Below are 56108 nucleotides of genomic sequence, written 5' to 3'. Positions count from 1 at the left end.
AAAAGTTGCACGCCTGCACCTCGCGCGCATCGGCGCGAACCTGACCGTGCTGTCCGACGACCAGGCTTCGTACATCGGCGTCGACAAGAACGGACCGTTCAAGCCGAACCACTATCGCTATTAAGCCGATACAACGCGATACAAAACGGGCTGCGGTTTTAAGCCCGTTTTAAGCGGTCAAGCGGATGCTGACCCCAACCCCGCGCGCAACGTGTGGGGACTGCGGGCGGCATCCGCTGCCGGCACCTGGCGATACAAAAGCAACGACGCAAAAGGAGTCCTTATGACCGTGCTGCTGACCTGGCTGATCAACGCGCTCGCGCTCCTGATCATCACCTGGCTCGTTCCGTCGATCCATATTCGCAGTTTCGGCACCGCGCTCATCGTCGCGATCGTGCTCGGCCTCATCAACGCCGTGCTGCGCCCGCTGCTGATCGTGCTCACGCTACCCGTGACCATCCTCACGCTCGGCCTCTTCATCCTCGTGGTGAACGCGCTGTGCTTCTGGCTGGCGGCGTCGCTCCTCAAGGGCTTCGAGGTGTCGGGCTTCTGGTCGGCATTTTTCGGCTCGATCCTGTACAGCATCGTGTCGTGGCTGCTCTCGGCGCTGATTTTCGGCAACCGCAGCCTCGGCTGACGCGGGCCCGGACCGCCCACGTTTGCGGCCCGGCCTCACTGGCCTCATCAACATGAAACCGATCGAACTCTCATTCGAATTCTTCCCGCCGAAGACGCCGGAGGGCGTGGAAAAGCTGCGCGCCACGCGCGCCCAGCTCGTCACGCTCAAGCCGAAGTTTGTCTCGGTGACGTTCGGCGCGGGCGGCTCGACGCAACAGGGCACGCTCGACACCGTCGTCGATATCGCGAAGGAAGGCGTCGAGGCGGCGCCGCACCTCTCGTGCATCGGCTCCTCGAAAGAGGACCTGCGCGCGATTCTCGGCGAGTACCGCTCGCACGGCATCCGTCATATCGTGGCGCTGCGCGGCGACCTGCCCTCGGGCATGGGCGCGGTGGGCGAACTGCGCTACGCGTCGGAACTCGTCGCCTTCATCCGCGAGGAAACCGGCGACGCGTTCCACATCGAAGTGGCCGCGTATCCCGAGTACCACCCGCAGGCGCGTTCGCCGCGCCACGACCTCGAAGCGTTCGCGCAAAAGGTGAAAGCGGGCGCCAATTCGGCGATCACGCAGTACTTCTTCAACGCGGATGCGTATTTCCGCTTCGTCGACGACGCGAAGAAGCTGGGCGTGGATATTCCCATCGTGCCGGGCATCATGCCGATCACGAACTACTCGCAGCTCATGCGCTTTTCGGAGATGTGCGGCGCCGAAGTGCCGCGCTGGGTCGCGAAGCGCCTGGAAAGCTTCGGCGACGATCGCGAGTCGATCCGTGCGTTCGGGCTCGACGTGGTGACCGACCTGTGCCGCCGTCTCGTCGAGGCGGGCGTGCCGGGCATCCACTTCTACACGCTCAACGCGGCGCCGGCCACCAAGGCCATTTGCGAGCGGCTCGGGTTCTAGGGCGCTCGCTCTAGACCCGGCCGGCGGCGACAAACCGCGCGGTTCCCGGACTCCCGGGCCGCGCGGTTTTTTATTGAGACGCGATTGCGCGATTGGCATCAGCAAGGCCGCGCGGCCCGGCTGCGCGCGGCATTTCTGCGCGCTATGTTCCTGATCCAGCAGGAGAAAAAAAGGGGACGAAGCTACGCTGCACCGCAGCACTGCAACGACGACGCCTGTCAACCCGGCGTTTTCCACAGGCGACGGGACTTTTGGCTTGCTTGTGACTGCGGCACGTGCTCAAGTAAGATCGCGCTACGCTGGCGCAAGCCGGCATTGAACTGGAGGAAACATGAAAGAAAACAAACTGTTGCGGGCTGCCCGAATGACGTCTCTCGTGGCGCTCGCAGCGGCATCGATTGCTGGAGCCCCGCTCGCGCACGCCGCGCAAAGCATTCCGAACAAGACGCTCGTCTACTGCTCGGAAGGCAGCCCCGCTGGCTTCGACCCGGCCCAATACACGACCGGCACCGACTTCACCGCGAACACGTTCACCGTCTACAACCGCCTCGTCGAGTTCGAGCGCGGCGGCACCAAGGTCGAACCGGGTCTCGCAGAATCGTGGGACGTGTCCCAGGACGGCAAGACCTACACGTTCCATCTGCGTCATGGCGTGAAGTTCCAGACCACCTCGTTCTTCAAGCCCACGCGCGAATTCAATGCGGACGACGTCGTGTTCTCGTTCGACCGCATGCTCGACCCGAACAATGCGTTCCGCAAGGCGTACCCGGTGTCGTTCCCGTACTTCACGGACATGGGCCTCGACAAGCTGATCGCGAAGGTCGAAAAGGTCGATCCGTACACGGTCAAGTTCACGCTGAACGAGCCGAACGCGCCGTTCATCCAGAACATGGCGATGGAGTTCGCCTCGATCCTCTCGGCTGAATACGCGGATCAGCTGATGAAGGCCGGCAAGGCCGCCGACATCAACCAGTTCCCGGTCGGCACGGGGCCGTTCATCTTCAAGAGCTACACGAAGGACGCGACCATCCGCTACGACGGCAATCCCGACTACTGGAAGCCGGGCGCCGTGAAGCTCTCGAAGCTGATCTTCTCGATCACGCCGGACGCCAGCGTGCGCGTGCAGAAGATCAAGCGCGACGAATGCCAGGTGATGAGCTATCCGCGTCCCGCCGACATCGCGCCGCTGAAAGCCGAGCCGAACATCGCGATGCCGTCGCAGCCGGGCTTCAACCTGGGCTACCTGTCGTACAACGTCACGCACAAGCCGCTCGACAACGCGGACGTGCGTCACGCGCTCGACATGGCGATCAACAAGAAGGCGATCATCGAGTCGGTGTACCAGGGTGCGGGCCAGCTGGCGACCAATCCGATGCCGCCGACGCAGTGGTCCTACTACAAGAACCTGCCGGCCAATGCGTACGATCCGGAAAAGGCCAAGGCGCTGCTCGCCAAGGCTGGCGTGTCGAACGGCTTCGAGATCACGCTGTGGGCCATGCCCGTGCAGCGCGCCTACAACCCGAACGCACGCTTGATGGCCGAAATGATCCAGGCCGACTGGGCCAAGATCGGCGTGAAGGCGAAGATCGTCACGTATGAGTGGGGCGAGTACATCAAGCGCGCCCACGCAGGCGAGGACGATTCGATGCTGATCGGCTGGACGGGCGACAACGGCGACCCCGACAACTGGCTCGGCACGCTGCTCGGTTGCGAAGCCGTGAACGGCAACAACTTCGGCAAGTGGTGCTACAAGCCGTTCGACGACCTGATCCAGAAGGGCCGTCAGACCTCGGACGTGGCGCAGCGCACGAAGTTCTACCAGCAGGCGCAGCAGATCTTCGCGCAGCAACTGCCGTTCTCGCCGATCGCTCACTCGACCGTCTATCAGCCGGTCAGCAAGAAGGTCACCGACATGCGCATCGAACCGCTCGGCTACGCGCGCTTCGACGGCGTGGGCATGCAGTAAGGATAATCGGGTAAGACTTTCCGCTCGGTCCGCACATCAGCCAGGACCGGCGGAAAATGGTCCGGCGACCGGGGTCACGAGCCCCTGTCGCCGGTTGCGTTTCATTTCAAGCTTTTGGGGGAACACCACATGTTCCGCTTCGTACTGCGCCGCATCGGCATGGTCATACCCACGTTCATCGGTATTACCATCCTTGCGTTCGCACTCATCCACCTGATTCCGGGCGACCCCATCGAAGTGATGATGGGCGAGCGCGGCGTCGATCCGCAAATGCACGCCGAGGCGATGCACCGCCTGGGGCTCGACGAGCCCCTGCCGATGCAGTATGTGCACTACGTCTGGCACGCCGTGCACGGCAATCTCGGCACCTCGATCATCACCAACACGAGCGTGATGGGCGAGTTTCTCGCGCGCTTTCCCGCCACCGTCGAGCTGTCGATCTGCGCGCTCATTTTCGCGCTCGTGATCGGCTTGCCCGCCGGCGTGTTCGCGGCACTGCGGCGCGGCACCGTCGTCGATCACGGCGTCATGGGCACCGCGCTCACCGGCTACTCCATGCCGATCTTCTGGTGGGGGCTCATCCTCATCATGGTGTTCTCGTCGAAGCTCGGCTGGACGCCGGTGTCGGGCCGCATCGCGGTGGAATTCGACATTCCGCACGTGACCGGCTTCATGCTGATCGACTCGCTCCTGCCCGGCACCGACGAAGGCGCGTTCAGGTCGGTGCTGAGCCACCTGATCCTGCCGGCCATCGTGCTCGGCACGATTCCGCTCGCCGTGATCGCGCGCATGACGCGCTCGTCCATGCTCGAAGTGCTGCGCGAGGACTACATCCGCACCGCACGCGCCAAGGGGCTTTCGCCCGTGCGCGTGATCGTCGTGCACGCGCTGCGCAACGCGCTCATTCCCGTGGTGACCGTGATCGGCCTGCAGGTCGGCACGCTGCTCGCGGGCGCGGTGCTCACCGAAACGCTGTTCTCCTGGCCCGGCATCGGCAAATGGCTGATCGACGCGATCAGCCGGCGCGACTATCCGGTGGTGCAAGGCGGGATTCTCATGATCGCGACGCTCGTGATCGTCGTGAACCTGTTCGTCGATCTGCTGTACGGCGTGCTCAACCCGCGCATTCGACATACGAGGTAAGCGAGCCATGACAATGCGAACCCCACAACACCACATTCAACACCAGGAGGCATGATGGCTGACATTCAGAACACCGTGCCTCGCGCCGTCACGCCGCCTTCGGGCCGCGCGCTCGTGCTGCGCGAATTCTGGGCGAACTTCTCGCGCAACAGGGGCGCCGTGGGCGCCGGCTTGATCGTGCTCGCGCTGATCGTCATCGCGATCTTCGCGCCGCTGATCGCGCCGCACAGCCCCATCGAGCAATACCGCGACTACGTGAAGATTCCGCCCGCCTGGCTCGACGGCGGCAACTGGAAGTTCATTCTCGGCACCGACGAAGCAGGCCGCGACATCCTCTCGCGTCTCATGTACGGCGCGCGGCTTTCGCTGTGGATCGGCTGCGTCTCGGTCGTGCTCGCGCTGATTCCGGGCATCGTGCTCGGCCTCGTGGCTGCGTTCTTCGAGAAGTGGGCCGATACGCCGATCATGCGTCTCATGGACGTGCTGCTCGCGCTGCCTTCGCTGCTCCTCGCGGTGGCCGTGGTCGCGATCATCGGTCCGGGTCTCACGAACACCATGCTCGCGATCGCGATCGTGGCGCTGCCCGGCTACGTGCGTCTCACGCGCGGTTCGGCCCTGGGCGAACTGCACAAGGAGTATGTGACTGCTTCGCGCGTGGCCGGTGCCGGCACGCTGCGCCTGATGTTCTCGCAGGTGCTGCCCAACTGTACGGCTCCGCTCATCGTGCAGGCCACGCTCGGCTTTTCCTCGGCGATCCTCGACGCCGCCGCGCTCGGCTTCCTCGGCCTCGGCGTGCAGCCGCCGCGTGCGGAGTGGGGCGCGATGCTCGCCTCGGCGCGCGATTACATCGACAGCGCATGGTGGATCGTCACGATGCCGGGTCTGTCCATCCTCATTTCGGTGCTCGCGATCAACCTGCTCGGCGACGGGCTGCGCGACGCGCTCGATCCCAAGCTCAAGCGGATGGCCTGACATGAACAAAGAACTTTTGACCATCCGTAATCTGGCGGTGAACTTCAACGGCCTGCCCGCCGTTGACCGCGTGAATCTGTCGGTCGCGCCTGGCGAAGTGCTCGGCATCGTCGGCGAATCGGGCTCGGGCAAGAGCGTGACGATGATGGCGCTGATGGGCCTCATCGACGCCCCCGGCAAGGTAAGCGCGGATTCGATCACCTTCGACGGCCGCGATCTGCTGGGCGCCACGGGCAAGGAGCGCCGCCGCATCGTGGGCAAGGACATCGCCATGGTGTTCCAGGACGCGCTCACGAGCCTGAACCCGAGCTACACCGTCGGATATCAGATCAAGGAAGTGCTCAAGCTGCACGAGGGCCTGCGCGGCTCCGCGCTGCATGCGCGCGCAATCGAACTGCTCGACCAGGTCGGCATTCCCGACGCGAAGAACCGCATCGACAACTTCCCGCACCAGATGTCGGGCGGCATGAACCAGCGCGTGATGATCGCGATGGCCGTGGCCTGCAACCCGAAGCTGCTGATCGCCGACGAGCCCACCACGGCGCTCGACGTGACGATCCAGGCGCAGATCATGGAGCTGCTCGTGCGTCTGCAGAAGGACCGCGGCATGGCGCTCGTGCTGATCTCGCACGATCTGGCCGTGGTGTCCGAAGTCGCGCAACGCGTGGCCGTGATGTACGCGGGCGAGATCATCGAAACGAACCGCGTGCCGGACATCTTTTCGCGTCCGCATCATCCATATACGGAAGCGCTGCTCGCCGCGATTCCCGAGCACAACAAGGGGGCGATGCGTCTTGCCGCGCTGCCCGGCATGGTGCCCGGCCGCGACGACCGGCCGAGCGGCTGTCTCTTCGCGCCGCGCTGCAAGTATGTGGTGGATGACTGCATGAAGGCGCGGCCCGCGCTCGACGCGGTGACCGATGAGAGCGGCTATGCGCAAGTGCGCTGCATCAAGCCGCTGAACGCGGCGGTGACTCAATCCAGTGGAGGCGCGCGATGAACGCAGTCCAGCAACACGCGGCTCATCAGGACCATCAGGACGACAAGGTTCTCATCGCCGACGATCTCAAGAAGCATTACTCCGTCAAGCGCGGCATGTTCGGCACGGGCACCGTGAAGGCGCTCAATGGCGTGTCGTTCTCGCTCACGCGCGGGCGCACGCTCGCCGTGGTGGGCGAGTCCGGCTGCGGCAAATCGACGCTCGCGCGCCAGCTCACGATGATCGAGCCGCCCACGGCGGGCAAGCTGACCATCGACGGCGAGGACGTTGCGCACGCAAGCGCCGCGAAGATCGCTGCGCTGCGCCGCCGCGTGCAGATGGTGTTCCAGAACCCGTTCGCCTCGCTCAATCCGCGCAAGACCGTGGAGCAGACGCTCGGCGAGCCGCTCGCCATCAACACGCGGCTCACGGCGAGCGAGCGCGCGGACCGCATCGCGCACATGATGCGCATCGTCGGCTTGCGGCCCGAGCACGCCAAGCGCTATCCGCATATGTTTTCGGGCGGCCAGCGCCAGCGCGTGGCGATCGCGCGGGCCATGATTCTCGACCCGCAGATCGTCGTGGCCGACGAGCCGGTTTCCGCGCTCGACGTCTCGATCCAGGCGCAGATTCTCAATCTGTTCATGGACTTGCAGGAGCAGTTCCGCACGAGCTACGTGTTCATCTCGCACAACCTGGCCGTGGTCGAGCACATTGCCGACGACGTGATGGTGATGTACCTGGGCGGCGTGGCGGAACTGGGCGACAAGGACACGGTGATCTCACGGCCGCGCCATCCGTACACGCGCTCGCTGCTCTCGGCCACGCCCGCGATTTTCGAAGCGGACCGCCGCGTGAAGATCAAGCTCGAGGGCGAATTGCCTTCGCCGCTCAACCCGCCGTCTGGTTGCACGTTCCATCAACGTTGTCCATACGCGGTCGATCGGTGTCGTAAGGAAGTGCCTGTTCTTCGCGAAGTGGACGGCCGTCAGGTATCCTGCCATCGTGCAGAGGAGGTGGGGGAAGAGGATGGGCGGCCCATGCCGGCCTGAAGCGACGGCGGCGCGTCGTTTTATTGCTACGCGCCGCCAGTTGATGGGCGGCCGTCGTGCCGCCTTTTTCACTGTTTTTTCCACCGTTTTCTCCGCCGCTCTTTCAATCGTTCCGACTGCCGCGTTTGCCGTGGCGGCCGGGCTGAGTACGGCTGTTCGTGTGACATTCGGTGTGGCTTTTGGTGTGGCATTCGCGGTGGCGTTGCGTGCGGCGTTGAAGAAAGCGTCGAGCGCTGCGGCGCTCACGCTGGCGCTCGCGGTCGGCGTTCTCGCAGGCGCCTCGGGCCCGGCGTTCGCTGGCGGCGCCGTCGCCAACACGCCCGGGGTGCACCCGGCCGTGCCCATGCCGCCGGGCACGGCGCGCGGCGCGAACGGCGGCATTCCCGGCTTTCACGCCGCGCCCGCCGTGCCGAGCTACGCATCGGGCACGACGGCTGGCGGCCCGGTGCGCACCCAGCCTGCGCGCATGCCGTTCTACGTCGCCACGCGCGGCAATCTCACGATCTATCTGCTCGGCACGCTCCATGTGGGCGACCCCGCCGACTACCCGCCCGGCCAGCCGTTTCGCCCGCCGATTCTCGCGGCGCTCGCCGCGTCGCCCATTCTCGCGCTCGAGCTTTCCCCCGACGATCTGCTCGTTTCCCAGGACGACGTCTCGAAATACGGGGTGTGCAAGCGGCCCTGCCTGCCGGGCCTGTTACCCGATCCGCTCTGGCAGAAACTCGAGGCGCGCATGCGCGGCAATCCGGAGGCGCTCGCCGAGATCCGCAAGATGCGGCCGTGGCTCGCCTCGCTGCTTGTGGAAACCTACGACTCGCTGAGCGCCGGCCTGCAGACCGAGTTCGGCACCGAGGCGCAGTTGCAGAACGTGTTCCTGCGCTGGAAGGGCCGCCGCATCGTCGGGCTGGAGACGCTCGGCGAGCAGATGCGCGCCTTCACGAACCTGAGCCTCGCGCAGCAGCGCGAGATGCTCGCCCAGGATCTGGCGCAGACGCCGGCGCAAAACGTGTCCGACGTGCAGACGCTCCTGCACCTGTGGCGCGTGGGCGACGCCGACGCGATCGCCGCATGGGAATCGGCGCGCACCGAAAAGCTTTCGCACGACGCGCGGGTGGCGGCGTCGGTCGACAACCGCATCGTCTACGAGCGCAACCGGCGCTTCGTTTCGCGCATGCAGCAGTACGTGGCGCCGAACAAGCCCCTCTTCGTAGCCGTCGGCGCGCTGCACCTGGGCGGCCCGAAAGGCGTGCTCCAGCTGCTGCGCCAGCGCGGCTTCAATGTCGACCCGGGTTGAGCTGGCTTGGGCCATTGCGCCCGAATCTCGCGGCCGCGCGCGGCCTGAATGCAAAAAAACCGGCTTTCGCCGGCTTTTTTTGCAACCGCATGCGTACGCGGGTCAAAAGCCGAACACATTCAGCAGCACGATATTCGCCGCGAGGATGCCCAGCGCCGTGGGAACCTGCACGCGTATCACCGCGTTCTTGTCGGGCAGCTCCAGCAGCGCCGCGGGCACCATGTTGAAGTTCGCGGCCATCGGCGTCATCAGCGTGCCGCAGTAGCCCGAGAACATGCCGATGGCGGCCATCATCGCCGGATTGACGTGGAACACGCCCACCAGCACCGGCACGCCCACGCCGCCCGTCATCACCGGAAACGCGGCGAAGCCGTTGCCCATGATGATCGTGAAGAGCGCCATGCCCACGCAATAGACCACTACGGCGACGAAGCGCACGTCCATGTTGATGTACGACGTCGTCACGTGCGCCACGGCCTTGCCCACGCCCGCGTCCGAGAACACGAGGCCGAGCATGCCGAGCATCTGCGGCAGGACGGCGGCCCACGAGAGCGCATCGACGAGGCGGCGCGTTTCCTTCATCGACTGGCCGACGCTATCGCGCGTGATGATGCAGGCAATGACGAGCGCGATCACGCAGCCAATGCCGAAGCCGATCAGCGTGACATTCTTCGGGTCGATGAGCGCCTTGCCGCCGAATACGAGATGGCTGGCCGCGAGCGTGAGCACGACGGTAATGACGGGAATGGTGAGCGCGGGCACGAAAAGCTTGTTGCCGAGCCGCTTGGCGCTGGCAATACGCGTCTCGAGCGCAAGCACCTTGGGCTTGGCGGCCGTCACGCCGCCGAGACCCGCGATGAGCGCCATGGCGAGCACCAGCACGCCCACGACTTCGGCGGGCAGCAGGTCGCCGACGAGAAAGATGAGCGCGTAGAGCAGCCAGAAGCCGCCCGCCGTGAAGCGGCGCGGATGCTCGCGGTCCATCACGATCATGCCGCCGACGATCAGCAGCACGATGCCGAGCAGCCAGAAGAGCCAGTTGAGGGTGAGTGTCATGCTTCGTCTCCCTGTGCACGGTCTGCACCCTTGGTGTCGATCGCGCCGCGCGTGCCGCCCAGTTCGCGTTCGAGCTTGCGGTCGAGCAGCCAGAGCCGCGCGCCGTGAATCAGAAACGCGCAGATCGCCGTGGGAATGCCCCAGAACGCCACATGGATCGGCTCGACCGAAACGCCCGCTTCCTTGAGCAGCGTGACCATCAGCACGATCGCGCCGAACGCGACGAAGATGTCCTCGCCGAAGAAGAGGCCCACGTTGTCGGTCGCGGCCGAGTAGGCGCGCAGCTTGTAGCGCACGGCGTCGGAGAGCTTGCCGAAGCGGTTTTCGGTGGCGCCTTCGGCCATCGGCGCGATGAGCGGGCGCACCATCTGCGGATGGCCGCCGAGGCCCGTCAAGCCGACGGCGGCGGTCAGTTCGCGCACGAGCAGATAGACGATGAGCAGACGCCCGGCGGTGGCCGCCTTGATGCTGCCGATCCAGATCTGCGCTCGCTCACGCAGGCCGTGGCGCTCCAGCAGCCCGATCACGGCGAGCGGCAACAGGATGATGAGCGGAATGTTGCGGGTCTTGATGAAGCCGGTGCCGATGGCGGCGAGAATCTTCGCAACCGGAAAGCCCGCGGCGAAACCGGTGACGACGGCCGCCGCGGCGACGATCAGCATCGGATTGAAGCGTAACAGGAAGCCGGCGATGATGACGGCCACGCCGATCAGCGGCCATAAGTTGACGGTGCTCTGCATGTGGATCTCCAAACGTATTGGCTTGTCGTTGATTGCCGCGGATAGCGGCGTTGACTTCGCGGCTCTGATGGCCATTCGTACAACTACGAACCTGCTGGGTATAACTACGCTTGGCAAGCTTGCGCTGCCGAGAGACTGCCTTGTGAAAACCTTCGGTGATACGGCTCGAGCGGCGCGCGGCGCATGCCGCGCGCTTTGCTGCATTCAAACGCGTGGGTCAGGCTTCGCCGGCCCCCGCCGCGCGCACGCCGATGCCTGCGTCGTCGAGCGCCGTGCGGATGCGCCGCGCGAACGCGAGCGCGTGCGGGCCGTCGCCGTGCAGGCAAATGGTCTGCGCGTTGAGCGGCACCCAGGCGCCGTTCACGGCCTGCACGCGCTGCTCGCGGATCATCGCGAGCGTGCGCGCGAGCACGATGTCTTCGTCGTCGAGCAATGCGCCCGGCTCGCTGCGCGGCACGAGCGAGCCGTCCGCGCGATAGCCGCGGTCGGCGAACACTTCCTCGATCGCCACGAGCCCCGCTTCGCGCGCCGCCGTCACAAGGCCGCTGCCCGCGAGCGCGAACACCGTCACGGACGGATCGAAGTCGTGCACGGCGCAGACGATGGCCTCGGCGATCTGCGGGTCACGCGCGGCCTGGTTGTAGAGCGCGCCGTGCGGCTTCACGTGGGCGATGCGTCCGCCTTCGGCCTGGGCGATCGCGGAGAGCGCGCCGAGTTGATACAGCACGCCCGCGTAGATTTCCTCGGGCGGCAGGTTCATTTCCTTGCGGCCGAAGTTCTCGGGGTCGTTGAAGCTCGGATGCGCGCCGATCGACACGCCTTTTTCCACGGCCCAGCGCACGCATTCGCGCATGGCGTTGGCGCCGCCCGCGTGCCAGCCGCACGCGATGTTGGCGGAGCTCACGAGGTCGAGCAGCGCCTCGTCGGAGCCGCAGCCTTCGCCGAGATCGGCGTTCAGATCGATGGTGGTCATGATGTGTTCCTCTTGCTGCTCGTCTTACCGATGGTGCTTGAAAATCACGCACTCGCGGCCGCGTTCGCGCGGCGGCTCGCAAGGCGTTCGTCGTGCATGGCGATTGCGGTGTCGATCTGCCGCAAATACGCCCGTTCCTCTTCCAGCGCCGCGCGCGCGGCGGCCGCCGTCGCTTCCACGAAACGCACGCCACCGGTGAGCCGCACCTGGGCGAGCTTCCACCAGTCGGCGCGAATCACGGAGCCGATCTTCGGGTAGCCGCCCGTGGTCTGCGCGTCGGCCATCAGCACGATGGGCTGGCCGCTCGGCGGCACCTGGATCGTGCCCGGCAGCACCGCGTGCGAGAGCAGATCCGCGCCGTTCTCGCGCGCGAGCGGCGTGCCCGTGAGCCGAAAGCCCATGCGGTTGCTGTTGGGCGTGATCTGCCATTCATCGGACCACAGCGCGCGCTGCGCCTCGGGTGTAAAGCTGTCGTACTCGGGGCCGCGCAGCACGCGCACGGGCACGGCCCACGCCATGCCGTCCGGATGGCGTCCGCGCCGCTGATGCGGCTCGTCCGCCAGCGCGAAGTTGCACCACACGGGCGCCTTCACGCCGAAGGCCGGCGCGCCCGGGTCGAGCGCGGCGCGCTCGCGGCCCGGCGCGAACGAGGCGCCCGTGGCGAGACGGTCGCCGTCTTTGAGCGCGCGGCCCGCGAGGCCGCCGAAGCCCGCCGCGAGGTCGGTGCTGCGCGAGCCGAGCATGGGCAGGACGTCAATGCCGCCGGCCACGCACACATAGGCGCGCATGCCGCGCTTCGCGCCGTTCAGCACGAGTTCCTCGCCGGCGGCCACGGGCAGGCTCCACCACGACCAGACCGGGCGGCCGCCGAGCGTCGCGCCGAAGTCCGTGCCGGTAATGGCGACGCGCGTGGCGCGCGCAAAGCGCAGCGCGACGGGGCCGAAGGTGATTTCCACGCCGGCGGCGTCGGGGCGGTTGCCGACGAGGCGGTTGCCCACTTCGAGCGCGAGCGCATCGAGCGCGCCGCCGGTGGCGACGCCCAGATGCCGGTAGCCGGGGCGGCCGAGATCCTGGACCGTGGTGAGCAGGCCCGCGCGTAATACTTCGATCATGCGTGGAGCTCCGCGATGGTGAAACGCACGCGGTCGCCTGGCATGAGCAGCGAAGGCGGATTGCGCGAAGCGTCGAAGAGCTTCGCAGCGGTGCGGCCGATCAGTTGCCAGCCGCCTGGCGAGGCGGCCGGATAAATGCCCGTCTGCTCCCCGCCGATGCCCACCGATCCGGCCGGGACGGCAATGCGCGGCTCGCGGCGGCGCGGCGTGTGCAGCGCGGGTTCGAGACCGCCGAGATAGGCGAAGCCGGGTTGAAAGCCGAGAAAGAACACCGTGTAGACGCCCGCGGCATGGCGCGCGGCGACGTCGGCGGCGGCGAGCGCGCAGTGCTGCGCGACGGCTTCGAGATCGGGGCCGTCTGCGCCGCCATAGACCACCGGTATCTCGACTTCGCGGCCTGGCGCGCTCGCGTCTTCGGCGTCGCGCCAGGCGTTGCGCAGCGCGCCGGCGAGCGCCGCGGCGTCGGCTGCGAGCGGATCAAAGGTGATCGTCAGGTTGTTCATGCCGGGCACCACCTCGCGCACCGGCGCCCAGCCGCGCGCGAGCGCAGCGACGGCCCAGACGCGGCGCTGGACCTCGAGCGTGGCGGGCGGCGGCGCTTCACAGACGAGCGCTTCGTCACCGAGAGGAAAAATGCGAGGGTCAGAATTCGGCATGCTGGATCGATGAGGGGACGGGTTCGACCGATCGAAAATGGGCGCACCGGACGGCCGGTGCCTTCCTTCCTAGCGTACATTGTCGATAAATTATCTACAATTTATCAATAAGCGTTTTCGCCAGGCGCACCGAAAGTACACTGCAATTACACTCACGCCACGCCGCTTTGCCTTTTCGAACACCGACTACCGGGTTATCTGCCATGTCGCGCCAGCCGACCAAGATCGTTTCGTCCGAACATCTCGTTTCCGAGTCGAGCGCCGAGCTTTCCGAGTTCGAGTACGCGCTCATCATGGCGAGCAACGCGTTCAACCGCTGGATGGTGCGCTGCATGTCGGCGGCGGGCGTGAAGGACATGACGCCGATCGAGGTGTCGCTGCTCCATCACGTCGGCCATCGCGAGCGGCGCAAAAAGCTCGCGGATATCTGCTTCGTGCTCAACATCGAGGACACGCACGTGGCCACGTATGCGTTGAAGAAGCTCGTCTCCAGAGGGTATGTAAAAAGCGAAAAGACCGGCAAGGAAGTCTTCTTTTCGGTCACGCCGGAAGGCCAGGCGCTGTGCCTGCGCTACCGCGACGTGCGCGAGAGCTGCCTCATTGCGACGCTCAAGGAAAGTGGCCTCACGAATCAGCAGATCGGCGACGCCGCGCAACTCATGCGCAATGCGTCGGGGCTCTATGACACGGCCGCGCGCGCGGCGGCTTCGCTTTGAGCGGCTAAGGCGCTTTCAGCGCTCGCGTGAACGTTGGCAAAGATGCGTGGCGGCTTCGGTCACCACGGCGTCGAGCGGCAGGTCGTGCGCCTCGCGCGCGAGCACGCCGTCGTCGATGCGGCACGCTTCATACGCAATGCCAACCGTGATGGGCAACGCCTCGCCTGGCCAGGCGGCCAGCGTGCGGTCGTAGTAGCCGCCGCCGTAGCCGAGGCGATAGCCGTCGCGATCGAAACCCACGCAGGGCACGAAGAGAAGATCGGGCACGATCCGTTCCTGCGCTTGCGGCTCGAGGATTCCGTGATGGCCTTCGCGCATTGGTGCCTCGGGCGTCCAGGCGTGAAAGACGAGCGGCGTGTGGCGTTCGGGAATGGCGGGCAGGGCGGCGCGGCGTGACGCATCGGCGGCGAGCCAGGCGGTGATCCAGGCGCGCGCATCGAACTCGCCGCGCAAGGGCCAATAGAACCCGATCGAACGCGGCAAAAATTGCGCGACGAGCGCATCGAGACGAGCCGCGAGTGACGCACCGATTGCCACGTCGGAAGCCGCCTCAATGCGCCGAGGAAGCAGCCTTGCACGCCAGTCCTTTTTGGATTCCGTGTGAGGGTTGCGTGCTATGCTTGGGTTCACCTCGCGCTCCAGAAATAACGATGTCCAAACGCCTTGTCCGAGTATATCGCGCGGTCGGTCTCGCACTGACTGCAGCGGCACTCGTAGCATGCAGCACGGCGGACGCCGTGCGCCCCGTCGCACTGCCCGTAGGCGCAGTCCTTTCCAGCGACGATCAGACTTTCATCCAGCTTCGCGAAGCCGCGCGCAACAACGATCCCGCGCGCGCCGCGCAACTCGCGGCGATGATTCCCGATTACCCGGCGCCGTCGTATCTCGAATACTTCCAGCTCAAGCCGCAGCTGTTCGATTCGCAGGGCCACGCGCGCATCGACGCGCCTGACGCGCCGGTGCTGTCGTTCCTGCAGCGCTACGACGGCCAGGCAATCGCCGACCGCATGCGCAACGACTTTCTGACCGTGCTCGGCGCGCGCCACGACTGGGCGAACTTCGACCAGCAATATGCGCGCTTCGTGCTCAACGACGACACGCAGGTGAAGTGCTACGCGCTGGAGTCGCGCGCGGCGCGCGGCGAGAACGTCGCGAATGACGCGCGTGCGCTGCTCACCGAGCCGCGCTATTACGGCGACGGCTGCGTCGATCTCATCACCGCGCTTGCCATCAAAGGTCAGTTCTCGAGCGACGACGTCTGGCAGCAGATTCGCCTTTCCTACGAGCAGAACCAGACCTCGACCGGCGCCAAGCTGCTCGACGGCCTTTCGCAGCGTCCCGATCCGACCGCGTTCAGCCAGGCCGTGAGCACGCCGCCGCTCACGCTCGCGCAAGGCGTTTCCGGCGATCCGCAGTCGCATCAGCTCGCGCTGCTGGCCATCACCGCGATGGCGCGCAACGACCCGGCCATGGCCGCGGCCACCTTCGCCACCGTCGCACCGCAGCTCGCGTCGCCGGAGCGGGCGATCGGCTGGGGCACGATCGGCTATCAGGGCGCGCTGAAGCGTCTGCCCGCCGCACTCGACTGGTATCGCCTCTCGGCCAACGCGCCGCTGTCGAGCCCGGCTTACGAATGGCGGACGCGCGCCGCGCTGCTGGGCGGCGACTGGACCATGGTGCGCTGGTCGATCGAACAGATGCCGGCCGCGCTGCGCGCGCAGCCGTCGTGGGTCTACTGGCACGCACGCGCGCTCAAGCAGGCCGGCGAAACGGGGCAGGCGAACCAGGAATTCGCGTCGATCTCGCAGGGCTATAACTTCTACGGCCAGCTCGCCACCGAAGAACTCGGCCAGAAGATCACCATCCCGCCGAAGACCACGGTGAGCGACGCCGAAATCGCCCAGGCTGCGCAAACACCGGGCTTCGCGCTCGCGCAGCGGTTTTACGCGCTGAACCTGCGAATCGAAGGCAATCGCGAATGGAACTGGCCGCTGCGTGGAATGAGCGATCGGCAGTTGCTCGCCGTCGCCGAGTACGCGAAGCGCATCCAGCTGCTCGACCGCACCGTCAACACGGCCGACCGCACGCAAACGGAGCACGACTTCTCGCTGCGCTATCTCGCGCCGTTCCGCGACGTCGTGGAGCGCGACGCGCAAACCAACGGCCTCGATGTCGAATGGGCCTACGGCCTGATTCGCCAGGAATCGCGTTTCATTCTCAACGCGAAATCGGGCGTGGGCGCGAGCGGTCTCATGCAGATCATGCCGGCCACGGCGCAGATGGTGGCGAAGAAGATCGGCCTCGGGCCCCTGTCGCGCGACCAGCTCAACGATCTCGACACCAATATCCTGCTCGGAACGAACTATTTGTCGATGATCTACAATCAGTTCGACGGCTCCGCTGTGCTCGCCACCGCGGGCTACAACGCCGGGCCGGGCCGCCCGCGCGCATGGCGCCAGACTTTGCAGGGCGGCGTCGAGGGCGCCATCTTCGCGGAAACCATTCCGTTCCAGGAAACCCGCGATTACGTGAAAAACGTGTTGTCGAACACGGTCTACTATGCGGCGCTGTTCGAGGGCCGTCCGCAATCGCTGAAGGCGCGTCTCGGCTATATCTCGCCGTAAGCGCCGGGCCGTTACGCCGCGCCGCTTCCCTTCATACGGAAACGCGCGCGGCATGACGGCACGCTGCGTGCTCCGTCTTCGGGCTGGCGCGCTGCGGGACGAACCGGACCTCGTACGCGGCGGCGCCGTCTGCCCGAGGAGGTCGAAGATGAGACATCAAGCCATTGCGGTCATCGGCGGTTCGGGATTCATCGGCAGCCATCTCGTCAACGCGCTCGTCGAGGCGGGCAAGGACGTGCGCGTCGCCACCCGCCGCCGCTACAACGCCCGCCATCTCACCCTGCTGCCCGTCGACGTGATCGAGGCCGATGTGTCCGATCCGGTCGCGCTCGCGGCCTTCGTCGAAAATGCGGACGCGGTCATCAATCTCGTCGGCACGCTCAACGGCGGGCGCGGCGATCCCTACGGCCCGGGCTTCGCGAAGCTGCACGTCGACTTGCCCACGAAGATCGTCGCCGCCTGCGAGGGCAAGGGCGTGCATCGCCTTATCCACATCAGCGCCATCGGCGCCGACCCGCGCGGGCCGAGCATGTACCTGCGCTCGAAGGGCGACGGCGAGAAAGCCGTGCACGCGGCCACGGCGCTCGCCACGACCATCTTCCGGCCTTCCGTCGTGTTCGGTCCCGAGGACACCTTCCTGAACCGTTTCGCGCTCCTGCAGCGGCTCTTTCCGATGATTCCGCTCGCCATGCCCGACGCGAAGTTCCAGCCGGTGTTCGTGGGCGATGTGTCGAAGGCGATCGTCAACGTGCTCGATCTCGACGCCGCGAGCGGGCACACTTACGAACTCGGCGGCCCGACGGTCTACACGCTCGAACAGTTGCTGCAGTATTGCGGCGACGTGGTGGGCCGCCACGCACGCATCATGCGGCTGCCCGACGCGTTTGGGCGCCTGCAGGCGCTGTCGTTCGAGATGGCGCCGGGCGTGCCGGTGCTCACGCGCGATAATCTCGATTCGATGAAGGTGGACAGCGTGCTGACCGGGCCGCTCGCACCCGAGCTCGATATCGAGCCCGCGAGCATCGAGACGATCGCGCCGCTCTATCTCGCCGACGCGTCGCTGCGTTCGCGGTTGAACATCTTTCGCGCCCATGCCGGCCGATAGCCGAACGCGGACTATCAGCCGGCGCTCTTTCAACTCACAACGGTCATTGGAACAATGAAGCTCGTAATCGGAGACAAGAACTATTCGTCGTGGTCGATGCGCCCGTGGGTGCTGCTCAAGCACTTCGGCATCGCGTTCGAGGAAGTGCTGATCGAGCTCGACGAGCCGGCCACCAAGTCCTCGATCCTGGCGTTCTCGGCCTCGGGCAAGGTGCCGTGCCTCGTTGGCGACGACGGCTTCGCCGTGTGGGATTCGCTCGCGATTGCCGAGACCCTCGCCGAGCGCTTCCCGCAGCACGCGCTGTGGCCGCGCGACGCGAACGCGCGCGCCCGCGCGCGCAGCGTGAGCGCGGAGATGCATGCGGGCTTCGGCGAAGTGCGCAACCACATGCCGATGAACATCCGCAAGGTGAAGCCGGGTGCAGGCGCGACGCCTGGCGCGCTCGCCGACGTCGCGCGCATCGACGCGCTCTGGCGCGAGTGCCTGGCCGCGAGCGGCGGCCCGTTCCTGTTCGGCGAATTCAGCATTGCCGACGCGATGTACGCGCCGGTCGTCATGCGCTTCAACAGCTACCAGCCGAAGCTCTCGCCCGAAGCGGCGGCGTACGCGCAGCGCGTGAGCGCACTGCCCGCGGTGGCCGAGTGGGTCGAAGCGGCGCGCCGCGAAACGCACATCGTCGCCGACGACGAACGCGACGACGAATGAAGATCTATGTCGTAGGTGGCGCGATCCGCGACGAGATGCTCGGGCTGCCCGTGCGCGACCGCGACTATGTCGTGGTGGGCGCGACGCCCGAGCAGATGGCCGCGCAGGGCTATCGTCCGGTGGGCAAGGACTTTCCGGTCTTTCTGCATCCCGAAACGCAAGAGGAGTACGCGCTTGCGCGCACCGAGCGCAAGACGGCGGCGGGCTATCACGGCTTCCAGTTTTTCTACGCGCCCGACGTGACGCTCGAAGAAGATCTCGCGCGGCGCGATCTCACCATCAACGCGATGGCGCGCGAAGTGCAGCCGGGCGGCGTGCTCACGGGAGCGGTCGTCGATCCGTTCGGCGGCGCGCGCGATCTGGAAGCACGCGTGTTTCGCCACGTGAGCGAGGCGTTTCTCGAAGACCCCGTGCGCATTCTGCGCATCGCGCGCTTTGCGGCGCGTTTCGCCGATTTCACCGTCGCGCCCGAAACGCTCGAACTCATGCGCGAGATGGTCGCGTCGGGCGAAGTCGATGCACTCGTGCCCGAGCGCGTGTGGCAGGAAATCGCCCGCGGTCTCATGGAAGCGAAGCCTTCGCGCATGTTCGAGGTGCTGCGCGATTGCGGCGCGCTCGCGCGGGTGCTGCCCGAGGTCGACGTGCTGTGGGGCGTGCCGCAGCGCGCGGACTATCACCCGGAAATCGATACGGGCGTGCACGTGATGATGGTGATCGACCATGCGGCCGCGCAGGGCTACACGCTGCCGGTGCGCTTCGCGGCGCTCACCCACGATCTCGGCAAGGGCACGACGCCCGAGGACGTGCTGCCGCGTCACATCGGCCACGAAGGGCGCAGCGTCGATCTGCTCAAACCGCTGTGCGATCGCCTGCGCGTGCCCAACGACTGTCGCGAGCTGGCGGTGCTGGTCGCACGCGAGCACGGCAACGTGCATCGCGTGATGGAGATGGGCGCGGCGGCGCTCGTGCGCATGCTCGAACGTTGCGACGCGCTGCGCAAACCCGCGCGTTTTGCCGAGGCGCTGCAGTCCTGCGAGGCAGATTTACGCGGGCGGCTGAACTGGGAGAACGCGCCTTATCCGCAGGCGGAGCGCCTGCGTCTGGCGCTCGTGGCCGCGCGCGGCGTGGATGCGGGGGCGATTGCGCGCTCGATCGAACGCGGCGGCGCCGAGAAGATCAAGGAAGCCGTGCACGAGGCGCGCGTGGCGGCGGTGGAAGGCGCGCTCGCGACGGCTTGAGCCGTTGAGTGCGCGCTCAGAGCGCGCGCACGAGAAACGAAAGCGCCATCGAAAGCACGAGCGTCGACATGAATGGCAACGGATACTCGCGGCCGAAAATGCGCAGCGTGATGTCGCCGGGCAGCCGCCCGATGCCAAGCTTTTTGAGCCACGGTTGGGCGCTCGAGAGAATCGCCACGGCGATGAAGGTGGTGAGAAACCAGCGGATCATGGTCGCGTGGCGTGAGCGTCAGAGTGTGTGGCTGCGGTCGCCGCGGGCGAACGCCGCGATGGTCTCGTCGATGCCGCGCGAAAACGCGATCACCTTGAACAGCTCGCCCATCTCACTTTCCGAAACGAGTTTCTGCACCGCGTTCGCGGCGGGCAGGAAGCGCTGTGCGTCGCGCGGATCGATCTCGCTCAGCACTTCGGTAATACCCGCGTTCATCAGAAAGCGCGCCTGCGTGGTGTAGCCGAGCAGGTCCGCGCCCGCTTCGACGCCCGCTTCGGCAATGCCCGAGAATTCCACGTGCGCGGTGATGTCCTGCAAACCGGGATAGAGGAACGGGTCGCCATGCGCGCGGTGCCGGTAGTGGCACATCAGCGTGCCCTGCGCGCGCTGCGCATGGTAGTACTCGTGGCGCGGAAAGCCATAGTCGATGAAGAACGCCGCGCCGCGCTGGAGCATCGCGCAAACGGTGCGCGTGAACGCGAGTGCGGCTTCGTGCGTTTCGGTCACGTAGTCTTCGCTGCCTTCCACGCCCGCGAGCGCGCTTTCGGGCCAGTTGGCGTCGCGCCCTGAGTTCGCCGGCTGATCGGAAAAGACGAAAGCGCCTTCAGCGTTTGCGCTCACGCCGCGCTCGTGCCAGACGGCGTCCTTGCGCGAGAACAGGCGCACCGGCATGGCGTCGAGCACCTCGTTGCCGATCACGACCCCTTCGAACTGCGCGGGCAGCGCATCGAGCCACGTCACACGATTGAGGAGCGCCGGCGCAAGCTGCGCGATGGTCTTGCGCTGGCGTTCGCGCAGTTCGCCCGACAGATCGACGATGGCGTAGGAGTCGAACGCAACGCCTGCGGCGTCGAGTGCGAGCATCACGCCCGCCGCGAGGCGGCCCGTGCCCGCGCCGAACTCCATCAGGCGGCGCGTGCGGCTGGCGGCGAGCGCTTCGCACACGGCGCGCCCGAGCGTCGCGGCAAACAGCGGCGAAAGCTCGGGCGCGGTCACGAAGTCGCTGCCGTCATCGGCGAAGAGGCCGAATTTGCGTGCGCCGCCGCCGTAGTAGCCGAGTCCCGGCGCGTAGAGTGCGCGCTCCATGTAGCGGTCGAACGGGAGCCAGCCGCCCGCCGCGGCGATCTCGGCGCGCAACGTGGCCGCGAGCGCCTCGGACTGCGCGAGCGCGATCGGCTCGGGAACAGGTAAACTATCGGGTTCGTGAGCTTTCGGATTCATCCCGGCATTGTAAATGAGCGCAACTCCCGGCATCCGCCCGGCTGACGCCGACCCGAGCGCATCCGGCGAAGGATCGCGCCCCGATTCTGACGCCCAGACGCCCGTCGTGCTGGTGACGGGTGGAGCACGCCGCATTGGCCGCGAGCTATCGCTCGGCTTTGCGGCGCGCGGCTGGGACGTCGCGGTCCATTACGGCGAGTCGCGCGAGGCGGCCGACGAAGTCGTCGCGCGGATCGCGGCGCTGGGCCGCCGGGCCGTGGCGCTGCACGCCGACCTCGGCGACGAAGCCCAGGTGGCGCGGCTCGTGCCGGACTGCACGGCGGCGCTCGGCCGTCCCGCGTGCGTGCTCAACAATGCCTCGCGCTTCGAAGAGGACACCGCGCAGGATGTGGGCTACACGAAGCTGCTGCAAATGATGGCGATCAACGTGGGCGCGCCGCTCGTGCTCTCGCGCATGCTGTACGAGGTAACGCCCGAGGCTGCAGTGGACGACGAGACGCTGCGCACGTGTGTGATCAACGTGCTCGACCAGAAGCTGTACAACATGAATCCCGACTATCTGTCGTACACGCTGACGAAGGCCGCGTTGCAGAACGCCACCGTCGCGCTCGCCCAGGCGCTCGCGCCGAAGGTGCGCGTGGTGGGGCTCGCGCCCGGCCTCACGCTGCGCTCGGGCGACCAGACGCCGGAGAGCTTCGCCGCCGCGCACCAGGTCACGCCGCTCAAGCGCGCGTCGCGGCCCGCCGATCTCGTGGAAGCCGCGCTGTATCTCGCGCGGGCAGCAGGGGTGACCGGCACGACGCTCGTCGTGGACGGCGGCCAGCACCTCGTGCCGCTGCCGCGCGACGTGATGTTTTTGACGGGCGGCTGACGCCCAGGCGTAGTTGCGTCAAAATTTGCAACTAAATGCATAGCCCGCTGCGCGCAGGACTGCGAGCCAGCGGTGCTGACGAAGACAAAGGAACGCAGGCCGCCGCGCACGAGCGGCTTTGCAGACCGGCTGAACGACCCGCCGGGCGCGCCGCGCCGGCATACGTGCGAGAGAACGCACGCTTTTATCGACTGGAACCGACATGTCCACCGTTTTGCTTCACCCCCGGCTCGCCGATTGCCGCCGGCTTTTCCTGCGCGACTACGAAGTGCACATCAACATCGGCGTGCATGACTTCGAGAAGCGCGGCGAACAGCGCGTCGTCATCAATGTCGATCTGTTCGTGCCGCTCGCTTCGACCACGCCGCACGAGGACAAGCTGCGCGAAGTCGTGGACTACGACTTCATGCGCTCGACCGTTGCCGAACGCGTGGGCCGTGGCCATATCCATCTGCAGGAGACGCTCTGCGACGATCTCGCCGCGGCGCTGCTTTCGCACGAACTCGTGCGCGCGGTGCGCGTCTCGACCGAGAAGCCCGACGTTTATCCGGACTGCGACGCGGTGGGCGTCGAGGTCTTTCGCATCAAAGAGGACTGATTCATGAACGCCCCCGAAACGCTACCCGTCGGCGAGGACGCCGCGACTGAAGAGACGGGCCGCCAGACGCTCACGCGCCGCGAGCAGAAGGAAGCCTACGAGAACAACAAGCTGTTCAAGCGCATCGTGCGTCAGGTCGGCCAGGCGATCGGCGACTACAACATGATCGAGAACGGCGACAAGGTCATGGTCTGCCTTTCGGGCGGCAAGGACAGTTACGCGATGCTCGACGTGCTGCTGCGCCTGCGCGAGCGCGCGCCGATCGACTTCGACATCGTGGCCGTGAATCTCGACCAGAAGCAGCCGGGCTTTCCGGAGCACGTGCTGCCCGAATATCTCGACCGCGTGGGCGTGCCGTACCACATCGAGAACCAGGACACGTACAGCATCGTCAAGCGCCTCGTGCCCGAGGGCAAGACGACATGCTCGCTGTGTTCGCGTCTGCGCCGCGGCATTCTGTACCGCGTGGCGGGCGAACTGGGCGCGACCAAGATCGCGCTCGGCCACCATCGCGACGACATCCTTCAGACGCTGCTGCTGAACCTGTTCTACGGCGGCAAGCTTAAGGGCATGCCGCCCAAACTGCAGTCGGACGACGGCAGGAATGTCGTGATCCGGCCGCTTGCCTACGTGAAGGAAACCGATCTCGAGAAGTACGCGGTGCTGCGCGAATTCCCGATCATTCCGTGCAACCTGTGCGGCAGCCAGCCGAATCTGAAGCGCGCGGAGATGAAGGCGTTGATCCGTGAGTGGGACAAGCGCTTCCCGGGCCGCGTGGAGAACATGTTCAACGCGCTCGGCAACGTCGTGCCGTCGCACCTCATGGACGCGAACCTGTTCAACTTCGCGGACCTGCGCGCGACGGGCGTGGCCGATTCGGCCGGCGACATCGCGTTCGACGAAGAGCCGTGCGCAACAGACCCGGCGCCCGCGCAAGGCACGGCAATCAAGTTCACGCCGTTCGACGATCTTTGAGCCACACGTCAAGCCGCCCCTGCGGTTCGCCTCAAGCGCTCCGACCCCGCATCGGAGCGTTTTTGACTTCTGGCCGCCAGTCCGAAGAAAAGCAGTTGTAAAACAGTGTTTATCGGGGCACGAGAGCCCGGCCGGCCGGCGTGTCGGGGATATCCCGCATGCTAAAATCAGCCGCTTCATTCCTCATCCAGTCACTGATGCAATGAACATCGTGATCCTCGCGGCAGGCATGGGCAAACGCATGCACTCCGCGCTGCCGAAAGTGCTCCATCCGCTCGCCGGCAAGCCGCTCCTCTCGCACGTCATCGATACTGCCCGCACGCTTTCGCCCACCCGGCTCGTCGTCGTGGTCGGCCATGGCGGCGAAGCCGTGCGCGAAGCCGTTGGCGCGCCCGACGTCCAGTTCGCGCTGCAGGCGCAGCAGCTCGGCACGGGCCATGCGCTCGCGCAGGCGCTGCCGCTGCTCGACGCGAACGTGCCCACGCTCGTGCTCTACGGCGACGTGCCGCTCACGCGCACTTCCACGCTCAAGCGTCTCGTCGACACCGCCGGTGAGAACGGTTACGGCATCCTCACCGTCACGCTCGACGATCCGACCGGTTACGGCCGCATCGTGCGCGACGCTGCAGGCAAGGTCGAGCGCATCGTCGAGCAGAAGGACGCGAACGAAGCGCAACGCAAGATCGCCGAGATCAACACGGGTATCGTCGTGACGCCTACCGCGCCGCTCGCGGGGTGGCTCGCCGCGCTGAAGAACGACAACGCGCAGGGCGAGTATTACCTCACCGACGTCGTGGAAGCCGCGATCGCCGCCGGTCATCCGGCCGTGACCGCGCAGCCCGACGACGAATGGGAAACGCTCGGCGTGAATAGCAAGCAACAGCTCGCCGAACTCGAGCGCGTGCATCAGCGCACGGTGGCCGAGGCGCTGCTCGTGGCGGGTGTGACGCTCGCGGACCCGGCGCGCATCGACGTGCGCGGCTCGCTTAACTGCGGGCGCGACGTGTTCATCGACGTGAACTGCGTATTCGAAGGCGAGGTGACGCTAGCGGACAACGTGAGCGTGGGCCCGAACTGTGTGATTCGCAGCGCGTCGATCGGCGCGGGCACGCGCGTGGATGCCTACACGCATATCGAAAACGCGGCGGTCGGCGCGAACGCGGTGCTCGGGCCGTATGCGCGTCTGCGTCCCGGCGCGAAGCTCGCCGATGACGTTCACGTGGGCAACTTCGTCGAGGTGAAGAACGCGAACATCGGCGTGGGCTCGAAGGCGAATCACCTGAGCTACATAGGCGACGCCGACGTCGGCGCGGGCGTGAACATCGGCGCGGGCACCATCACCTGCAATTACGACGGCGCGAACAAGCACCGCACGATCATCGAAGACAACGTGTTCGTGGGTTCGGATACGCAGTTCGTCGCGCCTGTGCGCGTGGGCCGCGGCGTGACCATCGCGGCGGGCACGACGGTGTGGAAGGACGTGCCGGAAGCCACGCTCGCGCTCAACGAAAAAACGCAGATCGCGAAAGCCGGCTACGTTCGCCCGGTGAAGAAAAAGAACTGAACGGTTGAATCTCGGGCGCTCCATATCGCGCGACAAGCGCGCGGCGCCCACGCCTCTCATTGCAAAGGATCGAATCCATGTGCGGCATCGTCGGCGCGGTAGCGCTTCGTAACATCGTTCCCGTCCTGATCGAAGGACTGCGGCGGCTCGAATATCGCGGCTACGACTCGTGCGGCGTGGCCGTCGTGACGGCCGACGGCCCGCGGCGCGTGCGCAGCGTGGCGCGCGTGGCCGAGCTCGACGAGCAGGTGCGCGAGGCGCACTTCGAAGGCGTGACCGGCATCGCGCATACGCGCTGGGCCACGCACGGCGCGCCCACGGTGAACAACGCGCATCCGATCTTCTCGCGCGACACGCTCGCGATCGTGCACAACGGCATCATCGAGAACTACGAGTCGCTGCGCGACATGCTGCGGGCGAAGGGCTACGAATTTGTTTCGCAGACCGACACCGAAGTGATCGCCCATCTGATCCACAGCCTTTATCAAGGCGACCTGTTCGCCGCCGTGCGCGCGGCCGTGCAGCAGCTCGCGGGCGCGTATGCGATCGGCGTGGTGCACAAGAGCCAGCCGCATACGGTGGTCGGCGCGCGCGCCGGTTCGCCGCTCGTGGTGGGCTATGGCAAGGGTGAAAATTTCATTGCGTCGGACGGCCTCGCCATTGCGGGCAGCGCCGAACACATCAGCTATCTGGAAGAAGGCGATGTGTGCGAGATCACGCTGGAAGGCGTGCGTATCGCCGATCGCGCCGGCAACCTCGTCACGCGCGAAGTGCGCGACGTGCAGGCCTATGGCGCCTACGGCGGCGCGGTCGATCTCGGCCCGTATCGCCACTACATGCAGAAGGAGATCTTCGAGCAGCCGCGCGCGATCTCCGACACGATTCCCGCCACCGACGCCTTCACGCCCGAACGCTTCGGCGAGAACGCGGGCGAGGTGTTCAAGGGCATCGACAGCATTCTGATTCTCGCGTGCGGCACGAGCTACTACGCAGGCCTCACGGCGAAGTACTGGCTCGAATCCGTGGCGAAGATCCGCACCGATGTCGAGATCGCGAGCGAATACCGCTATCGCGAGTCGGTGCCGAATCCGCGCGCGCTCGTCGTGACGATCTCGCAGTCGGGCGAAACTGCCGACACGCTCGCCGCGCTCAAGCATGCGCAGTCGCTCGGCATGGCGCACACGCTCGCCGTGTGCAACGTGGCGACGAGCGCGATGGTGCGGCTCACCGCACTCAAGTTCCTCACGCACGCAGGACGCGAGATCGGCGTGGCGTCGACGAAGGCGTTCACCACGCAGCTCGTCGGCCTCTTCATTCTCGCCGTCACGCTCGGCAAGCTGCGCGGCCATGTGAGTGCCGAACAGGAAACCGCGCACCTGAAACTGCTGCGCCACCTGCCGGCCGCGCTCAACGGCGTGCTCGCGCTGGAGCCGCAGATCATCGCGTGGTCCGAAGAATTCGCGCGCAAGGAAGACGCGTTGTTCCTCGGGCGCGGGCTGCATTACCCGATCGCGCTCGAAGGCGCGCTCAAGCTCAAGGAAATCTCGTACATCCACGCCGAGGCGTATCCGGCCGGCGAACTCAAGCACGGGCCGCTTGCGCTCGTGACCGAGGCGATGCCCGTGGTGACGGTGGCGCCCAACGACGCGCTGCTCGAGAAGCTCAAGTCGAACATGCAGGAAGTGCGCGCGCGCGGCGGCCAGCTGTACGTGTTCGCCGATGCCGATACGCACATCACGAGCGAAGACGGCATCCACGTGATCCGCATGCCGGAACACTACGGGCTGCTTTCGCCGATCCTGCACGTCGTGCCGCTGCAACTGCTCGCGTATCACACGGCGTGCGTGCGCGGCACCGACGTGGACAAGCCGCGCAATCTCGCGAAGTCGGTGACGGTGGAGTGAGGTTGTTCCCGCGTTGATCGCCGTATGTGGAAAAAGGGGATGCCATTGCGGCATCCCCTTTTTGTTGGGTCGATCGCAGCAGAAGGCGCTGAGAGGTCGCTCAGGCGGCTGCCGCGGTTCGGTGCATGGGCTGGGATGGCCAGACGCGTTGCGCCGCCTCTGAGGGCGCGCAACGCGCTCGTTGGGGCCCTGCGCCTGTCCGCCTTTGCGAACCTCTGCCGAAACACCGCTGGACGGTCATAATGTCGCCGTTCGATCATGGAGGCGAAAGTGGCAAACGTGGCGCAATCCCGGCAACCGGGGCAGTCCGGCAGACTACCCCGCCTGTTCGTGTTTTCCGGTGCGGGGCTGTCTGCGGAGAGCGGCATTTCGACGTTCCGCACCGGCGACGGCATCTGGTCCCACGCGAGCATCGACGAAGTCTGCAATTACCTCACGTGGCGCCGCAACCGGCCCGCGGTTTTCCGTTTCTACAACCAGCGCATCGCCGAATGCGGCGACGCGCGCCCGAACGCCGCCCACGAACGGCTCGCGAAGTGGCAGAACGCCTGGGGCACCGAGCGCGTGCATCTCGTCACGCAGAACATCGACGACATGCTCGAGCAGGCCGGCGCGCGCCAGGTGACGCATCTGCACGGCGACATGATTTCGCTTCTGTGCACCGACTGCGAGTATCGGTTTCCCGTGTCCGGCCGCGCGCTCGATCCGCAAGCCGCCTGTCCGTCGTGCGGGCAGGTGGAGGGCGTGAAGCCCGGCGTGGTGTTCTTCAATGAAGCTGCGCCCGAGTACGAAACGCTCTGGCGCATTCAGCGCGACATGACGCCGGACGATCTCTTCATCGCCGTGGGGACGGCGTTCGAGGTGATCCCGCCTGAGCGGCTTCTGCCGCCGGAGCGTTGCGGGCATTACGCGCGCAATTTCCTCGTCGATCCGGCGCCGCAGCGCACGGAATGTTTCGGCGTCGTAGAGGCCAAGCCCGCGACCGTCGGTTTGCTCGATCTCGAGCCGACTATCGAGCGGATGATGGCAGGCGACTAGCCCCCACGGTTTCCTCACTCGATGCATTCGGCAAGGGGGTGCCTCCTCGGGAGGCCCGCGCTTTTTCATGTGCGCATGCGTGCGACACTGGCTTTTTCCCTGATTCATTCGTTGCCGTCATGAACATCGCGAAGCAGATCGTCGGTTATCTGAAGTCGCGCTCGCTCGTGTTGGTGAGCGTCGAGACCGGCACTGCCGGTGCGATCGGCGCGATGCTGGCCGATCAGCGCACAGCGTTGCTCAGCGTGCCGCGATTCGTCGACGGTGTTCTCACGCGCGATTTAACACAGCATGGAATGACTTTGCGCGAATGCGCAGCACGCGAGCGCAGCGAGCGGTGCGTGTTTCCCCATTGTCTTTTCAGTATTTATATTTATAAGTAGTAACAGTTAACAAGTCCTGGCATTAACTGTGGACAACAGGAAAATTGCCTGATGGTTCATACCGATGCAAAACGGATAGCCATGCGGACAAAGCCTGTACGCGTTGCGAGCTATTGGGATAACTTTTCAGGCCGCAACGTCAGGTGCGTGGTTATCAAGAAGTGGTCCACAGGTCGTTCGCCAGGTCATCCCCAGGTTGTCCAGAGGTCGGCGTGGATAACCTGGTTCGGCGCGGCGCAATCACGCGTTATCCACACGAAAAAAAATGGCGCCGCTCGAGAGCGACGCCATTTGTCGAAAAAGTGCAGAGCGCGATATCAACGCCAGAAAATCACGCCGTGCTTTACGCCGTTTCGGCAGGTTGCGTGGTTGCGCGCTGCCGGGCGCGCATGCGCGCTTGCCAGGCCGGCAGCAGTTGGCAGGCGAGCAGGCCGGCGAGCATGAGCGCGCAGCCGGCGAGTGCGCGCGACGTGAGCGTTTCGCCGAGTGCGGCCCAGCCCGCGAGCGCGGCAAACACGCCTTCCATACTGAAGATCACGGCGGCGTGCGCAGGCGCGGCATCGCGCTGCGCGACGACCTGCAGCGTATAACCGATGCCTACCGAAAGCGCGCCGCCGTAGAGGATGGTGGGCGCGGCGCGCACGATGTCGGCCGCGCGCAGCGGTTCGCACGCGAGCCCGATCGCGAGGCATACCACGCCGCAGGCGACGAACTGCACGATCGAAAGCGCGAGCGGATCGTGACGCGGCGCGTAGTGGCCCACGAGCATCACCTGGATCGAGATCACGAGCGCGCAGCCGAGCTGGTACCAGTCGCCGTACATCACCGAGAAGTGCTCGCTGATGCTGAGGAAGTAGAGCCCAGCCGCAGCGAGCGCGGCGCCGATCCATGTGCCGATGCCCGTGCGATGGCGCAGCAGCACGCCGAGCATCGGCACGATCACGACATAGAGCGAACTGATGAAGCCGGCGTTGGCGATCTTCGTGTAGCCGAGCCCGATCTGCTGAAGCGAGATGGCGACGGCCAGCACGACGCCGAGCACGGTGCCCGAGCGCAGCAGCGCGCCATTGAACAGCGCCGGGGCCGCCGCGTTGCCGCTGTCGGCGGCGGCGCGCCGGCTGGCGCGGCGGCGTGCAAGCAGAAAGACCGAGACGACACCGGCGCCCAGCAGGAAGCGCAGGCCGGTGAACAGGAACGGGCCGATGGCGTCGAGGCTCAGGCGCTGGGCGACGAACGCCGAGCCCCAGATGAGGGCGGCGGTCAGCATCAGCAGATTGGCGCGCAGGTGGCGGCGGGAGGCGGATTGCAAGCGGAGATCTCTTTTCGCGGGGAACGGGCGCGACAGCGTTTTCGACGGTTGGCGCGCGCGGCGCGCGATGTCCCGCCTGGTGTCCTGTTGCGCAAGGGGCGGTTGCCCCTTTTTTCGCGATTGCATCTGAATTGGGTGTCAATCTGGCCCGAATTCGCTCGAGGCAGGCCAATTCAGCGTATTACGTGAAAAAACAACGAACTTCCGGAAAACGAACGCGTAAATGCCGATCGTATCCGAATTGAAAGGGAATTGTCTCCCGGAAAATACACCCGGGCATTAGCGGATGACAAACGCCCTACGCTGCGTAATACTGCTTCGCGCGAAACGCCCGCCCAGATCGGCAAGCGGATCGTTTCGCGGTTTCACGCTGTTCTAATTCACAACGTGCCGGTCATTATTTGTCAGGTTTGGGGAACAACAGATGAAAAAGATTCTCGCCTCGCTCATCGCAGCATCGTTCGCACTGGTTACGGCTTCGGCATTCGCACAAGACGCTTCGGCTCCCGCTGCAACCGCACCGGCAGCAAGCGCGCCGGCAAAGGCCAAGAAGCAACACAAGCAACTCAAGCATCACGGCAAGCGTGCCGCTGTGTCGGAAGGCGCATCGGCCTCCGGTACGGCAGACAAGGGCCAGGCAAACTAAAGCGCCCTTCAGCCATAAAAAAAGCCAGAGCAGATGCTCTGGCTTTTTTTTGCGCGCGCGGCGGGCGAGACGGCGTTCAGGACGCGTCGCGTGCGAGCCCAGCCTCCAGCAATTCCGTGAGCAGGCCGCTCACGCCGCCCGGGTGACCGTCGGCGCGAGCCTTCAGCTTCTCGACGAGATCGGCGTTGAGCTTGCACGCAAACGGCACGAGCCCTTGCGCCTGGTCCAGCTTGCGCTGTTCGCGGCGGTCCAGCGGCGGTTGCGCCGAACCCTTGCCGAAACGGTCGGGCCCGCTCTTGTGCGTCGCTTGCATCAGTTTCAGCGCCTTGTTCTTCTCAAGGTCGGTTTTCTTCATGGTCATATGTCGTGCTCCGGTGTTGGGCGGTGGCGCGCATTGTACGCAAACGCCCGCGTGCGTCCATCGCGGCGACTTGCCTCCTGGACGCCTTTCAGCCGCATCGGGTACCCGTGAATACCACTATGCGTCGTCGCCGCGATCCGGCCCCTCGTGGCCGTTGTGGTGTTCGTGCCGGTTGTGTGCCGCGTGCGCTTCGTCCGTGGGGCCCGTGAGGCCGTCGATCAGCGTGCGCATGCGCTGCCAGTGCGAGCCTTCCCAGAACACCCGCCGGCAGATGTCGCAGGTCACGAAGCGCGTCTGCCGGTCGTAGACGCCGGCGGGCACGCGCTCGCGCACCGCGGCGCGCTCGATCGGCCGCAGCGGCGCGTTGCACATGAGGCAGAGCCGGAACGGCCGCGCACTCGCCGCGAGGTCGAGCCGCTCGAAAATCTCGTGGACCTGGGCGCGCGGCTTGAGCGCACGCACGTAGCAGCCGTGCGTGATGCTGCGCCGCTTGAGCAGCTCGCGGTCGCGCGTGAGGACGATGCGGTGCTCGGCGGCGGCGAGCGCCTCGATCTCGTCGTCGGGGAAGTGGTTGTCGTAGAGCGTATCGAAACCGGCCAGCCGCAGGAGTTGCGCGAGGCCGCCCAGATGCGCGTCGGCGACGAAGCGCAGTTCGCGCAGCGGCGCGTCGCGCACGCGCAGCAGCGGCCGGATGTCGAGCGCCTCGAACTTCGGGTAGACGGCCACGCGGTCGCCGTCCGCGAGCGGATGGTCGAAACCCACCGATTCGCCATTCACGAGGATCAGCTCGACTTCCGTGTGCGGCACGCCGAGCGCTTCGATCATGTGTTTCGCCGTGGCGTTGCGCGCGCAGGCGCAACTGAACGCACGCCGGCGCAGCGGCCGCGCAAGAAAGTCGTTCAGCTCCTCGTAAAAACGGAAGGTGGCGGTGACCATGCAAAGCAGTATCGCACCGCCCGCCGGACTGCGCGCGGGCGTTCGCGCGGCGTGAGAGCCCGCCTGCAGCGCGGCCCGTCTTGTGCTGTACTGCACCTTTGCCGTGGGTTTCCCCTCGTTTTTCATGGAAGGAGCAGCGATGGACATCGGATTTATCGGTCTTGGCGAAATGGGCGGCGCGATAGTCGGCAATCTGCTGAAGGCGGGCCACACGGTGCGCGTGTGGAACCGCACGGCAGCGAAGGCGCAGGCGCTTGCCGACGCGGGCGCGCGCATCGTCGGCACGCCGGGCGAGGCCTTCGCCGGCGACGCCGTGCTCTCGATGCTCGCCGACGACGCCGCGCTGCGCGAGGTCATCGACGCAACGCTGCTCGACCATGCGCCACAAGGCCTCGTGCACGTGAACATGGCGACCATTTCCGTCGCACTGGCCGAAGCGCTTGCGCAGGCCCACGCCGGGCGTGGCCTGCACTACGTGGCGGCGCCGGTGCTCGGGCGACCGGACGCCGCGCAGGCGGCGAAACTCACGATCATGGCGGCAGGGGCTTCGGAGGCGATCGACCGCGTGCAGCCGCTGTTCGACGTGATTGGCCAGAAAACATGGCGCGTCGGCGCCGTGCCGCAGCAGGCGAACGTGATGAAACTCGCCGCGAACTTCATGCTGGCTGCGGCCGTCGAGTCGCTCGGCGAGGCGGCCGCGCTGCTCGACGGCTACGGCGTCGCGATGAGCGACTTCCTCGAGGTCGTGACGGGCGGCCCGTTTCCGGGTCCGGTGTATGCGGGCTACGGCGGCATGATCGCGCAGCGGCGCTACGAGCCGGCGCTCTTCAAGGCGCGCCTCGGTCTGAAGGACGTGCGGCTCGCGCTGGCCGCGGCCGACGGCGCCGCGACGCCGATGCCGCTCGCGAGCGTGCTGCGCGACAGCCTGCTCGAAGCGGTGGCGCACGGCGACGGCGAGTCCGATTTCGCCGTGCTCGGCAAGGTGGCCGCGCGGCGCGCGGGCCGCGGCTGAGTACTGGGGCGCAATGAGGCGCGGCGAACGTTCGGGGGTGTTTTGCGATCAAAATCTTCAGACGACCGCTCGGTGACGCACAAAGACCCGGGGGACGGCTGAGCACAATGTGACGCATCTCGATGGATGGCGGCCGGATTGGCGGCGCCGCCCGCGATGTGGGGACGGGGAACCGACGACGACAGGGCACGCACCGGATCCAACGGGAGATCCGGCTGCAAGGCCAATTTTCAGGGTAGGAGAACGGCGGATGGAGACGCGCATCCTGATCGCCGATAACGACGAGAAGTCGCTGGACGGGCTGAGTACCTTGCTGACCGATCTCGGCTACGGCGTATCTGTGGCCCGCACGCTCGACGAGGCACGCGATCTTGCCGCGCGCGGCGCGCCCGACGTGGCGATCGTGGCGCTTTCGCTCGCGCAGGACGAGCCCGGAACGATCGTGCGGCAATTGCGTGCGGTCGGCGGCGAGCGCGTGCCGCTCCTGATCGCGCTTGCCGGCTGGGGCGAATCGCGCCACCGCGGCGAGGCGCTTGCGGCGGGCTTCGACGTGCATCTCGTGCGGCCCGTGGGGCTCGATCAGCTGATGTTCATCCTATCGATGACAGGACAATGACGAGCATGTTGTTGTGGCGCAACATTCAGGGTGCGCACTACTTTACATGTTGCATTGCATCACGCTAGTCGATATACTGCCTCTTGTCTCCTCCATGTCTCCTCTGATATGGATTCAGCCCGCCAACTATTGGCGGGCTTTTTTTCGTCTGTATGTTTCGCATCGGCGCATGGCAAGGACGAAGGGCGTAAAAAAACCGGCTCAGCGAGCCGGTTTTTTGTTTGCGCTGCGAGTCCGCTTCAGGCATGCAGGCCGGTATTTTCAGCCGCGCCAATCGCGAGATTCATGCACTGGATCGCCGCGCCCGAGGCGCCCTTGCCCAGGTTGTCGAGGCGGGCAACGGTGACGAACTGCTCGTCGTTGCCGAACACGAACAGGTCGACACGGTTCGTGTCGTTGTTCGCCTGAACGTCGAACATGCCGGCGTCGAGGTTCTCATCGGCGTTGAACGGCGCCACGCGCACGAACGGCTCGCCCGCGTAGTACTCGGCGAAGAGCGCCAGCACGTCTTGCGGCTTGGCGCCGCGCGTGAGCTGCTTCGGCGAAAAATAGGTCGTGACCGCGAGGCCCTTGTAGAACGGCCCGACGATCGGCGTGAACACCGGCGCCGACTTCAGGCCGCCGTGCACCGCCATTTCCGGCAAATGCTTGTGCGTGAGGCCGAGCGCGTACGGACGCGGGCTCGCGAGCTTCGCGTTGCCGCCCGCTTCGTACTCCGCAATCATCTTCTTGCCGCCGCCGCTGTAGCCCGTGAGCGAGTAGCTGTGCGCGGCGAAATCCGGCGCAACGAGGCCAGCTTCGACGAGCGGACGCATGGCGAGAATGAACGCCGAAGCGTGACAGCCGGGCACGGCGATGCGCTTCGACTTGCGCACCTTGTCGCGTTGGGCTCTGGTCAGCTCGGGCAGGCCGTAGGCCCAGTCGGCCTGGGTGCGGAACGCCGTGCTCGCGTCGATCAGCACGGTGCGATCGTTTTCGACGAGCGAGGCCGACTCGCGCGAGGCGACGTCGGGCAGGCACAGGAACGTCACGTCCGAAGCGTTGATGAGACGGCGGCGTTCCTCGACGTCCTTGCGCTTCGCATCGTCGATACGCAGGATCTCGACGTCAGTGCGCGGCGACAGGTATTCAAAAATCTTCAGGCCGGTCGTGCCTTCCTGTCCGTCGACAAAAACTTTCGTGCTCATCTCAGTCTCTCTGAACGCGGGGGATTGGGGCGCCATCACCCAGTGCGGTGCTGGAACGCTATTTTAAGATGTCATGCGGACGCGCGTGTGAACACGCCCGGAAAAAAATCGGGGCTTACCCGTAAGGGCTCAGGCGCTCGCCGCACGACCGCCCCCCGGTCAGCGGCCGTAGGTCACGGTGATCTGTGCGCTTCCGAGCGTCGAGCCGCTGATCTCGCGATCGAACAGCGCCGCAGGGCGGCCTTGCGCGAGCGGGAGCGTATCGACGTTCAGGGCGTACACGGTGACGACGTAGCGATGGGGATTGCCCGGCGGTGGGCACGGTCCTCCATAGCCGTCGATGTTGAAGTCGTTGCGCGCCTCGATCGCGCCGAGCTTGCGCAGCGCGCCCGCGGCGCTGGCGTTCTCCGGCAGGCTCGTGACGCCTGCCGGAATATTCGCCACGGCCCAGTGCCACCAACCGCGTCCTGGCGCGTCTCGATCGAAGATCGTAATGGCAAAACTGCGCGTAGCTGCAGGAGCATTGCGCCAGGTCAAACTGGGTGACTGGTTCGGCCCATTGCAGCCCGCATCATTGAAGATCTGGCGCGGACCGACTTTTCCGCCATCGCTGAAATCGGCGCTCGATACCGTGAATTTATCGCCGGCGCAGGCCAAGTCGGTTGTCGCCACAACACTCGCCATCGCCAAGGCCGCGCATAGGGATGCACGGCGCATGCAACGAGGCTGAAAGTCATAGGGAGTACGCATCAGCGAGTTCTCCTGCACGTTTGTGAAATTTGGGCCACGTTGTCCTGAAGGAAAGTTTTGAATTGTTCCCTGGTCCGGATTTGATCCAATATAGCGGTATAAGCGAGCGAGCTTTCGCCTGCGCGCGTACCAGGCGTGCAGGAGGATTCCGCTATAGTCGTATATTCTCCTGCTCGGGCAACTAGCGCCGTCGGAGGCCAGAAACAACCAGCGAAATGTGAACTGGCCGCGCGGGAGAATAAGCAGGTTTGCCTACACGGAGGGCTAATGCAGCAACCAATCAGGGTCGTAGTCGCCGACGATCATCCGGTGATCTTGTTTGGTGCGGAACATGCACTGCTCAACTTTCCCGGGATCCAGGTCGTTGGCCGCGCCCGCCAGTCCACCGAACTCGTCAAGGCGTTGCAAACAGGTCCCTGCGACGTGCTGGTGACTGACCTTGCCATGCCGGGCGGCCAGTACGGCGACGGTTTGCCGCTCATCGGCTACCTGAGGCGCAACTTCCCGAACGTTCCCATCGTTGTCCTCACCATGCTCGAAAATCCCGCGCTGCTCAAACGCCTCGGCGAAGTCGGTGTGTTCGCGGTGGTGCACAAATCCGACGACCTGAGCCACATCGGCCTCGCGGTGCAGCATGTGAACCGCAATCTCGAATATATGAGCCCACAGGTGAAGATTGCGCTCGATCAATTGCGCATCAACAGCGGCGGGAAAACCGATGAAGTGATTCTCTCAAAGCGGGAACTCGAAGTCGTGCGACTCTTTGTTTCGGGCATGACGATTAAAGAAATATCCGAGAAGCTGAACCGCAGTATTAAGACTATTAGTACTCAGAAGAACACGGCGATGCGCAAGCTCGGACTCGAGCGAGACTCCGAACTTTTCCAGTACGCGCAGAGCAATGGCTTGCTCAATCTCTCCTCGTATACGCCCGATGTGCCCGAAGCGGGCGGCGAGGCAGAAGCGGCGCGTTGATCCTGCCGCCCGACACCCGCTCGACACCCGCTTTACGCCTATACACCGGCGGAAAAAAAGGCCATCTGCCCAGGAGGCAGATGGCCTTTTTGCCATGCGCACGCGCACGCGCGCTTGCGGCTCGTGTGCTTACTGCGGTGCCGACGTTGCGCCGCCGTGCGCAGCCGACCACTCGGCCGGTGCATGCAGGAATTTCTCGACTTCGTCGAGCGTCTTCGTTTCGAAGTAGCCCGATTCCTTGGCGACGCGCAGCACGTCCCACCACGTGGCGAGCGCGTGCAGGTCGACGTCGATGTCTTTCAGGACTGAGACGCTTTCCTTGAAGATGTTGTAGTGGAACAGCACGAAGCAGTGGTTCACCTGCGCGCCGGCCGTGCGCAGCGCGTTGATGAAGTTGATCTTGCTGCGGCTGTCGGTGGTCAGGTCTTCGACGAGCAGCACGCGCTGGCCTTCGGTGAGCAGGCCCTCGATCTGCGCGTTGCGGCCGAAACCCTTCGGCTTCTTGCGCACGTACTGCATGGGCACCATCAGGCGGTCGGAGAGCCATGCCGCGAACGGGATACCCGCGGTTTCGCCGCCGGCCACGGCGTCGATCTGCTCGTAGCCGACGTCGCGCAGGATCGTGGCTTCGGCCATTTCCATCAGGCCGCGGCGCACGCGCGGATACGAGATCAGCTTGCGGCAGTCGATATAGACCGGGCTCGCCCAGCCGGAAGTGAAGATGAAGGGCTTTTCGGCGTTGAAGTGCACGGCCTTCACTTCGAGCAGCATTTTCGCGGTTGCGTCCGAGATCGTCTGGCGATCGTAGCCTGTCATGGGCGAATCCTTGGATATGAGTGCGGGAGGAGGGTGGGCGCGGGGCCCGGTGGCGCTGGCACGGTAGGCCCGAAGCGTGGCTTCGGCGCCTGCGGTGCGCGGCCCGAAAGGCGTGGGTCGCCTGACCTTGCTCACTGCATGGGGTCAAGGCGACTCGCCCGGTCCGGACGGCTTCTCTTGCGCGCGTAGGCCGGTATTTTACCCGACTTGACGATCGCCGACGAGTCGCACGGGCAAGCGCCGGCAGCGATGTGGGGCGCGAACGCTGGCTGTGCTGTGCTTCGCGCGGCTGGCGTCGCGGTTGTGACGGCCCGGCCACGCCTTTACACTCACGCCGGTTTGCGCTCCCCGTGCGCGCACGTTCCTCAGGATTGCCGACATGACCGCCGTTGCTACCAACCCAGCCGCCGCCACGCGCGGCCACGCCCTGCGTGCGCTCGTCGCTTCGGTGCTCGGCTACGCCATGGACGGCTTCGATCTGCTGATGCTCGGCTTCATGCTGCCCGCGATCAGCGCCGATTTGCATCTCTCTGGCGCGCAGGCGGGTGCGCTTGTTACATGGACGCTCGTCGGCGCGGTGGTGGGCGGTATCGTGTTCGGGCTGTTGAGCGACCGCTACGGTCGCGTGCGCGTGCTCACGTGGACCATTCTGCTGTTCGCCGTCTTCACCGGCCTGTGCGCGCTGGCGCGCGGCTACGGCGACTTGCTCGTCTACCGTACGATCGCGGGCATCGGGCTGGGCGGCGAGTTCGGCATCGGCATGGCGCTCGTTGCCGAGGCGTGGCCGGCGCAACTGCGCGCGCGGGCGTCGTCGTATGTCGGGCTCGGCTGGCAGCTGGGCGTGCTGGCCGCAGCGCTGCTCACGCCGCCGCTGCTCCCGCTGATCGGCTGGCGCGGCATGTTCGCCATCGGGCTGCTGCCGGCGGTCGTTTCGTCCGTGGTGCGGCGGCGCGTGGAGGAGCCCGAGCTTTTCGTCGCGCATGCGCGACGCACGGCCGCCGCCGCCAGGGCCGAGCGCCCCCGCGCCCTGCGCATGCTCGTGGCCGGTGCGCGCACCGCGCGCGCGAGCCTCGGCGTGGCCGTGCTGTGCTCGGTGCAGAACTTCGGCTACTACGGGCTGATGATCTGGTTGCCCGCGTACCTTTCGAAGTCCTTCGGGTATTCGCTCACGAAGTCGGGGCTGTGGACCGCCGCGACGGTTGCCGGCATGGCGCTCGGCATCTGGCTTTTCGGCATCGCGGCCGACCGGTTCGGCCGCCGGCCCACGTTCCTGTTCTATCAGGCGGGCGCCGTGGTCATGGTGTTCGTCTACGCGCAGCTTTCCACGCCGTTCGCGCTGTTGATCGGCGGTGCGGCGATGGGCGTGTTCGTCAACGGCATGATCGGCGGCTATGGCGCGCTCATCTCCGAGTTGTATCCCACCGCGGCGCGCGCCACCGCGCAGAACGTGCTGTTCAACATCGGCCGCGCCGTGGGCGGCTTCGGGCCGCTCGCCGTGGGCGCACTGGCCGCGCGCTATTCCTTCACGGCGGCGCTCGGCATGCTCGCCGCCATCTACGTGCTCGACATCTTCGCCACGCTGTTCCTGATTCCCGAGCGCCGCGGCGCGGCGCTCGAATAAGCAACTTGCATCGGTCAGACGAAAGCGCCGCCGCGCTATCCCGCACTATCGGCCGCGCGAATTCCCGGTATCAGTCTTTGACCCACGTGGACGCGAACGGCGCCAGGTGTACACTAATCGGCCCTGCTGGAACGCTCGTGCCGTGCGAACCGGCGGGCCTACGACCATAAAAGATTCTCTCTCTCACGTCTCTCACGTCCAGGCAGGCCTGAAAATGGATGAACAACTGAAGCAAAGCGCGCTCGCGTATCACCAGAATCCGAGGCCCGGCAAGATCTCGGTCACACCGACCAAACCGCTCTCGAACCAGCTCGATCTTTCGCTTGCCTATTCGCCCGGCGTTGCCGCTGCATGCATGGCGATTCACGAAGAGCCGCTCGATGCACAGAAGTACACCTCGCGCGCCAACCTCGTCGGCGTCGTGACGAACGGCACGGCCGTGCTCGGCCTCGGCAACATCGGCCCGCTCGCGGCCAAGCCGGTGATGGAAGGCAAGGGCTGCCTCTTCAAGAAGTTCGCCGGCATCGACGTGTTCGACATCGAACTCGACGAGCTGGACCCTGACAAGCTGGTCGACGTCATCGCCATGCTCGAGCCGACGCTAGGCGGCATCAATCTCGAAGACATCAAGGCGCCCGAGTGCTTCTACATCGAGCAGAAGCTGCGTGAGCGCATGAAGATTCCGGTCTTCCACGACGACCAGCACGGCACGGCCATTATCGCGTCGGCGGCAATCCTCAACGGCCTGAAGGTCGTGGGCAAGGAACTCGGCAGCGTGAAGCTCGTCTGCTCGGGCGCGGGCGCGGCGGCGATTGCGTGTCTGGACCTGCTCGTGAAGCTCGGTCTGAAGAAAGAGAACGTCCTCGTCACCGACTCGAAGGGCGTGATCTACGAAGGTCGTGGCAGTCTCGATCCGTCGAAGGCGCGTTACGCCGCCAACACCGAAGCGCGCACGCTCGGCGACGCGATCAAGGCAGCCGATGTGTTCCTCGGCTGCTCGAGCGCAGGTGTGCTCAAGCCCGAGATGGTCAAGGAGATGGGCGACAAGCCGCTGATCCTCGCGCTCGCCAACCCGGAGCCGGAAATCCGCCCGGAAGACGCGAAGAAGGTGCGTCCGGACGCAATCATCGCCACGGGCCGTTCGGACTATCCGAACCAGGTCAACAACGTGCTGTGCTTCCCGTTCATCTTCCGCGGCGCGCTGGACGTGGGCGCGACGACCATCACGGAAGAGATGAAGCTCGCATGCGTGCGCGCGATCGCGGAACTCGCCGAGGAAACCGATCAGGGCGACGAAGTGGCGAAGGCCTATGAAGGCCACACGCTCGAATTCGGCCCGGAGTACCTGATTCCGAAGCCGTTCGATCCGCGCCTCATCATCAAGATCGCGCCGGCCGTGGCGCAGGCCGCGATGGATTCGTGCGTGGCCACGCGCCCGATCCAGGACATGGAAGCCTACCGCGAGCAGCTTGGCGCGACGGTCTACCGCTCGGGCATGGTGATGCGCCCGGTGTTCGCGGCGGCGAAGGCCAACTGCGCGCGCATCGTGTTCGCCGAGGGCGAAGACGAGCGCGTGCTGCGCGCCGCGCAGTTCGTGCTGACCGAGAAGATCGCCAGGCCGATCATCGTGGGCCGTCCGTCGGTCGTGGAAATGCGCCTTAAGAAGATGGGCTCGAAACTGCGTCCGGGCACCGACTTCGAGATCGTCGATCCCGAAGACGATCCGCGCTTCCAGAAGAGCTGGCAGGCGTACCACGAACTCGGCGCGCGTCAGGGCATCACGCCCGACGTGGCGAAGGCTTCGGTGCGCAAGTTCAACACGCTGATCGGCGCGATCCTCGTGCATCTGGGCGACGCCGACGGCATGATCTGCGGCCTGCTGAACAGCTTCGACTATCACCTCAAGTTCATCGACCAGGTGTTCGGCAAGGCGAAGGAAGCCGAGAACTACGCCGCGATGAACCTGCTGATGCTGCCGGGCCGCAACATCTTCATCAGCGACACCTACGTGAACGAAGTGCCGAGCGCCGAGCAGCTCGCCGACATGACGATCCTCGCCGCGCGCGAAATCGAGAAGTTCGGCATCACGCCGAAGGTCGCGCTCCTGTCTTCGTCGAACTTCGGCAGCGTGCGTTCGTCGACGTCGCAGCGCATGCAGGCCGCGCGCGAGCTGATCGCCGAGCGCGATCCGCAGCTCGAAGTGGACGGCGAAATGCACGGCGACGCGGCGCTCTCCGAGCTGATCCGCAAGCAGTCGTTCCCGGGCACGACGCTCACGGGCGAAGCGAACCTGCTGATCATGCCGAACGTGGAAGCGGCCAACATCGCGTACAACCTGCTGAAGGTGATCGGCGGCGAAGGCGTGACGGTCGGCCCGTTCCTGCTCGGCGCGTCGAAGCCGGTGCACATCCTCACGCCGGCGGCCACCGTGCGACGCATCATCAACATGACGGCGGTGGCTTCGGCTAACGCGAACGTGGCGAAGGCGGCGGCAAAGTAAGCACGCTCTCGCTCATCGCCTGACGTGAAAAGGGCGCTCCGTGTTGCACGGAGCGCCCTTTGTTTTTCCCGCCTCAAATCAGGTGAGCGTCAAGCCGCGTGCCGCGCCGCGCCGTTTTCCGGCGAGCGCCACTTCGCGAGCAACGTGGCCCACTTCGCGCGCGTGGCCTTCAGGTTGTTCTCCTTGATGTGGCCGTAACCGCGAATCGCGTCGGGCAGGTTCGCGAGTTCCAGCGCGAGCGGCAGATTCGCCTCGCTCAAACCGCCGGTCACTTCGCGCATCAGCGTTTCGTACTCGCCGATCAATGCGCGTTCGTGACGGCGTTCCTCGGTGCGGCCGAACGGGTCGAGCGCCGAGCCGCGCAGGAACCTGAACTTCGCGAGCATGCGCATGGCCGTGAGCATGCGCGGGCCATACTGCTTCTTCACCAACTGGCCTTTGTCGTCATGCTTCGCGAACGAGGGCGGCGCGAGATGGAAGTTCACCTTCCAGTCGCCTTCGAAGCTCGCCTTGATCTTCTCGATGAACGCCGGGTCCGCGTAGAGGCGCGCGACCTCGTATTCGTCCTTGTACGCCATCAGCTTGTGCAGGTTCTTCGCCACGGCTTCGGTGAGCGGAGACTGGCCGTCGACGTGCTCGAGCTTTGCTTCGGCCTCGCGCACGCTTTCGACGAACGCGCGATAGCGCCGCGCGTATGCCGCGTTCTGATATGCGGCGAGATACTGCGCGCGCTTTTCGATGAGCGTATCGAGCGCCCTGGGCGTATGCAGCGAGACGATCTTCGCGCCGGCAGAGTCTGCGTTCTGCTCGGGCATCGGCTTCTTCACGAGCTGATCCACGGCGGCGCGATCATGCGCCACGCGGCGGCCCCATTCGAACGCGGCGAGATTCTTCTCGACCTGCACCGCGTTCAACTCGATCGCGCGCACGAGCGACTCGTGCGTGAGCGGCAGCCAGCCCTTTTGCCACGCGTAGCCGAGCACGAACGGGTTCGTGTAGATCGCGTCGCCGAGCAGCGCGAGCGCGTAGCGGTTCGCATCGACGGTCGCGACGTTGTCCGTGCCCGCTGCGGCGCGCACGTCAGCCTCGGTGTTGGAGCCCGGGAACTGCCACTGCGGATTCTTGATGAACTCGGCGGTCGGCGTGGGCGCGCTGTTGAGCACTACGTGTGACATGCCTTCCTGCATGCGCGAGATGCAGTCGTCGCCGGCCGTCACGATGGCGTCGCAGCCGATCACGAGGTTCGCCTCGCCCATGGCGATGCGCGTGGCGTGGATGTCGCCGGGACGGTTGGCGATCTGCACGTGGCTCATCACTGCGCCGCCTTTTTGCGCGAGACCGGTCACGTCGAGCACGGTCACGCCCTTGGCTTCCAGGTGCGCGGCCATGCCGAGCAGCGCGCCGATCGTCACCACGCCGGTGCCGCCCACGCCCGTCACGAGCACGCCGTAGGGCCGGCCGATGGCGGGCACGTCGGGCGTCGGGACGGCGGGCATCGCTTCGTTCGCGACGCTGCTCGCCTTCGGCTTGCGCAGCTGGCCGCCTTCCACCGTCACGAAGCTCGGGCAGAAGCCCTTCAGGCACGAGAAGTCCTTGTTGCAGGTGGACTGGTTGATCTGGCGCTTCGTGCCGTATTCCGTATCGAGCGGCTCGACGCTCAGGCAATTCGACTGCACCGAGCAATCGCCGCAGCCTTCGCACACAGCCTCGTTGATGACCACGCGCTTCGCCGGGTCCGGATACGTGCCGCGCTTGCGGCGGCGGCGCTTTTCGGTGGCGCAGGTCTGGTCGTAGATCAGGATCGTCGTGCCGGGAATCTCGCGCAGTTCGCGCTGGATCGCATCGAGCTGGTCGCGGTGGTGGATCGTCACGCCCGGCGCGAGCTTCGTGGCGGGTTCACCTTCGTACTTCCCGGGTTCGTCGGTGACGATTGCGATCTTCGCCGCGCCTTCGGCGGCGACTTGATGCGTGATCTGCGGCACGGTGAGCGTGCCGTCGACAGGCTGGCCGCCCGTCATCGCGACCGCATCGTTGTAGAGAATCTTGTAGGTGATGTTCGCCTTCGAGGCGATCGCCGCGCGGATGGCGAGCAGGCCCGAGTGGAAGTAGGTGCCGTCGCCGAGGTTGGCGAACACGTGCTTGTCGTTCGTGAACGGCGCCTGGCCGACCCACGCCACGCCTTCGCCGCCCATCTGGCTGAAGGTGCTCGTGTTGCGGTCCATCCACACGGTCATGTAGTGGCAGCCGATGCCGGCCATCGCGCGCGAGCCTTCGGGCACGTTCGTCGACGTGTTGTGCGGGCAGCCCGAGCAGAACCACGGCTTGCGCTCCGCCTGCACGCGCGGCTTCGCGAGCGCCTTTTCCTTGGCCTCGATCACGCTCATGCGCGCGGCGATACGCGCGCGCACGTCCGAGGGCAATTCGAACTTGTCGAGCCGCGTGGAGATGGCTCTCGCGATGATCGCGGGCGATAGCTCGTAGTGCGCGGGCAGGAGCCAGTTGCCCATCGGCACCGACCATTCGCCGCCCGCGCCATCCTTTTCGTCGAACTTGCCGTACACGCGCGGACGCTGGGCGTCGGGCCAGTTGTACAGCTCTTCCTTGATCGCGTATTCGAGAATCTGACGCTTTTCCTCGACCACGAGAATCTCTTCGAGGCCGCGCGCGAAGGCGTGCGCGCCCTGCGCTTCGAGCGGCCACACGCAGCCGACCTTGTAGAGCCGGATACCGATGCGCGAGCAGGTTTCGTCGTCGAGGCCGAGGTCGGTGAGCGCCTGGCGCACATCCAGATATGCCTTGCCGCCCGTGATGATGCCAAAGCGCGCATGCGGCGAATCGATCTCGACACGGTCGAGCTTGTTGGCTCGCACGTAGGCGAGCCCCGCGTACCACTTGTAGTCGAGCAGACGCGCTTCCTGCACGAGCGGCGGATCGGGCCAGCGGATGTTCAGGCCACCCTCGGGCATCGCGAAGTCTTCGGGGAGGATGATGTTCGTGCGATGCGGGTCGAGCTCGACCGAAGCCGACGATTCCACCACGTCGGTCACGCATTTCATCGCGACCCAGAGGCCCGAGTAACGGCTCATCGCCCAGCCATGCAGGCCGAAGTCGAGATATTCCTGGACGTTCGAGGGGAACAGCACCGGTAGTCCGCAGGCCTTGAAGACGTGCTCCGACTGGTGCGCGAGCGTGGACGACTTGGCCGCATGGTCGTCGCCGGCGAGCACGAGCACGCCGCCGTGCGGCGACGAGCCGGCGGAATTACCGTGCTTGAACACGTCGCCACTGCGGTCGACGCCCGGTCCCTTGCCGTACCACATCGAAAACACGCCGTCGTATTTCGCGGATGGATACAGGTTCACCTGCTGCGAACCCCAAACGGCGGTCGCGGCGAGGTCTTCGTTCACACCTGGCTGAAAAACGATCTGATGCGCGGCGAGATGCTGCTTCGCCTTCCAGAGGGACTGATCGAGACCGCCGAGCGGCGAGCCACGATAGCCTGAGATGAACCCCGCGGTATTGAGACCGGCGGCCTTGTCGCGTTCCTGCTGCAGCATCGGCAGGCGGACCAGCGCCTGGATGCCGCTCATGTACGCGCGGCCGCGTTCGAGGGTGTATTTATCGTCGAGCGTGACGGAAGCGAGTGCGGCTTCGAGCGAAGCGCGCTGACCTGCGTCTAGCGGGGCATTCATTATGTGTCTTCCTCCATCCAACCAATCCGTTGTGGGATCGCCAGAACTTCAGGGCCTCGGCATCTTGTGAATGCGTTGGCCGGGGTCGCCATATTGGCTTCTTTCTTTCGATAGTAGCACTCGGATAAACCCGCCGCTTCGAGGCTCGGGGCGCCGCGCCGCATTGCGCTGCATCTTTCGGGCCTGTGGCGCCGTGTCGCGCAAGCGGCCTGAAACCCCCGTGTAATAACGGATGTATCGAATTCCTCAGAGGAGTAACAACGTGTAAAACTTGCACTACATGGGAACCGGACTTGAATATCCTGTCTAACTCCCTCACCTGTGCGAACCGCGCAGCGTCCCTCGCAGTTAACGCTTATTAAAGGGGCACTACTGCAACAGGCAGTCTGAAAAAAGGAGTCCAGCATGAATAATCGACATATCCAGACCTTTCTGACGGTCTCGGCCGCGTTCTTTGCCATGAGCGCGCCGCTGCATTCGAACGCCAGCACGAAGAGCGGCGAGAATGCGACGACCCGATGCGCCCAGTACACGCTGAGCATGAAGGCTGATACGAACGCCATGCCGGCCGCGAAGGCCGAACGCAAATCCTGATGCCGCGCTGATCCGCGCAGCATTCCACTCACCCGAATCCGGCGCCGGGGTGTGCGGCGGCGGATTCAAAAGTCAAAAAGGGCGAAGATCGTGCGATCTTCGCCCTTTTTGTTTGGCATTGGCCGAAATTATCGGCGCGCGTGCGTCATGCCTTGTCCTGCACCACGCCGCGGCGGATCTGGTCGAGCTCGATCGACTCGAACAGCGCCTTGAAGTTGCCCTCGCCGAAGCCCTGGTTGCCCTTGCGCTGGATGATCTCGAAGAAGATCGGGCCGATCTGGTTCTCCGTGAAGATCTGCAGCAGCAGGTCTTCGGGCATGCCGTCGATCAGGATCTTGCGCTTCTTCAGTTCTTCCAGCGGCTCGGTGTGGCCCGGAATGCGGCGGTTCACGAGCTCGTAGTACGTTTCGATCGTGTCGAGCAGCGCAATTTCCCTGGCGCGCAGGCCATCCACGGTGCGGTAAATGTCGTTCGTGCCGAGCGCGATGTGCTGGATGCCTTCGCCGTGATAGGCGTCGAGGTATTCCTGGATCTGGCCCGCCGTCTCGCCGCCTTCCTCGTTGATCGGGATGCGGATCTTGCCGCAGGGCGAGGTCATCGCCTTCGACTTCACGCCGGTGACCTTGCCTTCGATATCGAAGTAGCGGATTTCGCGGAAGTTGAAGAGGCGTTCGTAGAACTCGGCCCACTCGTTCATGCGCCCGCGGTGGACGTTGTGCGTGAGGTGGTCGATATAGGTGAGGCCGTGGCCGACCGGGTTCTGCTCGGCGCCCGCGATCGGCTCGAAGTCGACGTCATAGATGCTGATGTCGCCAATGCTGCCCGGCGCCGCGCCGTTCTTGCCGCGCCAGCGGTCGACGAAATAGATCAGCGAGTCGCCAATGCCCTTGATGGCCGGAATGTTCAGCTCCATCGGGCCGGTCTTGTTGTCGAAGCCCCACGCGCCGAGTTCGAGCGCGTGCTTGTAGGCCTTGGCGGCATCCTGCACACGGAAGGCGATCGCGCAGATCGACGGGCCGTGCAGGCGCGCAAAGCGCTGGGCGAACGAATCGGGTTCGCCGTTGACGATGAAGTTGATGTCGCCCTGACGGTAGAGCGTCACGTCCTTATGGCGATGGCGCGCGACGGCCGTGAAGCCCATGCGTTCGAACAGTTTGCCGAGCGCCTTGGGGTCCGGCGCGGTGTATTCGATGAATTCGAAGCCGTCGGTGCCGACGGGGTTCTCCCAGTTGGGGACCTGCATGGTTGTCTCCTGGCTGATGTAGATCAGATTTCGTGTTGGACAGTGTAGTCCGCCGCATTGGGAGAAAGCTTGCGAGTTGGGTCGCATTGCCGCCGATCTGCGCTATAAACTGCCCTGAATGAATGTTTGCGAGGCAGAAAATGGCAAGCATCGAATTGGATGCAATCGACAGGCGCATTCTGGCGATCCTTCAGGAGAATGGCCGGCTCTCGAACCAGGAGATCGCCGAGCGCGTGAACCTCTCGCCGAGCCCGTGTTTGCGGCGCATCCGGCGGCTGGAGGAAAGCGGCGTGATTCGCAGCTACGTGGCGCTGCTCGATGCGCAGAAGCTGGGGCTCGACCTGCTCGCCTACGTGAACGTGCGGCTGGAAAAGCGTGGGCCGACGGCGGCGGGGCGCGAAGGCGTGACGCACGCCGAGCTGTTTCGTGCGGCGGTGCAGACCTGGCCGGAGGTGGTGGCCTGCCACGCGATGACGGGCGACATGGATTTCCTGCTGCGCGTGCAGGTGGAGGATATGGCGCACTTCTCGCGCTTCGTGCAGGACCAGTTGCTGCACCATCCTTCGGTGATCGACGTGAAGTCCAGCTTTTCGCTCGACACGTTCAAGGAAACGACGGCTTTGCCGATCCGCTGACTGCGCGGTGCCGTGCAGCAGACGCAAAAAAAGCGGCCGAAGCCGCTCTTTCAGTGCATCAGTCTGTCCTGAAGGGCAGGAGTCACGCCGCGACAGCCTGCGGCAGGATCGATTCCATCAGCTTGCTGGCCTGGCGCGCCTGACGCTTGAGCGCGTAGTCGAACACGGCGGCTTGTTCCTGGAGCATTTCGGCGATGATGCTGCTTTGGTCGGCCGGCTCGAGCGAGAGGTAGGCGTCGGCTTCGCCGTAGGCGTACTCGATCTTCATGCCCGACTTCTTCGCGATGTGCATCATCGTCGAGTTGCGCGACAGGCAGTGCATGTAGAGCGTGGTGACGTGCGTGTTGCGGCTGCGGATGGCGGCGCGCTCGAACAGCTTCGAGCCGATGCCCTGGCCGCGCGCGCTTTCCAGCACGGACACGCCGAACTCGGCCGTGCGGCCGTTGCCGTCCGCCGGCAAGTAGGCCAGATGGCCGACGCCCACGAGTTGCAGCTGGTGGTTGAACACGCCGAACACGGTGTCGCGCGTGAAGTCCATCGAGCGCACGTACTTTTCGATCACGTGGTCGGGCGCGGCCTGGCCGAAGCGCAGCAGGCGGTCATCGCTGTCGAGCGTGAGAAAGTGCGCGAGCAGGCGTTCGCGGTCTGCCGAGGTGAGCACTCGCACCATGACGGGCGCATGACCGGACGTCAGCGGACGAGCGGACGAAATGATCGGCACGTTGGCTTGGGTCGAAAGCGGGATCATGGTGGGTTCTCCTTAAAATGCATGCCGCATGATGCAGCGCAAAACGCATTCTAGCGGAAACCCTGGGTGCACTCTAGGGAAAACCCGGAGTGTAAATTTGAGTGTTGCGCCTAATTAATAAAAATATAAGCGCAAGCATTTGATTATTAACGAGTAATTTTTCGGGTCATTTGACGTGTCAACTGTTGTCTTGGTGCATCATGTCGCACCGCAGCAATCTGGCCCGAAAATTATTGCCCTTCAGGCGCCCGTCAGACCGTGATCGACCATGGCGATCACCTGCTCGGCGAAGTCGCGATAGCCCATGCGGCCACCGGGCTTGAGCCACGTAAACGTCCAGTTGATCATGCCGAACACCATCATCGTCAGCGCGGTCTGGTTTTCGCTCGTGACCTGGCTGGGATACGCGCGCGCAAGCTGGCGCGTAAAGGCGGCGACCACATCGCGCTGGCGGTTCAGGATGATCTCGCGCTGGACGTCCACGAGGTATTTGACGTCGTTCAGCAGCGCCACGTGGCGGCTGTGCGAGGTTTCGTACTCCGCGAGAAACGCGCGAATCAGCTCCGCGAAGCTCTCGCGTTCGTCGTGACCGCGCCGCTGGCTCGCGCCTTCCACCTCCGCGATGATCAGCATGAGCCGCTTGGTGTAGCGATCGAGCAGATCGAAGAGGATCGCTTCCTTGCTCTCGTAATAGTGATAGAGCCGCGCCTTCGAGGTGCCGCTGGCGGCCGCCAGGTCCGACATCGAGGTGCTCGGGTAGCTCGTCTGCGCGAATTTGGCGGCGGCTAGTTCGAGGATCTGGTCGCGTTGGGTTTCGTGGTCGGGCGCTCGGGTGCGTGCCATGGGAAATCAGCGGGGGAGGGAAAGGTGCGCGGCGGTTTGCGGAAGCGGCGGACGCGCGGCGCGCGCGGCAGCGGCGAGCGGAGCGCAGGCGGCGCACATATCGTCGCGCAGGCGCAGTTCCTCAGCCGCGCACAGCTCGCGCAGGCGCCACAGCACGACGGGCTCGCCGACCGTGAAGCCGGCGCCGCCACGGGTGAGCGCTGCGCCCAGCGCGTCGCTGGCGAGCCACGATGCGCCCGCCGGACGGTCTTCATGGGCGTCGAGCACGTCGAGGATCATGGCGTCGAGGTCGCTCCATGTGCCGCTCGTAAACGTGTTGTCGCGCCAGCGGCGCGTCTCGCCGTTGGCGAACTTGGCTTCCTGCCACTCCAGCGCGAGACGCGTGATGCGCAGCACCGAGATCGGCGCGGCGTCGGGCAAGCGCGCCTCGATGCAGGCTGCGGCGTTCGGGCCCGAAATTTCGTCGGCGGTCAGGCGCACTTCGTTCAGGCGCTGCGGGACGTCGCGCAAGCGGTAGCAGACACGCCGCAGCGCGAGTTGATGCGCGGCGTCGTGCGTGTGCCAGATCACCACGTGGGAGTCGTCGGCTTCGAGCGCATTGAGCGCCGCGCAGTCGTCGTGGGCGAGGGCGGGCGGCGCATCGCTCAGGCGCTCCCAGAAGGCGGCGCGTTGCGCCACGCCGGGATCGCCCGCCACGTCGATGTCGCGCAATGGGCCTACCGTCAGATCATCGCGCAGGGCGATCACGCGGTCCGGACGGCCTGCCGCTTCGAGAGCCTGACGTAGCGCCGTCACGGCCGGCTCGCCGTAAATGAGGTGAATCGTGGTCATCGACAACTCGTTGCGTTCACGCTGAACGCCCTGTAAGCCCGAAAGCACGCTAATAACAAAAGGAACCGCCCGCGGGTGTCGCAGCGCTGCGCTGCAACACCGACGGGCGGCCCCTAGTGTAAGCGGATCGCCTGCAGGCCGAAAGCGTGCTGTTGCTCTAACGCCTTAACGTTCGTCGAAACTCACGACCACGCGCTCGCTCACCGGATGACACTGGCAGGTGAGCACGAAGCCGTCCTTCACCTCCTGCTCCTCGAGCGTGTAGTTCTTGTCCATCTTCACCTCGCCTTCGAGCACCTTGGCGCGGCAGGTGCAGCACACGCCGCCCTTGCACGCGTAAGGCAGCGCCAGACCCGCCTTCAGGCCGACGTCGAGCAGGCTCACGCCCTCGTACGGCAGGCGCATTTTGCGCTTCTTGCCGTCGATGACGATCTCGAGGTCGGCGGCCGGCGTGTTTTCGGTGATCTCGACGTTCGGCACGCCCGCCTGCGGCAGCGGCGAGCCGAAGCGCTCCACGTGCACCTTTTGCGGCGGCACGCCCGCGTCCTTGAACGCGGCTTCTGCGGCGTCCATCATCGGGCCGGGGCCGCAGATGAAGGCTTCGTCGATCTCGTCGGCGGGCACCAGCGTTTCGAGGAACGCCGCGCACTTGGCCTGATCGAGCACGCCGTTGAAGAGCTCGACGTCCTGCAGGTCGTCCGAGAGCACGTGGTAGAGGCGGAAGCGGCTCATGAAGCGGTTCTTCAGGTCCTCCAGCTCTTCGGCGAACATGATCGCGTCGACGCTGCGGTTGCCGTACACGAGCGTGAACTCACTGCGCGGTTCCGTTTCGAGCGTCGTCTTGATGATCGCGAGCACGGGCGTGATGCCCGAGCCGCCCGAGAAGGCCATGTAGTGCTTGCCGTGCTCGGCGTTCAGGTGCGTGAAGAAGCGGCCATCGGGCGTCATCACGTCGATCTCGTGGCCGGGCGCGAGCTGCTCGAACGCGAAGTTCGAAAAACGCCCGCCGCGCACGCGCTTGATGCCGATGCGCAGCTCGCCATCGCGGTCGTAGTCGGTCACGCCCACGCAGATCGAGTACGAACGGCGCGTTTCCTCGCCGTCGATGTGCGTCTTGAGCGTGACAAACTGCCCCTGGGTGAAGCGAAACGCCTCGCGCAGCTCGGGCGGGACTTCGAAAGCGACAGAGACCGCGTCCGCGGTTTCGGGCCGCACTTCGCGGATGCGCAGCGAATGGAATTGCGGAGTGGCCATATCAGTACGGTTTGAAGTAGTCGAAGGGTTCGCGGCAGTCGATGCAGCGGTAGAGCGCCTTGCACGCGGTCGAGCCGAACTGCGCGAGGCGCTCGGTGTGCTGCGAGCCGCAGTGCGGGCAGGCGGGCGCGGGCAACGGCTTCGGTTTCGCGATGAAGGTGATCGGCTGTTCGGCCGATTGCGGCGCTGAGCCGCAGTTGCCCGTGGGCGGCGCGATGCCATAGACGCGCAACTTCTCGCGCGCTTCGTCGGTGATCCAGTCGGTGGTCCACGCGGGCGCCAGGGTCGTCGCGATGCGGTAGGGCGCGAGCGCGGCGGCGTCGAGCGCGTGCGCGACGTCCTCCGCGATCTGCGACATCGCCGGGCAGCCGGAGTAGGTGGGCGTGATGACCACTTCGATCTGGCCGTCGTCGGCGCGGCGCACGTCGCGCAGAATGCCCAGTTCGCGGATCGACACGACCGGAATCTCCGGATCTGGCACCGATTCCAGCACTTCCCAGGCGCGTTCGAGCGCGTGATCTGCCGTTGCTTGCATCGTGACTTCCTCTGTTCCTGCGGGGGCGCTTACCAGCGCGCGTCCGGGTGCTGGCGCGCGAGGCTCTGCATCTCGGCCAGCACGAAACCCATGTGCTCCGAGTGTTCACCGTGCTTGCCGGTCGTGATGTGGAACACCTGCGCGGGCAGCGTGAGCGTGGCTTCCTCGAGCGCGGCTTCCACGTCGGCGCGCCACGCGGCTTCGAACTGCGCCGTAAGCGGTGCGATGCCGGCTTCGGCCACAGCCGCTTCCACGGCGTCGGTGCTGAAGAATTCCCGCGTGTACGGCATCAGCCAGTCGAGCGCGGCCTGGGCGCGGCTGTGCGACTCATCGGTGCCGTCGCCGAAGCGGACCAGCCACTCGCGCGCATGGTGCACGTGGTAGCGCGTTTCCTTGATCGAGCGCTCGGCGATCGCGGCCAGCTGCGGGTCGGCGGAGCGCAGCAGCGCGGTCCACAGATGCTCCATCAGCGTGGCGTAGAGGAAGTTGCGCACGATCGTCACGGCGTAGTCGTTGGCCGAATGCGTCGTGCCGGCGAGCGGGCCGAAATGCGGCAGCTCTGCGAGCGTGTAGTTCGCGAACTCGCGCTCGGCGCGGAAGTAGGCGTAGTCGTCCTCGGTGCGCTCGCGGCCGGTAAGGGCCTTTTCGAGCGTGGCGGCATGCGTGTAGAGCAGGCGCGCCTGACCGATCAGGTCCAGGCTCATGTTGGCGAGCGCGATGTCTTCTTCGAGGATCGGGCCGTGGCCGCACCATTCCGTATTGCGCTGACCGAGGATCAGCGCCGTATCGGCGAGGCGCAGCACGTACGCGAGTTGTTCAGGCGTGGGCGTCGTCATGTTGCGCTCTTACATGTGGTTGACTTCGTCGGGCAGCGTGTAGAACGTCGGGTGGCGATAGATCTTGTCGCCGGCCGGCTCGAAGAGCTCGGCCTTTTCGTTCGGATCCGATGCCGTGATTGCCGACGACGGCACCACCCAGATGCTCACGCCTTCCTGGCGGCGCGTGTAGACGTCGCGCGCCATGCGCAGCGCCATCGAGGCGTCGGAGGCGTGCAGGCTGCCACAGTGCTTGTGGTCGAGGCCCTGCTTGCTACGCACGAACACTTCCCAGATCGGCCATTCCTTGTTCATCGTGGATCTCCTTCCTTCCTGATTCATGTATGAAGTGTGCTCAAGCTGCGTGCTTCTCGGCGCGTTGGCGCTGCTTTTCGACATGGGCGAGGGCCGCTTCGCGCACCCAAGCGCCTTCGTTGTGCGCCTTCACGCGCGTGCCGAGACGCTCGCGGTTGCACGGCCCGTCGCCGTTCACGACGCGCCAGAATTCTTCCCAGTCGATCGTGCCGTAGTCGTAGTGGCCGCGCGCTTCGTTCCATTTGAGATCCAGGTCGGGCAGCGTCACGCCCAGCACCTTCGCCTGCTCGACCGTCGCATCGACGAACTTCTGGCGCAGATCGTCGTTCGAGATGCGCTTGATGCCCCATTTGGCCGACTGGTTGCTGTGGACCGAATCGGCGTCGCCCGGGCCGAACATCATCAGCACCGGCCACCACCAGCGGTTCACGGCTTGCTGGACGAGTTCGCGCTGCGCTTCGGTGCCGCTCATCATGGCGAGCAGGGCGTCGAAGCCCTGGCGCTGGTGGAACGACTCTTCCTTGCAGATGCGGATCATGGCGCGCGCGTAAGGGCCGTACGTGCAGCGGCACAACGGAATCTGGTTCATGATCGCCGCGCCGTCCACGAGCCAGCCGATCACGCCGACATCGGCCCACGTGGGCGTCGGGTAATTGAAGATGCTCGAATACTTGGCCTTGCCGGCGTGCAGCGCGTCGACGAGCTGGTCGCGCGAAACGCCGAGCGTTTCCGCCGCGCTATAGAGATAAAGGCCGTGGCCCGCTTCGTCCTGCACCTTGGCGAGCAGGATCGCCTTGCGCTTGAGGCTCGGCGCACGCGAGATCCAGTTGCCTTCCGGCAGCATGCCGACGACTTCCGAGTGCGCATGCTGCGAGATCTGGCGCACGAGCGTCTTGCGATAGGCTTCGGGCATCCAGTCCTGCGGCTCGATCTTGCCGTCGGCGGCCATGATGGCGTCGAACTGCGCCTGCTCCGGCGAGGTTGCGTCCGCGTCCAGCGGAGCAACGTTGCCGGGGATGTCGAGGGATTGCGTGTACATGGAGACGCTCTCGTCGAAGTTGGGTATGTCGCGCAGTATAAACCAACCGACCGGTCGGTAAATGAATTTTTTGAGGTAGGGCAAAGAAATTCGGACCTGCAGTTGAGTTTTAGTGGGGCGGGAGCGGGATTGCCTGGGATTTGTGCGCATGGGCGGCGTGTGCGTGGGATTTTGCGTAGGTTAGTGCGCTGGACTGTCAGGCGGATGGAAGGCTGTGCACCGGGCCATGGGGCACAATGCGCCTTTGCCTGCGCACTCGTTCACGGATGAAGATTTCTTTTGCTCCCCTCGCGGCTGCGGCCGCAGTGTTCATTTCACTTGGCGCCGCGTCTCCGGCGTTCGCGGATCAAGCCCCGGGCCCCTGGGTCACGAGCTGGGCGACGGCCCTGCAGTCGATTCCCGAGCGCGACGCGCTCCCGGCGCTGTACCGCGCGCCCGAGGTCGCCGGGCGTACCGTTCGGCAGATCGTGTATCCGACGCTGGGCGGCACGGTTGCGCGGGTGCATGTGAGCAACCTCTACGGGCGCACGCCGCTCGTGATAGAGGCGATGGCGATTGCGCCGTCTGCGGGCGGCGCGGCGGCAAGCGAGGCGGGTATGGCGCATGTGACCTTCGGCGGGCGGCCGGCGGTGTCGGTGCCTCCCGGTGCTGCGCTCGATAGCGATCCGGTGCAGATCGATCTGAAGGCGCACGCACCCTACGCCATCAGTTCCTATATGGGACCCGAGCAAAAGATGGTCGCGTGGCACCGCGTGGCGAGTCAGGTGAATTACGTCTCGCGTCCGGGCAATCACGTCGCGGATCCGTCGATTGGTGCGTTCACCCAGCGCTTTACGCAGTACGCGTGGGTGACGGGGCTCGCGGTCGAGGCGCCAGGGGCGTCGACGGTCGCGGCGATCGGCGATTCCATTACCGACGGCATGCGTTCCTCGCTCAATCAGAACCGTCGCTGGCCGGACGCGTTGGCGCGCCGCATCGCGCAGTCGCCGCGCACGGATCTCGCCGTGATCGATCTCGGGATTAGCGGCAACCGGCTGCTGAGCGATTCGCCTTGCTACGGCGAGGCGCTCGAGCGGCGCTTTGGCCGCGACGCGCTCGGCCACCCGGGCGTGAAGACCGTGGTGCTGCTCATCGGCATCAACGACATCAACTTCCAGGCGATGCCGGCACGATCGGGCCTCGACTGCGACTTTCCTCATACGCACGTGGACGCGAACGACCTGATCGCGGGCTACCGCCGCGTGATCGCGCAGGCGCACGGACGCGGCGTACGCATTTTCGGCGCGACGCTCACGCCGGCTTCGCTGCCGCCGGAGCGCGAGGCGATCCGCACGGCGGTGAACCAGTGGATCCGGACGAGCGGGGCGTTCGACGGCGTGGTCGATTTCGACGCGGCGCTGCGGGACCCGGCGGATCCCGCGCGACTGCGTTACGGCTATGACAGCGGCGACCACATCCACCCAAGCGATGCCGGCTACGCGGCGATGGCGAATGCGGTGCCGCTGGAGGTCCTTACCCGGAAGTGAGGAATATTTTCGCCACCCCCTTGCACAGCGCTGGCGGGGGCGATAAGATTCGCCCCCTTCGCAGTTCGATGTCTCAGACATCAGGGCAGCGAAGGCCGCCGCGGAAACTGGCGGACGCAGGAGTCGGCAGCTTTTTTAAGCGGTGAGCGAAAAAAAGGGGTTGACGAAGCGAAAAAGATTCATCATAATCTCGTTTCTCTGCTGCTGACGCAGCAACGCAGAAAGAAGCCGGTAGTTAGGTGTTTTTAACGGCAACTTCGCGATCGATCTTTAAAAATTTACAGCCGATAAGTGTGGGCGCTTGATGCGGTGGCGGCCTGATGATGTTCTTCGGAGCATTGTCGGGAGCAGCAAAAGTATCAAGAGTCTCACACTAAAGTAAGTCAGGTTTTTGAATTTATTCAGAACCTGTCAGCTTTGAGTGAGCGACCGGTCTCGAGAGAGACCGAAAACAGTAACAGGTATTGAACTGAAGAGTTTGATCCTGGCTCAGATTGAACGCTGGCGGCATGCCTTACACATGCAAGTCGAACGGCAGCGCGGGAGCAATCCTGGCGGCGAGTGGCGAACGGGTGAGTAATACATCGGAACATGTCCAGTAGTGGGGGATAGCCCGGCGAAAGCCGGATTAATACCGCATACGATCTTTGGATGAAAGCGGGGGATCGCAAGACCTCGCGCTATTGGGGTGGC

General features: G+C 65.3%; 54 protein-coding genes and 1 rRNA gene (1 of these 55 running past the window's edge). 31 read left to right on the top strand and 24 right to left on the bottom strand.

The genetic code is table 11. The features are described 5' to 3' along the window. From ahcY to M3I56_RS29280, 9 genes are all read left to right on the top strand, one after another. Window positions 1-124: the 3' end of an adenosylhomocysteinase gene (gene ahcY / locus M3I56_RS29320; RefSeq protein ID WP_254356924.1), read on the top strand. The gene continues 1295 nt to the left of window position 1, outside the view; the window shows 124 of its 1419 coding nt (coding positions 1296-1419); the start codon falls outside the window, past its left edge; it ends in the stop codon at window positions 122-124. Window positions 125-283: 159 nt separating this feature from the next. Further along, the gene (locus tag M3I56_RS29315; RefSeq protein WP_028203399.1) at window positions 284-637 is read left to right on the top strand and encodes a phage holin family protein; all 354 of its coding nucleotides are present in this window, start codon (window positions 284-286) and stop codon (window positions 635-637) included. Between the two features lie 52 nt (window positions 638-689). Next, a complete protein-coding gene (gene metF / locus M3I56_RS29310; RefSeq protein ID WP_254356923.1) occupies window positions 690-1520 on the top strand; it encodes a methylenetetrahydrofolate reductase [NAD(P)H] in 831 nt (276 codons plus the stop codon). A gap of 331 nt (window positions 1521-1851) precedes the next feature. After that, window positions 1852-3486 (top strand): ABC transporter substrate-binding protein, encoded by a 1635-nt coding sequence (locus tag M3I56_RS29305; protein WP_254356922.1) that lies wholly within the window; start codon window positions 1852-1854, stop codon window positions 3484-3486. Window positions 3487-3615: 129 nt separating this feature from the next. Beyond that, window positions 3616-4629 (top strand): ABC transporter permease subunit, encoded by a 1014-nt coding sequence (locus tag M3I56_RS29300; RefSeq protein WP_254356921.1) that lies wholly within the window; start codon window positions 3616-3618, stop codon window positions 4627-4629. Between the two features lie 54 nt (window positions 4630-4683). Beyond that, window positions 4684-5601: an ABC transporter permease subunit gene (locus tag M3I56_RS29295; protein WP_254356937.1), complete on the top strand. Its 918-nt coding sequence runs from the start codon at window positions 4684-4686 to the stop codon at window positions 5599-5601. A gap of 1 nt (window position 5602) precedes the next feature. After that, a complete protein-coding gene (locus tag M3I56_RS29290) occupies window positions 5603-6601 on the top strand; it encodes an ABC transporter ATP-binding protein (protein ID WP_028203404.1) in 999 nt (332 codons plus the stop codon). Beyond that, complete coding sequence (locus M3I56_RS29285) at window positions 6598-7632, top strand: peptide ABC transporter ATP-binding protein (protein ID WP_254356920.1); 1035 nt, start codon at window positions 6598-6600, stop codon at window positions 7630-7632. The genes M3I56_RS29290 and M3I56_RS29285 overlap by 4 nt, the downstream gene beginning before the upstream one ends. 130 nt (window positions 7633-7762) lie before the next feature. Further along, the gene (locus tag M3I56_RS29280; protein WP_375541810.1) at window positions 7763-8926 is read left to right on the top strand and encodes a TraB/GumN family protein; all 1164 of its coding nucleotides are present in this window, start codon (window positions 7763-7765) and stop codon (window positions 8924-8926) included. 102 nt (window positions 8927-9028) lie between these two features. Here M3I56_RS29280 and M3I56_RS29275 read toward each other — a convergent pair whose 3' ends face one another. The 5 genes from M3I56_RS29275 to pxpB form a co-directional block, all read right to left on the bottom strand. Continuing rightward, the gene (locus M3I56_RS29275) at window positions 9029-9982 is read right to left on the bottom strand and encodes a DUF979 domain-containing protein (RefSeq protein WP_254356918.1); all 954 of its coding nucleotides are present in this window, start codon (window positions 9980-9982) and stop codon (window positions 9029-9031) included. Next, complete coding sequence (locus tag M3I56_RS29270) at window positions 9979-10722, bottom strand: DUF969 domain-containing protein (protein ID WP_254356917.1); 744 nt, start codon at window positions 10720-10722, stop codon at window positions 9979-9981. The genes M3I56_RS29275 and M3I56_RS29270 overlap by 4 nt, the downstream gene beginning before the upstream one ends. 217 nt (window positions 10723-10939) lie before the next feature. After that, window positions 10940-11695, bottom strand: a complete 756-nt coding sequence (pxpA, locus tag M3I56_RS29265) for a 5-oxoprolinase subunit PxpA (RefSeq protein WP_254356916.1) — start codon at window positions 11693-11695, stop codon at window positions 10940-10942. Between the two features lie 44 nt (window positions 11696-11739). Then, window positions 11740-12807 carry a biotin-dependent carboxyltransferase family protein gene (locus M3I56_RS29260; RefSeq protein ID WP_254356915.1) on the bottom strand — a complete coding sequence of 356 codons (1068 nt, stop codon included), beginning with the start codon at window positions 12805-12807 and terminating at the stop codon, window positions 11740-11742. After that, window positions 12804-13463, bottom strand: coding sequence for a 5-oxoprolinase subunit PxpB (gene pxpB, locus M3I56_RS29255; RefSeq protein ID WP_254356914.1), 660 nt, complete (start codon window positions 13461-13463; stop codon window positions 12804-12806). The genes M3I56_RS29260 and pxpB overlap by 4 nt, the downstream gene beginning before the upstream one ends. Before the next feature lie 203 nt (window positions 13464-13666). Here pxpB and M3I56_RS29250 point away from each other — a divergent pair, with 203 nt between their 5' ends. Then, a complete protein-coding gene (locus M3I56_RS29250; protein ID WP_028212076.1) occupies window positions 13667-14179 on the top strand; it encodes a winged helix DNA-binding protein in 513 nt (170 codons plus the stop codon). A 15-nt stretch (window positions 14180-14194) separates the two neighbouring features. Here M3I56_RS29250 and M3I56_RS29245 read toward each other — a convergent pair whose 3' ends face one another. Further along, on the bottom strand, window positions 14195-14809 hold the full coding sequence (locus M3I56_RS29245; RefSeq protein WP_375541809.1) for a 5-formyltetrahydrofolate cyclo-ligase: 615 nt from the start codon (window positions 14807-14809) through the stop codon (window positions 14195-14197). Between the two features lie 20 nt (window positions 14810-14829). Here M3I56_RS29245 and M3I56_RS29240 point away from each other — a divergent pair, with 20 nt between their 5' ends. From M3I56_RS29240 to M3I56_RS29225, 4 genes are all read left to right on the top strand, one after another. Continuing rightward, window positions 14830-16803: a lytic transglycosylase domain-containing protein gene (locus M3I56_RS29240; protein WP_254356913.1), complete on the top strand. Its 1974-nt coding sequence runs from the start codon at window positions 14830-14832 to the stop codon at window positions 16801-16803. 148 nt (window positions 16804-16951) lie between these two features. Continuing rightward, window positions 16952-17908, top strand: coding sequence for a complex I NDUFA9 subunit family protein (locus tag M3I56_RS29235; RefSeq protein ID WP_028203414.1), 957 nt, complete (start codon window positions 16952-16954; stop codon window positions 17906-17908). 54 nt (window positions 17909-17962) lie between these two features. Next, window positions 17963-18613, top strand: coding sequence for a glutathione S-transferase family protein (locus M3I56_RS29230; RefSeq protein ID WP_254356912.1), 651 nt, complete (start codon window positions 17963-17965; stop codon window positions 18611-18613). Continuing rightward, window positions 18610-19851: a multifunctional CCA addition/repair protein gene (locus M3I56_RS29225; RefSeq protein WP_254356911.1), complete on the top strand. Its 1242-nt coding sequence runs from the start codon at window positions 18610-18612 to the stop codon at window positions 19849-19851. Before M3I56_RS29230 ends, M3I56_RS29225 begins: the two co-directional genes overlap by 4 nt. A 16-nt stretch (window positions 19852-19867) precedes the next feature. Here M3I56_RS29225 and M3I56_RS29220 read toward each other — a convergent pair whose 3' ends face one another. Continuing rightward, window positions 19868-20062 carry a DUF2905 domain-containing protein gene (locus tag M3I56_RS29220; protein ID WP_254356910.1) on the bottom strand — a complete coding sequence of 65 codons (195 nt, stop codon included), beginning with the start codon at window positions 20060-20062 and terminating at the stop codon, window positions 19868-19870. An 18-nt stretch (window positions 20063-20080) separates the two neighbouring features. Then, a complete protein-coding gene (locus tag M3I56_RS29215) occupies window positions 20081-21283 on the bottom strand; it encodes a class I SAM-dependent methyltransferase (protein ID WP_254356909.1) in 1203 nt (400 codons plus the stop codon). A 13-nt stretch (window positions 21284-21296) separates the two neighbouring features. Between M3I56_RS29215 and M3I56_RS29210 the strand changes: the two genes are divergently transcribed. The 7 genes from M3I56_RS29210 (at window position 21297) to M3I56_RS29175 (ending at window position 28616) form a co-directional block, all read left to right on the top strand. Continuing rightward, the gene (locus M3I56_RS29210) at window positions 21297-22154 is read left to right on the top strand and encodes an SDR family oxidoreductase (RefSeq protein ID WP_254356908.1); all 858 of its coding nucleotides are present in this window, start codon (window positions 21297-21299) and stop codon (window positions 22152-22154) included. Window positions 22155-22356: 202 nt separating this feature from the next. Further along, window positions 22357-22752: a dihydroneopterin aldolase gene (locus M3I56_RS29205; RefSeq protein ID WP_233883225.1), complete on the top strand. Its 396-nt coding sequence runs from the start codon at window positions 22357-22359 to the stop codon at window positions 22750-22752. A 3-nt stretch (window positions 22753-22755) separates the two neighbouring features. Beyond that, window positions 22756-23727, top strand: a complete 972-nt coding sequence (gene ttcA, locus M3I56_RS29200; protein ID WP_254341787.1) for a tRNA 2-thiocytidine(32) synthetase TtcA — start codon at window positions 22756-22758, stop codon at window positions 23725-23727. 202 nt (window positions 23728-23929) lie between these two features. Continuing rightward, the gene (gene glmU / locus M3I56_RS29195) at window positions 23930-25291 is read left to right on the top strand and encodes a bifunctional UDP-N-acetylglucosamine diphosphorylase/glucosamine-1-phosphate N-acetyltransferase GlmU (RefSeq protein WP_254341786.1); all 1362 of its coding nucleotides are present in this window, start codon (window positions 23930-23932) and stop codon (window positions 25289-25291) included. Window positions 25292-25368: 77 nt separating this feature from the next. Further along, complete coding sequence (glmS, locus tag M3I56_RS29185; protein ID WP_254356907.1) at window positions 25369-27195, top strand: glutamine--fructose-6-phosphate transaminase (isomerizing); 1827 nt, start codon at window positions 25369-25371, stop codon at window positions 27193-27195. Window positions 27196-27465: 270 nt separating this feature from the next. Further along, window positions 27466-28233 carry a Sir2 family NAD-dependent protein deacetylase gene (locus M3I56_RS29180; RefSeq protein ID WP_254356906.1) on the top strand — a complete coding sequence of 256 codons (768 nt, stop codon included), beginning with the start codon at window positions 27466-27468 and terminating at the stop codon, window positions 28231-28233. Window positions 28234-28352: 119 nt separating this feature from the next. After that, a complete protein-coding gene (locus M3I56_RS29175; protein ID WP_254356905.1) occupies window positions 28353-28616 on the top strand; it encodes a hypothetical protein in 264 nt (87 codons plus the stop codon). A 343-nt stretch (window positions 28617-28959) separates the two neighbouring features. On the opposite strand, the gene M3I56_RS29170 is transcribed toward M3I56_RS29175, so the two are convergent. Then, the gene (locus M3I56_RS29170) at window positions 28960-29925 is read right to left on the bottom strand and encodes a DMT family transporter (RefSeq protein ID WP_254356904.1); all 966 of its coding nucleotides are present in this window, start codon (window positions 29923-29925) and stop codon (window positions 28960-28962) included. 424 nt (window positions 29926-30349) lie between these two features. On the opposite strand from M3I56_RS29170, the gene M3I56_RS29165 reads away from it, so the two are divergent. Continuing rightward, window positions 30350-30571, top strand: coding sequence for a hypothetical protein (locus M3I56_RS29165; protein WP_254341782.1), 222 nt, complete (start codon window positions 30350-30352; stop codon window positions 30569-30571). A 76-nt stretch (window positions 30572-30647) separates the two neighbouring features. On the opposite strand, the gene M3I56_RS29160 is transcribed toward M3I56_RS29165, so the two are convergent. Then, window positions 30648-30932 (bottom strand): hypothetical protein, encoded by a 285-nt coding sequence (locus M3I56_RS29160; protein WP_254356903.1) that lies wholly within the window; start codon window positions 30930-30932, stop codon window positions 30648-30650. Between the two features lie 117 nt (window positions 30933-31049). Beyond that, window positions 31050-31868, bottom strand: a complete 819-nt coding sequence (locus tag M3I56_RS29155; RefSeq protein ID WP_254356935.1) for a Mut7-C RNAse domain-containing protein — start codon at window positions 31866-31868, stop codon at window positions 31050-31052. A gap of 139 nt (window positions 31869-32007) precedes the next feature. On the opposite strand from M3I56_RS29155, the gene M3I56_RS29150 reads away from it, so the two are divergent. Together M3I56_RS29150 and M3I56_RS29145 are read left to right on the top strand one after the other, a co-directional pair. Then, a complete protein-coding gene (locus M3I56_RS29150; protein WP_254356902.1) occupies window positions 32008-32880 on the top strand; it encodes an NAD(P)-dependent oxidoreductase in 873 nt (290 codons plus the stop codon). A gap of 250 nt (window positions 32881-33130) precedes the next feature. Continuing rightward, window positions 33131-33496: a response regulator gene (locus M3I56_RS29145; protein WP_254356901.1), complete on the top strand. Its 366-nt coding sequence runs from the start codon at window positions 33131-33133 to the stop codon at window positions 33494-33496. 239 nt (window positions 33497-33735) lie between these two features. On the opposite strand, the gene argC is transcribed toward M3I56_RS29145, so the two are convergent. Both argC and M3I56_RS29135 read right to left on the bottom strand, forming a co-directional pair. Next, window positions 33736-34683: an N-acetyl-gamma-glutamyl-phosphate reductase gene (argC, locus tag M3I56_RS29140; protein WP_254356900.1), complete on the bottom strand. Its 948-nt coding sequence runs from the start codon at window positions 34681-34683 to the stop codon at window positions 33736-33738. 159 nt (window positions 34684-34842) lie between these two features. Then, a complete protein-coding gene (locus tag M3I56_RS29135; RefSeq protein ID WP_375541811.1) occupies window positions 34843-35433 on the bottom strand; it encodes a YbhB/YbcL family Raf kinase inhibitor-like protein in 591 nt (196 codons plus the stop codon). Between the two features lie 267 nt (window positions 35434-35700). On the opposite strand from M3I56_RS29135, the gene M3I56_RS29130 reads away from it, so the two are divergent. After that, window positions 35701-36408: a response regulator gene (locus M3I56_RS29130; RefSeq protein WP_254356899.1), complete on the top strand. Its 708-nt coding sequence runs from the start codon at window positions 35701-35703 to the stop codon at window positions 36406-36408. 129 nt (window positions 36409-36537) lie between these two features. Here the strand turns inward: M3I56_RS29130 and M3I56_RS29125 are convergent, their stop codons facing one another. Continuing rightward, complete coding sequence (locus M3I56_RS29125) at window positions 36538-37224, bottom strand: orotate phosphoribosyltransferase (protein ID WP_028203433.1); 687 nt, start codon at window positions 37222-37224, stop codon at window positions 36538-36540. Window positions 37225-37603: 379 nt separating this feature from the next. On the opposite strand from M3I56_RS29125, the gene M3I56_RS29120 reads away from it, so the two are divergent. Continuing rightward, a complete protein-coding gene (locus tag M3I56_RS29120; protein WP_254356898.1) occupies window positions 37604-38845 on the top strand; it encodes an MFS transporter in 1242 nt (413 codons plus the stop codon). Window positions 38846-39059: 214 nt separating this feature from the next. After that, on the top strand, window positions 39060-41345 hold the full coding sequence (locus M3I56_RS29115) for an NADP-dependent malic enzyme (protein WP_254356897.1): 2286 nt from the start codon (window positions 39060-39062) through the stop codon (window positions 41343-41345). A gap of 89 nt (window positions 41346-41434) precedes the next feature. Here M3I56_RS29115 and M3I56_RS29110 read toward each other — a convergent pair whose 3' ends face one another. Further along, window positions 41435-45037 carry an indolepyruvate ferredoxin oxidoreductase family protein gene (locus M3I56_RS29110; protein ID WP_254356896.1) on the bottom strand — a complete coding sequence of 1201 codons (3603 nt, stop codon included), beginning with the start codon at window positions 45035-45037 and terminating at the stop codon, window positions 41435-41437. 405 nt (window positions 45038-45442) lie between these two features. Between M3I56_RS29110 and M3I56_RS29105 the strand changes: the two genes are divergently transcribed. Then, window positions 45443-45631: a hypothetical protein gene (locus tag M3I56_RS29105; RefSeq protein ID WP_028203437.1), complete on the top strand. Its 189-nt coding sequence runs from the start codon at window positions 45443-45445 to the stop codon at window positions 45629-45631. Window positions 45632-45776: 145 nt separating this feature from the next. On the opposite strand, the gene hppD is transcribed toward M3I56_RS29105, so the two are convergent. Beyond that, a complete protein-coding gene (hppD, locus tag M3I56_RS29100; RefSeq protein ID WP_254356895.1) occupies window positions 45777-46874 on the bottom strand; it encodes a 4-hydroxyphenylpyruvate dioxygenase in 1098 nt (365 codons plus the stop codon). A gap of 140 nt (window positions 46875-47014) precedes the next feature. Here hppD and M3I56_RS29095 point away from each other — a divergent pair, with 140 nt between their 5' ends. Further along, the gene (locus M3I56_RS29095) at window positions 47015-47509 is read left to right on the top strand and encodes an Lrp/AsnC family transcriptional regulator (RefSeq protein ID WP_028203439.1); all 495 of its coding nucleotides are present in this window, start codon (window positions 47015-47017) and stop codon (window positions 47507-47509) included. A gap of 82 nt (window positions 47510-47591) precedes the next feature. Here M3I56_RS29095 and M3I56_RS29090 read toward each other — a convergent pair whose 3' ends face one another. The 8 genes from M3I56_RS29090 to paaA all read right to left on the bottom strand — a co-directional run bounded on the left by M3I56_RS29090 (window position 47592) and on the right by paaA (window position 53889). Beyond that, window positions 47592-48257 (bottom strand): GNAT family N-acetyltransferase, encoded by a 666-nt coding sequence (locus M3I56_RS29090; protein WP_254356894.1) that lies wholly within the window; start codon window positions 48255-48257, stop codon window positions 47592-47594. Window positions 48258-48497: 240 nt separating this feature from the next. Further along, on the bottom strand, window positions 48498-49100 hold the full coding sequence (locus M3I56_RS29085) for a TetR/AcrR family transcriptional regulator (RefSeq protein WP_254341763.1): 603 nt from the start codon (window positions 49098-49100) through the stop codon (window positions 48498-48500). A gap of 6 nt (window positions 49101-49106) precedes the next feature. Beyond that, a complete protein-coding gene (locus tag M3I56_RS29080) occupies window positions 49107-49931 on the bottom strand; it encodes a DUF1835 domain-containing protein (protein WP_254356893.1) in 825 nt (274 codons plus the stop codon). 165 nt (window positions 49932-50096) lie between these two features. Then, window positions 50097-51185 (bottom strand): 1,2-phenylacetyl-CoA epoxidase subunit PaaE, encoded by a 1089-nt coding sequence (gene paaE, locus M3I56_RS29075; protein WP_028203442.1) that lies wholly within the window; start codon window positions 51183-51185, stop codon window positions 50097-50099. Window position 51186: 1 nt separating this feature from the next. Further along, window positions 51187-51720: a 1,2-phenylacetyl-CoA epoxidase subunit PaaD gene (gene paaD, locus M3I56_RS29070; RefSeq protein ID WP_254356892.1), complete on the bottom strand. Its 534-nt coding sequence runs from the start codon at window positions 51718-51720 to the stop codon at window positions 51187-51189. A 29-nt stretch (window positions 51721-51749) separates the two neighbouring features. Beyond that, complete coding sequence (gene paaC, locus M3I56_RS29065; RefSeq protein WP_254356891.1) at window positions 51750-52556, bottom strand: 1,2-phenylacetyl-CoA epoxidase subunit PaaC; 807 nt, start codon at window positions 52554-52556, stop codon at window positions 51750-51752. A 9-nt stretch (window positions 52557-52565) separates the two neighbouring features. Further along, the gene (paaB, locus tag M3I56_RS29060) at window positions 52566-52850 is read right to left on the bottom strand and encodes a 1,2-phenylacetyl-CoA epoxidase subunit PaaB (RefSeq protein ID WP_028203445.1); all 285 of its coding nucleotides are present in this window, start codon (window positions 52848-52850) and stop codon (window positions 52566-52568) included. Between the two features lie 40 nt (window positions 52851-52890). Beyond that, window positions 52891-53889: a 1,2-phenylacetyl-CoA epoxidase subunit PaaA gene (gene paaA / locus M3I56_RS29055; RefSeq protein ID WP_254356890.1), complete on the bottom strand. Its 999-nt coding sequence runs from the start codon at window positions 53887-53889 to the stop codon at window positions 52891-52893. 266 nt (window positions 53890-54155) lie between these two features. On the opposite strand from paaA, the gene M3I56_RS29050 reads away from it, so the two are divergent. Beyond that, window positions 54156-55415 (top strand): SGNH/GDSL hydrolase family protein, encoded by a 1260-nt coding sequence (locus M3I56_RS29050; protein WP_254356889.1) that lies wholly within the window; start codon window positions 54156-54158, stop codon window positions 55413-55415. A 466-nt stretch (window positions 55416-55881) separates the two neighbouring features. Then, window positions 55882-56108 (top strand): 16S ribosomal RNA (locus M3I56_RS29045); the annotation flags it as partial.

The sequence above is a fragment of the Paraburkholderia sp. CNPSo 3281 genome (assembly GCF_024206515.1).
In the GTDB taxonomy this organism is placed as follows: Bacteria; Pseudomonadota; Gammaproteobacteria; order Burkholderiales; family Burkholderiaceae; genus Paraburkholderia; species Paraburkholderia nodosa.
The sequence above is the reverse complement of the archived record's forward strand: the minus strand, read 5'-3'. Positions and strand labels throughout refer to the sequence as shown.

Bases quoted from the DNA above. Each gene is read 5' to 3' on its own strand.
- M3I56_RS29315 (WP_028203399.1), top strand. From the start codon at position 284: ATGACCGTGCTGCTGACCTGGCTGATCAACGCGCTCGCGCTCCTGATC.
- metF (WP_254356923.1), top strand. From the start codon at position 690: ATGAAACCGATCGAACTCTCATTCGAATTCTTCCCGCCGAAGACGCCG.
- M3I56_RS29305 (WP_254356922.1), top strand. From the start codon at position 1,852: ATGAAAGAAAACAAACTGTTGCGGGCTGCCCGAATGACGTCTCTCGTG.
- M3I56_RS29300 (WP_254356921.1), top strand. From the start codon at position 3,616: ATGTTCCGCTTCGTACTGCGCCGCATCGGCATGGTCATACCCACGTTC.
- M3I56_RS29295 (WP_254356937.1), top strand. From the start codon at position 4,684: ATGGCTGACATTCAGAACACCGTGCCTCGCGCCGTCACGCCGCCTTCG.
- M3I56_RS29290 (WP_028203404.1), top strand. From the start codon at position 5,603: ATGAACAAAGAACTTTTGACCATCCGTAATCTGGCGGTGAACTTCAAC.
- M3I56_RS29285 (WP_254356920.1), top strand. From the start codon at position 6,598: ATGAACGCAGTCCAGCAACACGCGGCTCATCAGGACCATCAGGACGAC.
- M3I56_RS29275 (WP_254356918.1), bottom strand. From the start codon at position 9,982: ATGACACTCACCCTCAACTGGCTCTTCTGGCTGCTCGGCATCGTGCTG.
- M3I56_RS29270 (WP_254356917.1), bottom strand. From the start codon at position 10,722: ATGCAGAGCACCGTCAACTTATGGCCGCTGATCGGCGTGGCCGTCATC.
- pxpA (WP_254356916.1), bottom strand. From the start codon at position 11,695: ATGACCACCATCGATCTGAACGCCGATCTCGGCGAAGGCTGCGGCTCC.
- M3I56_RS29260 (WP_254356915.1), bottom strand. From the start codon at position 12,807: ATGATCGAAGTATTACGCGCGGGCCTGCTCACCACGGTCCAGGATCTC.
- pxpB (WP_254356914.1), bottom strand. From the start codon at position 13,463: ATGCCGAATTCTGACCCTCGCATTTTTCCTCTCGGTGACGAAGCGCTC.
- M3I56_RS29250 (WP_028212076.1), top strand. From the start codon at position 13,667: ATGTCGCGCCAGCCGACCAAGATCGTTTCGTCCGAACATCTCGTTTCC.
- M3I56_RS29240 (WP_254356913.1), top strand. From the start codon at position 14,830: ATGTCCAAACGCCTTGTCCGAGTATATCGCGCGGTCGGTCTCGCACTG.
- M3I56_RS29235 (WP_028203414.1), top strand. From the start codon at position 16,952: ATGAGACATCAAGCCATTGCGGTCATCGGCGGTTCGGGATTCATCGGC.
- M3I56_RS29230 (WP_254356912.1), top strand. From the start codon at position 17,963: ATGAAGCTCGTAATCGGAGACAAGAACTATTCGTCGTGGTCGATGCGC.
- M3I56_RS29225 (WP_254356911.1), top strand. From the start codon at position 18,610: ATGAAGATCTATGTCGTAGGTGGCGCGATCCGCGACGAGATGCTCGGG.
- M3I56_RS29220 (WP_254356910.1), bottom strand. From the start codon at position 20,062: ATGATCCGCTGGTTTCTCACCACCTTCATCGCCGTGGCGATTCTCTCG.
- M3I56_RS29215 (WP_254356909.1), bottom strand. From the start codon at position 21,283: ATGAATCCGAAAGCTCACGAACCCGATAGTTTACCTGTTCCCGAGCCG.
- M3I56_RS29210 (WP_254356908.1), top strand. From the start codon at position 21,297: ATGAGCGCAACTCCCGGCATCCGCCCGGCTGACGCCGACCCGAGCGCA.
- M3I56_RS29205 (WP_233883225.1), top strand. From the start codon at position 22,357: ATGTCCACCGTTTTGCTTCACCCCCGGCTCGCCGATTGCCGCCGGCTT.
- ttcA (WP_254341787.1), top strand. From the start codon at position 22,756: ATGAACGCCCCCGAAACGCTACCCGTCGGCGAGGACGCCGCGACTGAA.
- glmU (WP_254341786.1), top strand. From the start codon at position 23,930: ATGAACATCGTGATCCTCGCGGCAGGCATGGGCAAACGCATGCACTCC.
- glmS (WP_254356907.1), top strand. From the start codon at position 25,369: ATGTGCGGCATCGTCGGCGCGGTAGCGCTTCGTAACATCGTTCCCGTC.
- M3I56_RS29175 (WP_254356905.1), top strand. From the start codon at position 28,353: ATGAACATCGCGAAGCAGATCGTCGGTTATCTGAAGTCGCGCTCGCTC.
- M3I56_RS29165 (WP_254341782.1), top strand. From the start codon at position 30,350: ATGAAAAAGATTCTCGCCTCGCTCATCGCAGCATCGTTCGCACTGGTT.
- M3I56_RS29160 (WP_254356903.1), bottom strand. From the start codon at position 30,932: ATGACCATGAAGAAAACCGACCTTGAGAAGAACAAGGCGCTGAAACTG.
- M3I56_RS29155 (WP_254356935.1), bottom strand. From the start codon at position 31,868: ATGGTCACCGCCACCTTCCGTTTTTACGAGGAGCTGAACGACTTTCTT.
- M3I56_RS29150 (WP_254356902.1), top strand. From the start codon at position 32,008: ATGGACATCGGATTTATCGGTCTTGGCGAAATGGGCGGCGCGATAGTC.
- M3I56_RS29145 (WP_254356901.1), top strand. From the start codon at position 33,131: ATGGAGACGCGCATCCTGATCGCCGATAACGACGAGAAGTCGCTGGAC.
- argC (WP_254356900.1), bottom strand. From the start codon at position 34,683: ATGAGCACGAAAGTTTTTGTCGACGGACAGGAAGGCACGACCGGCCTG.
- M3I56_RS29135 (WP_375541811.1), bottom strand. From the start codon at position 35,433: ATGCGTACTCCCTATGACTTTCAGCCTCGTTGCATGCGCCGTGCATCC.
- M3I56_RS29130 (WP_254356899.1), top strand. From the start codon at position 35,701: ATGCAGCAACCAATCAGGGTCGTAGTCGCCGACGATCATCCGGTGATC.
- M3I56_RS29125 (WP_028203433.1), bottom strand. From the start codon at position 37,224: ATGACAGGCTACGATCGCCAGACGATCTCGGACGCAACCGCGAAAATG.
- M3I56_RS29120 (WP_254356898.1), top strand. From the start codon at position 37,604: ATGACCGCCGTTGCTACCAACCCAGCCGCCGCCACGCGCGGCCACGCC.
- M3I56_RS29115 (WP_254356897.1), top strand. From the start codon at position 39,060: ATGGATGAACAACTGAAGCAAAGCGCGCTCGCGTATCACCAGAATCCG.
- M3I56_RS29110 (WP_254356896.1), bottom strand. From the start codon at position 45,037: ATGAATGCCCCGCTAGACGCAGGTCAGCGCGCTTCGCTCGAAGCCGCA.
- M3I56_RS29105 (WP_028203437.1), top strand. From the start codon at position 45,443: ATGAATAATCGACATATCCAGACCTTTCTGACGGTCTCGGCCGCGTTC.
- hppD (WP_254356895.1), bottom strand. From the start codon at position 46,874: ATGCAGGTCCCCAACTGGGAGAACCCCGTCGGCACCGACGGCTTCGAA.
- M3I56_RS29095 (WP_028203439.1), top strand. From the start codon at position 47,015: ATGGCAAGCATCGAATTGGATGCAATCGACAGGCGCATTCTGGCGATC.
- M3I56_RS29090 (WP_254356894.1), bottom strand. From the start codon at position 48,257: ATGATCCCGCTTTCGACCCAAGCCAACGTGCCGATCATTTCGTCCGCT.
- M3I56_RS29085 (WP_254341763.1), bottom strand. From the start codon at position 49,100: ATGGCACGCACCCGAGCGCCCGACCACGAAACCCAACGCGACCAGATC.
- M3I56_RS29080 (WP_254356893.1), bottom strand. From the start codon at position 49,931: ATGACCACGATTCACCTCATTTACGGCGAGCCGGCCGTGACGGCGCTA.
- paaE (WP_028203442.1), bottom strand. From the start codon at position 51,185: ATGGCCACTCCGCAATTCCATTCGCTGCGCATCCGCGAAGTGCGGCCC.
- paaD (WP_254356892.1), bottom strand. From the start codon at position 51,720: ATGCAAGCAACGGCAGATCACGCGCTCGAACGCGCCTGGGAAGTGCTG.
- paaC (WP_254356891.1), bottom strand. From the start codon at position 52,556: ATGACGACGCCCACGCCTGAACAACTCGCGTACGTGCTGCGCCTCGCC.
- paaB (WP_028203445.1), bottom strand. From the start codon at position 52,850: ATGAACAAGGAATGGCCGATCTGGGAAGTGTTCGTGCGTAGCAAGCAG.
- paaA (WP_254356890.1), bottom strand. From the start codon at position 53,889: ATGTACACGCAATCCCTCGACATCCCCGGCAACGTTGCTCCGCTGGAC.
- M3I56_RS29050 (WP_254356889.1), top strand. From the start codon at position 54,156: ATGAAGATTTCTTTTGCTCCCCTCGCGGCTGCGGCCGCAGTGTTCATT.